Origin of the sequence: Pseudomonas sp. P129 (assembly GCF_020312195.1) — a bacterium.
GTDB lineage: Bacteria > Pseudomonadota > Gammaproteobacteria > Pseudomonadales > Pseudomonadaceae > Aquipseudomonas > Aquipseudomonas fragariae.
In genome coordinates this window covers 57,672-115,342 of record NZ_JAGPYS010000002.1, presented here as the reverse complement: position 1 = coordinate 115,342, position 57,671 = coordinate 57,672, and the positions used below count along the sequence as shown (strand labels likewise).

Sequence of the window (57,671 nt, the reverse complement as noted above, 5' to 3'; positions counted from 1 at the left end):
ACCTGACGGTCAACCTTCAAAGAATGGAATGGAAGTTTCAGGAGATAAGCTAGATTGGCATGACCTTGACCGAAGTCATCCAGAGCCAGTCGTACGCCCAGGTTGCTGAGACCTGAAACTGTACTCAATAGTTGATCATTTATACGGAGAGGAACTCCTTCGGTTATTTCCAATATTAGGCGATGCCCCGCGAGACCATGCTTAAGTAATGCACCTGCCACTTTCATTGGAAAATCGGTGTTGGCAAGCTGTATAGGTGAAAGGTTTACTGATATGTTTACAGCGTCATGCCAGCGGCTGGCCTGTTCACAGGCTTTATCCAAAACCCAGTCACCTACATCATTAATCAGCTCACTACGTTCTGCCATTGCGATGAATAAATCAGGTGGCACATTTCCGAGCTTGGGATGCTGCCAGCGAATAAGGCTCTCATAGCCATTGAGCTGATAAGGTTCTAGTTGATACAGCGGTTGGAAGTGCAAGTCAAATTGGTCTGTTGCTAAGGCCTCTCGGATATCCTCCAATCTCAGAAGCGACTCATCGTTTTGTGGAAATATAAATCCTGTATCCTCTAGACGATTGCGGCCACCTCTTTTAGCTCGATACAGCGCTTTGTCAGCCTGATCCAAGAGTGAGGTACTATCGGTTAACTCACTACTCGCACTGTGCGCTAACCCGATGCTGACAGTGATAATCGAGATGCCGTCTGTGCGTCCTAGGTGGGCGACGTTTAGTTCACGTATGGTTTGCAATACGTGGTGAGCGATCCTGCGGGCTTCATCATGGGAGGTATCTGGCAAAACGGCAATGAACTCTTCACCGCCGAATCGTGCTACGGCACAAGGCGAAATGAAGCAACTGCCTAGAGCAGTGGCAACAGCTCTCAAGCACTCATCGCCGATGAGATGTCCATAATGGTCGTTAAAGCGTTTGAAATGGTCTATATCGATCAAAAGTACCGCACCCTCGGACTGTCCATCCAAATGATTTGTCGTAAGTGCGTCCAGTTGCGGTTGGATGTGCCTACGGTTAGCCAGACCGGTCAGCGCGTCGGTCTCTGAAAGACGCTGCAAGTCACTATTGGCATCGGTGAGAGTAGAGGCTCTGGTTTCTTCGCGCAGCCAATATAGGTAACTTCGCCTGGCCTCGGCGTTGGACCAGTAGTTGCCAAGCAATGAGAAAAAGGATGAGGAGCCTATAGCGGTTATTATCAGGCCGCCAGCGCTCAGGGAAATCGGGGCTATATGCACACCCCAAGCTGTGATGGTCAAGCAAAATATGTTATAGGCCAAAGCAACATTGAAAGGACTTTTCATGCACGTGTTAACATAAATAAGCATCAGCGGCCAACAAAACATGAACAGTGACTGCTCACCCGAAACAGGTTGCTCACCGTTAATTACTACGTTGTAAGCAATTATAAATCCGGTGTATGAAGGCAACATGGAGACGTACTCTCTCCAGCGCTCCGATAACCTTTTTAGAAGCAACACCCCCAGCAGAGTGCTTGGTACGCATGTTCCGACCATCTGCAAAATTGCTGATGCCAGCTCCTTCGGATTTATGATCACTATCCATAGTGAAAAACTACTGAATGTGAAACTTCCCAAGATCAAGCACAGGATCAGGTGGTGCCGGCGGGTAGTATGGATATCGCTCTGATAACGTAGTTCCAACTGCTCAGAGAAACGTGCAGCGCTGGTTTTTTTCTCGAGTTCTCGGTCAATCAGGCTAGCGTCTAACATAGAAATTCCACAGCATGCACTAGTAAGGCCTTGTTATGGCTATAAGCCACCATTCTACCTTGCTGCAGATGTCGAGCCACTGAAATCTGCCCAGTGGTGGTTTCCGAGGTCATTTTTTGTAAAAGCGGACCTGTTTGATGATCAGCTGCTGCAGGTGAGCGACACTCAGGAACGCTGCGGAATCCAGCGCCTGAAGGTTCACGGCAAGGGCGGCAAGGTGCGTTACCTGCCCTTGCACCGGTGATCTTGCCGATCCTATGCAACCGGTTACCTCAATGCCATGCATCTACACGTGCCAGGTGGCGGTTAAGTGACTACAGAGTATTTTGGCGGTTGTTTCTACAGATCAGCCCTGTTTTTTGGATGGCACTGGTGTAGCCTGAGTTTGGAAAGCTTTCAGGAACATATCTAATGTGGAAGACCGATTCTCCGGGTGCCACGCTAAGGCAAGTTCAATTGATGGCGACTCTTCGACGAGCGATCGTGCTACTACTCCTTGAGGGAATAATTGGACTGAATACTCTGGTAGTAGACAGATGCCACCGACTGAGTTGATCAGAGAGAGGGCCATCATAAGATTTTCTGAATGATAAACGTTGTGTAGCTCGACGCCGTGCAGGCTGGTGAACGCTTCAATGACATCATGAAGTACCGGGGAGAGCTCACGCGAAACTCTTATAAATGGTTCACCTAGTAGTTGATTGAGCTGAATGCTGCTCTCCGTCGCCAGAGGGTGACCCTTAGGCATTGCGACGATGAGTTTTTCACGCCTTAGTATCTGGATTTTGAGCCCAGCCGCCTGGGGTGAAGGACGGATAAACGCGGCATCGATCTGCCTTTCCTTAAGTTTTGCGATAAGGGCCGGAGAAGATAGGCTCTGCATACCTAGCTCGACATTTTCTATTTTTTCGTGAACAGCATTAAGTACATGGTTTAACAGTTCTACCTCGACTCCTAGCACGAACCCCAGTGTCAAGCGAGAAGCTTGGCTATTCGACACCTCCCGTGCGCGCTCTACAGCACGATCAGCCTGTGCCAAAGTCAAGCGAGCCTCGTCCAAGAAAACTCGGCCCGCAGCAGTCAGTTTGACGTGTCGGCTATTGCGCTCAAACAGCTCCGTATTAACGTAAGCCTCAAGGTCACGGATCTGTCGACTTAGGGAAGGTTGGACCGTGTGCAGGCGTTTGGCAGCGGCAGTGAAGCCCCCTGTCTCTGCAACAGCCACAAAATAGCGGAGATGACGCAGTTCCATGCCACACACCCATACCTGAAAAGTATCAGTCTAGAGAAACAAAGTACTGGTGAATAGCGTGGATGATTTTTAATATGGCTTTCGTCAAACGCCAAGCCAGCTTTAACCATGGAGCTATCCAATGGCCGATTTATTTGAGTCCACCAAGCCCGAGCAGCTCACTCGTTTTCTGGGGAAGCATTTCATCTATACCTACGAAAACGGTTGGCAGTATGAAATGTACCTGAAGAATGCTCGCACCATCGATTACCGTATCCACGGCGGCATGGTCGGTGGGCGATGGGTTCGTGATCAGCTAGCTCATATCGTTCGGCTCAGCGACGATGTGTGCAAAATTTCCTGGGATGAGCCTACTGGAACAACGGTAAGCGTCGCGATCAATTTCGCGGAGAAGCATTTGCACGGCATCATCTTTTTCCCGCGTTGGATAGGCTTGGATCCAGTTAAAACCGTCTGTTATCAGAACGCAAACCTTGATTTGATGCATCAATATCGCGATGCGGGACCCACCTATCCCAAACTGGTAATCGACGAATTCGCTCCAGTTACGTTTATCGAGGACCGCGGTCAGGATAATGAAAGCGTGATCGCCTGCGCGCCGTCAGATTTGCCAGATGGTTACGCTCAGCGGCGGAACTGAGAAGGAGTGAGTATGTTAATGGATCCTCAGCTGGAGAAGGTGTTGGCCGCTATGGCGAAGTCTGGTGGCCCTTCGCTTGATAATATGAGCCCTCAGCAGATGCGGCCCTTTTATGACGCGATTGGCGAAAAATTGGGGGGTAAGGGCCGCCCGATGGCGGAAGTGAATGATCTATCTGTTCCGGGTCCAGCCGGAGAAATACCTATTCGTGTATACAGGCCGTTAGGAGTGGATAGCGATCCTCAAAGCGGATTGATCTACCTTCATGGCGGCGGTTGGGTCATCGGCAGCCTTGACACCCATGACAAGGTTTGTCGCCGGCTTGCCGACACGTGTGGCTGTATTGTGGTAGCCGTAGATTATCGGCTTGCGCCGGAGCATCCTTTCCCGGCTGGCCCTCAAGACGCAATTGCTGCCAGTCGTTGGATACTTGATAACGCCGAAAAATTGGGACTTGACAGTAGTAGTATCGGTATTATCGGAGACAGCGCCGGGGGTGGCCTGTCTGCAGTGGCGTGCCTCGCCCATCGAGAAGTACCAGGCCCCCAATTACGTTGCCAAGTGCTCATCTATCCTGGCGTCGACAATAGTTTGGAAGGCGAGCAACGCTTATCTCGAATCGAACAAGCTGAAACTCCACCTCTGGGGGGACGGGCAATGAGGACAATGGTCTCCAGCTACCTACCTGACCCAAGCGCTTGCCTTGATTGGCGAGCTTCCCCGCTTCTTGCCTCAGATCATTCCAATCTACCACCTGCGCTAATAATCACCGGAGGTTTTGACCCCCTACGAGACGAAGACTTTGCCTATGCAAATCGTTTGGCCACGTCCGGTGTGGAGGTGCTGCACCGCCATTACCCAGGGCAAGTGCACGGCTTCATCGAAATGGGGGGTGTCCTCGATGTGGTTGAAGACGCCATGCAGACTATCGCATTCTGGTTTTCACGATGCTTGGGTCCACATATGAATCCTCGAGTTTGATATCTCTAATTGAGTTAGGGATGCTCAGATCTACTTCCCGTGCGTCAGCGGCAAGTACATAGGGCATATATGTTCCTACTCGTCGTCTGACTCAATTCCTCGTCAGTTCTGTAGCGTAGTGGATTATCACTGTTCTGGATGAAATTTCTCAAGCTGAGCAACGCTCAAGCAGAATTCTCTGCCTTCGATTTTTGCAGCAAAGTTCCCAGGGGCCCATGTAGGAGCAGTGTGTCCAACCCCTCCACATCATTCAATGCTTTGATGATGTGGAGGTACTCGTAGTGGAAACCAAATTGCTCCGATTAAATCTGGTCTTTACCACTGCTTGTGTGGGTAGCTCATGGCTCCTTTCCGAGCTCAGTCTCGCACGAGCTTCAGCAAGCCGCCGTCATACCAGGAAAGAGCTAACGACCCGTTTTTGGCTAGAAAAAATACCGGAGTTTCTTTATCGAAAGGACCCCAGCTTCCAGATTTGCATTCAACGCTATAGCGTACGGCTTTTTCGATGCCAAGCTTACGAAGTTGCGGCTCCGGTTCTGTTCCACTCATCGCCGGAAGCTTATGAAAAATCGGCGCCTTACACACATCTTCCGTCAAGTCTGTTGACGCCTTCCATGCAAGCTGGTCGTGATTGAAACTGAGATGTCGCCCCATAAAGCTGGGATCATCATCTGCCAGTGCCTGCACGCCAGAGCCTGATATCGCTACGCCTGTAACATGCCAACTGCCGTAAAGTGCGCTTTCCCCAGACTGATCGTGCTTTGGAGCATCCATATTCGCTGCGCATCCTGTCAGCGACAACATAATCAGAAAGGATGAACTGAAAGAAAGTCGGGATTTCATGAACGGGTTCCTTGGTTTTGGCGGATGCGGATATCGAATCCTTTTGCTGGGCTACTCCGACATAGACGTCAGAGCTTGGGGTGCCTTTGAGCGGATTCTACGTGACGATTTTCCTAAATTCCGGCATGAGCGGCTGCTTGGTTAGGACAGACCCAGACCAACCCAGTAACCAAACTTCGGGCACTGGTGGACTGAGATCTGGAGATGGCCGCCGAGCTGGAGCGCGCCGGTAAATTCGAGCGGGCCCGCATTCATTTAATGCGCGCCAAGCTGCTAGAGCCCGCCGCAGTCTCGGCTGCTTGATAAACGGCCACCACGCATGCAGCATCCAGGCCGTTTCTACCACGCGACGGTAAAACATTGACCTCTGGAAGTCGGAGATTATGGTCCACCTGACGTCTCTGGACTTCCCCGCTCACTACGACGGATCGAGCACTTGTCGCTTATTACCAGTATAAGAAATACGTTATCGTTAGTCTCCCTCGCAGAGGCGGCTTGTAGCTATGTTTGATCCGATCCGGTATTTCCTTCAACGTAGAGCGGCTGATCGCTTGACAAAACGTCTGTCGACAATCTCGGTGCGCACTCACCACAGCGCCGCGTCGCAACGCGGTGAGTTTCCCTTTCCAGGGACTCAGACCTACCTGGTGGCCGAGCGAGACAATCAACGACTTGGCCATGTCGATTACTCAGTCAATGCGTTGCGCGATCGGATGTATATCAACAAGGTCGAGGTCGTGCATCAGCGCCAAGGTGTAGGCTTGGGGCTGCTCTGGCACCTTTGGCAGATCCATCGACTCCCGATCGTGCCGCTGACCGAATACGAGCTGTCCTACGGCTTTTGGGATAAGGCGCGTTCGCGGTTCGGCGCTGCGGGTGCGCAACTGCTCGATCAGCTCGCCAGCCTTCAAGATCTGAATGAAGAGGCGTTGCGCTGGCAGCATCTAGTGCGGGAATCAGAGGTTGAAACCTCAATCCGCAAGTATTGGGAATGGGTGGCCAGCGAGTACGCAGCAGGTCGACCTGCAGGGCCGGGTATTCCATGAGGGACCTTACGCACACTGCCGGCGCCGGTGGCTCCGATGCGCTCGTCGTCTCCATACCTTGCAACCCCCCACTAAATCCCCTGACGCTCAGACAACAGCCGCTCATAAGTCAGACGGCTGAAGACGCCTCAAAGGACCAGAAACAGGTGCAGCAGGCCGTGACGGCCATCAACACTGTAACCGTTGAAATTACAGACTCCACCCAGCGCGTGGAGGCCTTCGCTGGACAGATTCATGACATCACCAAGGCTCTGGAGGTCATTCGTGGCATTGCCGAGCAGACCAACCTGCTAGCCCTGAACGCTGCGATCGCGGCCGCTAGGACAGGTGAGCAAGGCCGAGATTTTGCAGTTGTGGCCGATGAAGTTCGCGCGTTGGCTCATCGTACCCAATCTTCAACAGGTGAAATTGAAGCCATGATCGATCGGATTCGTAACGGAGTCGACGAAGCGGTGCATGCCATGTAGGACTATCGTGCAAAGCACCCAGGCGTTAGCGACGGAAGCAGGGCTAGCTCTTGAACGGATCAGCGAAGGCGTTAACCAGATCAACGAGCGCAACTTGGTGATTGTCAGCGCTGCTGAGGAACAGGCTCAGGTAGCCTGTGAAGTAGACCGCAACCTAGTGAACATCCAAGATCTGTCATGCGCGACGTAAGTTCTTTGAACTGCACTCTACGAATAAAAGCACGCTTGCGGAGCAAGCCCTGCGTTATATCCAGTTGCTGTACGAAATCGAAAGCGAAGTTCGCGATCTGGAGCCGGATTTACGGCGCCGAATACGGCAAGAAAAAGCTGTACCGGTGATGAACATGCTGCACGCTTGGATGATCGCCCAGAGTGACCTGGTGCCCGAAGGCTCGGCCATCAGCAGAGCGCTCGATTACAGCCTCAAACGCTGGGCAGCGCTGTCGCGCTACCTCGATGACGGGGCTGTACCCATAGACAACAACTGGGCAGAGAACCAGATCCGACCATGGGCTCTTGGACGCAAGAACTGGCTCTTTGCGGGGTCGTTACGCAGCGGCAAACGGGCGGCAGCGATCATGAGTTTGATCCAGTCTGCGCGCCTGAATGGTCATGATCCGTATGCATATCTGAAGGATGTTCTCACACGCCTGCCGACGCAGCGGGCGAGTGAAATCGATCAGTTGCTGCCGCATAAGTGGCAACCGATTTAATCACGCAAGGCGTGATGGCCAGACGCATACGTTTGCGACGGAGTTAAGACTCAGGCACCTCGTACAAAGAAATTACGCAACTTGCATCGGTTCGCGAAAGATTGAGCACTTCATCACTTTGGTGCTGAAGGACCCGGTTTAGGAGGGGGGCACAACCCCACAGTAGATGAACCTATACGAAAATTGATGGGCGAGACATGATAAAAGCCTGTGCCAGCGGTGTACTTAAATAAGTACTTAAAGCCGTTGCTGGAGATAGATTCAGTAAAACTCAGAAAACGAAAAAAGCGGCACAAGGCCGCTTTTTCCGTGGCTTCCAAGCGTTCAGTAGGCCTTAGTGGAAGCAAATATGGCGCAGCGGACGAGATCATAATTTGTTCTCCAGCTGTCTGAAAAGCTTAGATTTCAAAGCGTAGTCTTTTGCTGATGTACTTAACTATGTACTCATTTCTTGCCGCTGTGAAGCGGCCTAGTACGTCAGTGCGAAAAGCCCAGGAAGGCCAACGTCTCCGGTTTGCGTAGCCCCCGCTTCCTACGATTTCCCGCAGCGAAACGACCAAACTCGATCAGCCGAATCTTCGAGGCATTGAGGTATAGACCGAGCTTGGCCAAGCGCTCCTGCAGTCGCACCGGAAACTGCTAAGCCTGCCATTGCGTCCTGAAACCCACCAGCCTGTCATCCGCGTAGCCCTCCTCACCTGGCAGTCCACGCAGCAGGCGTGGTCAATAGAATAAGTCAGGGTTGATTGATAGTTGTTTCTACCCAAAGCACATCCAAGGGCTAAAAGCGCCCCATTGAATATTTGCACCAAGAGCGCATTCCTCAATCCCTTGGTGTTGATCCTATGGCTTCAAGGATTGGTTTCAGGCTTGGTGAATGCGGTCTGTTTCAAGCTCGACGCAAAAGCGTATGGGGAGCACAACCGAATGCCTTGCGAAACGCATGGCTGAAATGGGAAAAATCAGAGAAACCGAAATCTAGTGCCGCCTGGGAAATACTACGCACCTGACCTCGCTCCAGGGCATCCCGACTGGCAAGCAGCCTTTCCTTCCAGATCTCCGCGACCGGAGATTTCTGATACCTGGCGAAAGCGCGCGTGACGGTCCGAGTAGAGACATGATGGGCTTGAGCAATGCGCTCAAGCGATAGGTCCGGCTCGGTCAGATACTGATGGATATAATTCATGATCCGCCCATACAGATCCAGCTCTTCGTGCGTGTTCTTCAAGTCCTGGAGTTCCAGGCTAATCACTAGCAGCTCGAGCAGCATGTTGGAGTAACGGCTGGATATTCCCGTATCTTGGAGGCTAGAAGTGGGACTCGCTGCTTGACGTAACATCTCCCGTAACGGGGTAACCCCTGGGCGACGATCATCGAGGACCACCGCGGTGCACTCTGCTATATTGGGCAATTGCTGGCTAAGCAACTGCCGGGGAATGCGCACCAGGTGGTTTTCGGCCCCCCCCAGACTGAAACGGAATGCCTGAGATGCGTCATAAAGAAACAAACTGTCCCCCACCAGCTTTGCCTTACGCTCTCCCTGTTCCAGTTCACCATAACCACGCCGAGTGAAACCCAGCCACAGATCATCGTTGGGATCATTGCGCAGGTGCTGGGCGGACCTCTCCCAATAGTGCAGGGGGGCGGACAACGTGCAGATGTCCAACGCCCCCATGCTGTGAACCTCCAGTGCACCATCAAAATCACTTTGCGCCAACGATTTGCTGTCTGCCTCCAGACAGTGATGACAGACCACTTCTTTCCAGTACTCAAAACGACGTGGCGCGGTGACCGCTAGGGTCGAGTACTGACTGGTCTGGCTCATCGCTTTCACCTCGCTGCGGTTAAACAAAACGGCGGTAGTACCGGTTGCCAGCAAGCTCAGCAATAAGCAGGCCATCCTTCTCCTCACTTGCGAATGTGGGTGTACAGACCACTGGCCAACACCTTACACGCCCGAGCTAGAGGGCTGTTTAGGGAGATCCTCCTAATACGCCAAAGCGATCCCGGTGCTATATCTTGAGACAAACAGGCTCCTCGTCGCAGCATCCCGCACCATAACTGCACATCAGAGTTCCCAGCCCTTTTTGTGGCTGTCCTTCCTAACCAAACGGTTGTCCATTCGAGCCAAGCGCATCTCATCGCCCCTAGATAACTTTTACTCCACACCGTGTTCCTCCAAACGCAAATGATGAGGTGGCCCATGCATCCACAAGAACAGCAACGACTGTCCGACTCATTCTGGTATTTGCAGCGGTGGGACATAGCACCTGAAGAGTTTGCCACTTACCTACTGGAGCTCGGGGCGCTGGTGCTGCAACGCCAAAAGATTTGTTCCAGCAAAAAACGACAACACCCACTGGGATGTTGAACCACTAACCGTCCGCCTGAGACGGCAATAACGGAGCCCCCATGGAATCTGCAATCGATAAACACCTCAAATGTCCCCGGACACTGTCCCGCCGGGTTCACGACGACTACCAGCCCCCCTTCCCGATGTTTGTCGGCCGCGCTGACGAAAGCGTTCAGCAAGTCGTGATGGCCTACCTCGGCGTGCAATTTCGCGAAGAACAGCGCACCGCCGCTCTAGAGACCATGCGCCACATTGTGTCCAGCTTCGCCCTCGCCAATGGCCCGGGGAACCACGACATGACCTACCACCTCGACAATCAGGGCTACGGAAATTTCATCGTCGTTGGCTACTGGCGTGATCCAGTTGCCTATTGCCAGTGGCTACGCTCGCCGCCGGTGGCCGACTGGTGGAGTGATGACGCGCGCCTGAACGAGGGACTGGGGTATTTCCGCGAGGTCATCGCACCGCGCGCCGAGCAGTTCGAGACGCTGTATGCCTTCAAGGAAGATTTGCCTGGCATCGGCGCCGTCATGGACGGCATCAGCGGCGAAATCGAGGAGCACGGCTACTGGGGCTCTGCACGCGACCGCTTTGCGGTCTCACAGACCGACTGGATGCAGCCGACCAGCGAATTACAAGTGCTTTCCGGCGACCCCGCCAAGGGCGGCAGGGTCGTGGTGCGTGGTCACGACAATCTGACGCTGATCCGCTCCGGACAAGACTGGGTCGAAGCTGGCGAGGAAGAACGCGCGCTGTATTTCAACGAGATGCTGCCGCCACTGCAGGACGGCATGGACTTCCTGCGCGACGAGGGGCAAGCACTGGGTTGCTACAGCAACCGCTTCGTCCGCAACATCGACCTAGACGGCAATTTGCTCGACATCGCCTATGACATCGGTCACTGGCGTTCACTCGACAAACTGGAGCGGTGGGCCGAATCCCACCCCACTCACCTACGTATTTTCACCACGTTCTTCCGCGTGATCGGAGGCCTTTCGAAGCTGCGATTGTACCACGAGGTATCGGTATCGGATGGCAGCCAGCAGTTGTTCGAGTACCTCAACTGCCATCCGCAGACTGGAATGCTGCGCGACGCGGTGCCTTAGTAACTGACACCCGACACGACCAGGAATACCGGGTCGGCCTTGATGCAGATTCCGCCCTGACACCGAGCTCTTCCCGAACAGTTTTGGTCCCTCTCCTCCAGCGCATGGGGTTGGGGACCCTTTTTGCCAGGAATTCGATCATGAAGCTGAACCACTCATTACTCGTACTGGGCATGTTGCCCTTTTTCAAAACCCAGGCCATCGAAGTGGCTCCGGGCGATTTCGAGCCGTTGCCGGCCGGCGCCAATGCCCTGCTGCTCTACTATCAACATGCCGATCGCTCGGACCAATACCAGAATGGCCACAAGGTTTCCGACAATGCCAAGCTCAGTTCGGACATAGGCATCCTGCGTTACGTCCGCGCTATTGGTCTTTCGGAGAACCTCTCCTGGGAACCCCAGTTTCTGGTGCCCTTCGGTCAGATGAACGCCTCGGGCGATATTGGCGCCCTTGGAGACACTCGCGGCATTGGCGACCCGATCATCTCTGCACCGCTAAAGTGGACATTACCCACCGCCAACAAAGATGTTTTTGCACTGGCCCCTTACTTGTATATTCCAGTGGGCAGCTACGACAAAAACGACGCCCTGAATCTCGGAGAGAACCGCTGGCGTGCCACGTTACAGGCTGCCTACATCCACCATTTCTCCCAGAAATGGGCGCTGGACACCGTGGCTGAGGCGTCTTGGGTATCAGCCAATAATGACTACGGATCGACCAGCGTAAAACTCGAAGAAGACACTCGCTACGAGTACCAGTCTGCGGTGCGCTACGCCTGGACGCCGAGCACCACCTTCGCAGTCGGCGCTGGATACATCAGCGGTTCCGCGACCACCGTGGACGGCATTGATCAGCACAACGGCGTTTCCACTTCTTATGCTCGTTTCACCGTGACGCACTTTATTGGGCCAACACTGCAAATCCAAGCCCAGATCGGCAAGGACATAGAGGTCGAGCAAGGGTTCAAGGAAGATGCGCGCCTCAACCTGCGGCTCCTGAAAGTGTTCTGAGCGTAATAGGCATAACGGGCGTCCTGTTCAGCCAAGCGGGAGAGCGCAGGCGGATCTACCTTGGATCCGTCAGCAAGAGGATCTACTTGTATCCCGACGCGCCGAACACAGTATTGAACTAAAACATCCGATATCGGGCTGTCCTGCTCAACCAAGCACCTGTCCTGCCCAACCAAGCAGCAGTCAAGGCTCCAGCTTACTTTAGTTGCTCGACCCCAATTACCGCGTTGCCGTCGCCGAACCATTAATTTGCGCGGCAACCACCAAAAAAATCTTACAACCCATTTCCAAAGCGCCTTGTATAGGGGCTGTTTGGACTAATGACAGGATCCCACTATGGCAATTGTTCGCCCCACCCTTGATCAACTTCTGGACATCGCCGGTCGGCTGAATATAGAGTTGACTCCAGAACAAGCCGGTGAATATCTGGCACTCATGCAGTCAAGTTTTGAGGCGTACGACCTGGTCGACGAGTTACCCGATTTTACCCCTCCAGTGCGCTACGAGCGCGGTCCTGTTCATCGCCCTTCAAGCACGGAAAACCCGCTAAACGCCTGGTACTACAAGACCGAGGTGATGGGGGCCAGTTCAGGCAAGTTGGTCGGCAAGACCGTCGCGCTCAAAGACAATATCTCTCTAGCCGGTGTCCCCATGATGAACGGCGCCGCGCCACTGGAGGGTTTCGTACCCTCGTTTGACGCCACCGTGGTGACGCGCTTGCTGGACGCCGGAGCAACTATCCTTGGTAAAGCCACCTGTGAACACTACTGCCTCTCCGGTGGTAGCCATACCTCAGACCCAGCTCCCGTGCACCACCCTTTGCGCCATGGTTTCGCAACGGGCGGTTCGTCCTCCGGCAGCGCGGCGCTGGTGGCCACAGGCGAGGTTGATCTGGCCATTGGCGGTGACCAGGGTGGCTCTGCCCGTATTCCTGCAGCGTGGTGCGGCATTTATGGCATGAAGCCCACCTGGGGTTTAGTGCCTTACACCGGTGTCATGGCGATTGAAGCCACTTTCGATCACGTCGGCCCCATGACAAGCAACGTACGCGATAACGCACTCATGCTCGAAGTCATGGCCGGAGCGGATGGACTCGATCCACGCCAGGCTGCGCCTAAAGTCGACGGCTATAGTGACTATCTGGAGCGAGGCGTAAGCGGACTCAAGATCGGGATCCTGCTGGAAGGCTTTCAACTCGCCAACCAGGACCCACGCGTCGCAGAGAAAGTACGCGGCGCCATCGCAAAATTCAAGGCATTGGGCGCCGTCGTGGAGGAAGTATCCGTTCCCGAACACAACCTGGCGGGATCGCTGTGGAGCCCTATCGGTTGCGAAGGCCTGACAATGCAGATGATGCACGGCAATGGCGCAGGCTTTAACTGGAAGGGGCTGTACGACGTTAGGCTACTGGACAAACAGGCCGGCTGGCGCAATCAGGCGAATGCATTGTCCCCGTCGCTCAAGCTCTGCATGTTCGTCGGCCAGTTTGGTCTGGAGCGTTACAACGGCCGTTACTACGCCAAGGCGCAGAACATCGCACGCGTTGCCCGAGCCGGTTATGACAAGGCGCTGGACACCTACGACCTGCTGGTCATGCCGACGGTACCGATCATCGCCCAGCCGCTGCCTGAACCGGGTTGCTCGATCACCGAGAACGTCTCCCGGGCGCTGGAGATGCTCGGCAACACTGCCGCTCAAGACATTACGGGTCACCCGGCCATGTCGATCCCTTGTGGCCTGGTGAACGGGCTGCCAGTGGGTCTGATGTTGGTCGGCAAGCATTATGCCGAAGGCACCCTCTATCAAGCGGCAGCCGCATTCGAGGCTTCTGTCGATTGGCAGACGCTGTAAGCCTGCTCCACCGCAGACTCACAAAACGTCGCGCGTCGAAAGTTTGCTGTTTATCCGTATAGGCAGATGAGGAAACAACCGATGAGTACACCTTTATCCCAAGTATCCATTTCGACGCGTGGCGAACGGATCTTCACCAGTGAGTAATGCTGGTGGCGATTTCATCAACTTCTCAGGGGGCAAAGACATGAGCCACACACACGAACATCATCACGATCACACTGAGCCTCCGGAGGCCATCGAGCTGCGCGTCAAGGCGCTCGAATCCCTGCTGACGGAAAAGGGGTTGGTCGACTCCATGGCCATGGACGCGCTGGTGGACACCTACCAACACAAGGTCGGCCCGCGCAACGGCGCCCAAGTGATAGCGAAGGCCTGGTTCGATCCCGTGTACAAACATCGGCTGCTGGAAGGTGGCACCGCAGCCATCGCCGAGTTGGGCTTTTCCGGTGTTCAGGGCGAAGACATGGTGGTAGTGGAAAACAGCCAGGCCGTGCACAACGTGACGGTGTGCACATTGTGCTCCTGCTACCCCTGGCCGACCCTGGGTCTGCCACCAGCCTGGTACAAGTCTGCGCCTTATCGCTCACGAATAGTCATCGACCCGCGCAGCGTGCTGGCCGAGTTCGGTCTGACGATTCCCGATGACAAGGAAGTTCGCGTCTGGGACAGCAGCGCTGAGCTGCGCTATCTGGTACTACCGGAACGTCCGGCGGGCACTGACGGCTGGAGCGAGGAGCAACTGATCGAACTCGTGACTCGCGACTCCATGATCGGTACCGGCCTGCCTAAGAAGCCGGATGACGTGGTCTGAATCTGAGAAGGAGAAACCCTATGAACGGTATACACGACCTGGGCGGTATGCATGGCTTCGGCCCAGTGCTCACGGAAGAGCACGAACCCATCTTCCATCATGACTGGGAGCGTAGAGTTTTTCCGCTCTTCGCCTCACTCTTCGTCGGCGGGTACTTCAACGTCGACGAATTCCGCCACGCCATCGAACGCATGGAACCGGCCGAATACCTGCAGGCGAGCTACTACGAGCACTGGCTGCACGCCTTTGAGACCCTGCTGACGGAAAAAGGCGTCATTAGCGCCGCCGAACTGCAGGGCACGGCCAAACCGAGCCCACCGACACAGCCTGTCACGGTGTTAACACCGGACATCGTCGAGGCCGTAGTGCTCGGCGGCGCCTCCTCGCGGGCAAAAGAAGATATCCCCGGTCAGTTCCGAGTCGGTGACCGGGTGCGGACGAAGAACCTAAATCCTACCAACCACACCCGACTGCCACGCTACGCGCGCGGTAAGGTTGGCACAATCGTGATTGCACATGGAGCGTTCGCCACCCCGGACACGATGGCCCACGGGTTGGGCGAGCAGCCGCAGCAGGTCTATGCAGTGAGCTTCAGCGCTGAAGAACTGTGGGGAGTCGCGCGGCCGGACAGTGTGTGCATTGACCTCTGGGACAACTACCTGGAGGCCGTATGAACACGAGCATGCACCACGACTACAAAACCGTCGGTCTCCCTCTCGACGATAAAGGCCCGGCATTCGACAAGCCTTGGCAGGCCCAGGCTTTTTCCCTGCTGGTGCACTTGCACCAAGCCGGCCTGTTCCCCTGGAAGGACTGGGTGCAGGTGTTCAGCGAAGAGATCAAGGCTGCACCGGCGCAACCCGGAGAAAGCGTCAATGACGCCTACTACCGGCAATGGATCACGGCGATGGAAAGAATGGTCACCACACTCGGCCTGGCCGGTATGGAAGACATCGCACAGCGGGTCGAGGAATGGCGGCAGGCTTACCTAAATACCCCCCATGGACAACCGGTGGCACTGGTCAATGCAAGCTGCCCGCCGGCCCACGGGCACACCCACGAGCATCTGCCGCATCGCGAGCCCGTAGCGATCAGTCGAGCCGCCTGCTGAGGTCGAAGCAATTTCTTTGTTGTCTCTATTTTTCCCCTAACAAGCCGCCGAGGCGGCCAAGGAGTCATCGTCATGCATATCGAACCTGGTCTGGTGGAAGCCGGAAAACTCTGGCTGAGCTATGTTACCGCCGCAAGCGTCGGCACCTACACCATCAAACTCGCCGCGGACGCCATTGGCGAACGAGGTGCCGTCTCGCTGGTAGCTCGCACCACCGCCGCCACGTCGCTGGTGTTTGGCTTCTTTCAGCTACTACCGCACCAACCGGTCGGCGTTTCCGAGGTGCATCTCATAATCGGCTCGACGCTGTTCCTGTTGTTCGGCGGCGCGCCCGCGGCGGCAGGTCTCGCTCTGGGCCTGCTGATCCAGGGTTTGTTCTTCGCTCAATTCGACCTTCCGCAGTACGGCATGAACGTCACCACCCTTTTGGTACCGCTGTTGGCAGTTGCTGCCCTAGCGCGGCGTATCATTGCGCCAGATACGCCCTATGTGGACCTGAGCTATCGCCAGGCACTAGGCCTGTCCACTGTTTTCCAGTCAGGCATCGTCGCTTGGGTTGCCTTCTGGGCCTTCTACGGGAAGGGCTTCACGGCAGAGAACGCACTTTCAGTCCTTACCTTCGGCAGCGCCTACATGACCGTTGTCATCCTCGAACCGCTGCTGGATCTGGCCGTGCTCGCTGGCGCGAAAGCAGCACGCCGCCTGCGTGGCAGCGCGCTGGTCGAACGCCGTCTGTACCAGGTCGCCTGAGACGGCACGAGCCGGTCTAGGTTCAGGTGTCCCCGGGGCAAGCGAAGGTCGTAATGCCTCGGGCGACACATTGCAAGAATCGACCGAAACCTCGCAAGCAGAACTGGAGGTAGTTGATGATGGTCATCAGAAATGGCACCCGTACCGGCGGTGGTGTGTTTGGCGGACGCTTACCTTTCGGCGCTTAGCGCCGACGGCTATTAGCTGAGTAATTGCTCGCAACAAGTCCTGCGAATCATCACTAGGGCCTAGGAGCCCCAGCGTCGCTTTTACCGTGCAGGGTGGCCAAAATAAAGACATCTTCAGGCCGACAGCGCCTTCATTAAACCGCTGATACCGAGAATTTTCATGACCCGCTTCAGGTTGTAGGCGAGGACGTTCAAGCTCATCTCGGCACTTACTCCGTTCAGCTTTCGTGTCAGGAAATGCGTGGCGACCATCCATTGTTTGAGTGTCCCGAAGGGATGCTCAACCTTTCGTTTTCGGATCCGCATCATTTCCGGCGCGTTGCTCAGCCTATTCTGCATTTCCTCCAGTACGGCTTCATGCTCCCAGCGCCGAACCCGCCGTTCCGTGCTCGGTGTGCACTGCGGTTTCATTACGCAGCCCCGGCTTTTCGAACTCCAGTAACGGTGCAACGTCAGGCCTTTTTCAACGTTGGTATAGCGCCAGATCAGTGTTTCTCCAGCCGGGCAAATGTATTCGTTTTTTGCCGCGTCATAGATGAAGGCATCGTTATTAAAGCGCCCGTCTGCCTTGGCTCCAGAGGTCATCGGCTTGGGCACCTAGGCAGTGATTCCTGCATCGTGACAAGCCAAGATTTCTTCGCTTTTGAAGTAACCTCGGTCAGCCACTACCGACAGCGTCTCTGACGCCATCGCCTCGCGGGCCTGCTTGGCCATCGAGCTGAGTTGATCGCGGTCGTAACCGACGTTGGTCACCTCATGCGCAACGATCAAATGGTGCTGGGTATCGACCGCTGTCTGCACGTTGTAACCGACGATGCCCGTGCCGCGAGTCATCATGGAGCGGGCGTCTGGATCGGTCAGTGAAACCTGTTTATCCGACGATTCGTTGAGCTGAGTTTCAATGACCCGTAACTCTTTCATCTGAGCTTTGAGCTTGTCGATTTTCTCTTGCAGACGAGCAGCCTTGGGCTGAGCAATCGAGGGTTCTTGCCGATCGGCTTCGTCGAGCGCAGTCAGGTACCGATTGATACTCGATTCAATTTCTTCCATCCGCCGCTTCAGCTTGGCGCTGGTGAAATTGCGGTCGCGGTTGTTGACGGCCTTGAATTTACTGCCGTCAATGGCAACCAGATTTTCTCCGAACAGTCCCAACTGCTGGCACAGCACCACGAATTGGCGGCAGACGCCTCGGATGGCCTTGCTGTTGTCTTTTCGGAAGTTGGCGATGGTCTTGAAATCGGGCATCAAACGCCCTGTCAGCCACATCAACTCGACGTTGCGTTGGGCTTCTCGTTCAAGACGCCGGCTCGATTGAATGCGGTTGAGATAGCCGTATATGTAGATATTCGGCAAGATTGCGGGGTGGTAAGCAGGTCGGCCGGTATCGGCTGGAATGACGCCTTCAAAACGTAGATTGACCAGGTCGAGTTCGTCGACGAAAACGTCCACTACTCCCACCGGATTTGTGTCACTGACGTAGTCGTCAAGGATTTCGGGAAGCAAATTGCTTTGTCCGCGATGCTCACCCTGAATGAAACGTTTCATGGGCAATCCTGCGTTAACACTTTGGGCAATCATAGCAACGTTAGCCGGGTCTTCACGTACTCTGACGTAAGCACGATATGCTACTGAATTTGAAGTTGAAGGGCTTACCCATGGATGTAATTTCAGCGCACCGATTTTGTAAAAATCACCGAGCCCAAATTGAAGCAAGTGATCGTTGTGGCTGTTTTTACTGCTTAAGTGTGTTTTCGTCCGCAGAAATCACAGAGTGGGTCGATCTGGATACCACCGTTTTGTGTCCGAAGTGTGGGATTGACTCGGTCATCGGCTCAGCATCCAGCGCGCCGGTTAACCCAGAGTTTCTTTCGAAAATGAACGAGCACTGGTTTTAGACGATCCCATCATTCGATGGTTTTCGGTCTGTCGGGAATCTACACAGAACGTGGTTTGACCCAGCGCCTTACGATGCTGCTGATCGAATACGTTTTTACACACTCTGGACCGAAAGCTGTCGGTCGCCAACGACAGCAATCGGTCAAAACTGACAGTCGTGTCCGCAGTGTGACGAGCTAGCCCCAGTTGAGGCGGTGGGCACTCGATGCTTGGGGTCCACACGACATCTCCTATCGGGACCGACAAAGACAATAAGAGACTTGGCAAGCGCGTCTGCATTACAAACGGGAGACCTTGTTAAAGCACTGGCCTAAAGATTTATCTCCGCAGTAAACATAGGGTGATAACCGCTGATGGCTAATTCCCGCCTGGGATCTCCAGGCTCTGCACTTTGAATAATGTCATCCATCTTGCCGGCGAATAGGACAAACGACGACTCAGGGTAATGTCGCAGAAGGCGCTTCGCTTCATTACGGTACTCCTCAGGAATGAGCGGGCTCTTTGACAACTCTCGCAAAAACGCTTCTGTTTGGATCACACTTCGGGTGCGTTCACTCGGCATACTCATTTCAGCCACCCCTCTAATGCGTTTTGGTAGTCAACCGATAAATGGCCTAGGCCACTATTATGACTGAAAGGCTGACGAGGTCCTAGCCGGATAGCCGCCCGCATCCTCTGCGCGCAGCGCAATAACTCTGCAAACAAATTCTGAAGCTCAACCGGCAACTCAAAGGTCTTTTGGAGGCAGCTATGGGTCGGTTGCGGCCCTTCACCAAAGGCGGCAATCGGCCAAAAACGGATGTCGAACTTCTGGTGCCAATACTGACCGGAGCTTAGCGCTCCGTCTTCGCAAGACGGTATTTCGCCCTAAAGTCCTCTGCAGCCCTGGAAGCCAATTACTGAAGAGTCTTCACTTTTGCTCGATTCCTAACAGGAGCTGGCCGCGGGGGGTTGACCAATGAAGCGTCAACGGCACCGTTTTCGCCCTCCGTCGCAGGAGTGAGAGTTACACCCGACACTGCGACGGCAAGACCAGGCAAATTTTCTCCGGGCTTACCGGCTATCGGTACAGCCGCCCCTTCTGCTTCAAACTGCACCGTCAGCCCCCAGAAGCCGTCGTGAATATTCTGGTCGCGTAGTAACGCGACCAGAAGGTCGTGTACAGAAAACCTTCGCTCTCTACCTACCATGCTTACTCCTTATAGTACAGATGCCGTGAGGCGGCTCGACGCCTACTGCTTAACGAGGCTGGCGCATCAGCTGTCGTCGGGGAGGCACGCGGTGAGTTGAGCATCTTGAATGAATGGGCCGCTGAGTTCATGAATCGGCCATCGCCCATTAATGATTTTGGCTACGAGCAGAGACTTATCGATAACTCGTTCCGGGCCCTGCCGTAGCATCAAAGGCGACATCTCCAAAAATCTCGCCACATCGAGCTTGTCTTGAGCTGCCAAAGCATAAGGGTCGTAACCGAGTCAAAAGGCCGCCTCGACAACCGCGACCAGACTGCTGCAATAGATACCTTCGGTACTTGTCTGCATGACTGCTTCCCTGTGTTAATGCCCGAGCCCCCTCCCCTTGGCGGCTCAGCTGATTGAATCAGTCCCTCGATTCAAGACGGATCACAGGTGGTTTTCAAGGTAGGCGCAGACAATCGCTAACTGTCCCGACCGGTGACCAGATATCTCATCTTCATGTTCTATTGAGCGCTGTCAGAAGCAAGTTTTTGGGATAAGCGTCGCCGTTCTCAGGACGGGGGGCTGTACGGTGCGCGACACTATCGCTGGTAGATACAACAATACGCGTAACGCCTAGATTCCTATGCACTGCACGTTATGTCGATCGATTACGGCTAGGAGAGTACGGAGTACTCCAACCAAGATCTGCGGCCCTTGGGGCATGTTCGGTCAATGTCAAAGGGACGAAAATACCGATGCATGAAGGCCTCGGTGTTTGGCTCGCTTGGTGTGCTCTGCTTGTTCTCAAGATGGGAAATAGCAACGTCGACCATAGGCATTTTGAGTAGAAGGGGCCGACTTAGGCATACGCAGCTGTGCGCATGTCTATGCTATTTCCCTAAAAGTGCGCGTGTGCTGCCCTGCACGTACGCCCCGAAGTGTGCACTATAGTGTTCATGGCGGGAAGAGCACACAGCACCGGCGAGTCCTGACTGACTCGGTATTAGCGCGTCGGAGGCCGTCCAGATGACGGAGTTCTGTGCTGAGGGCTTCAAAGATCTCTATGTGCCACCGCCAGACTTCCACCCGGCCAGTATGATTAGACCTCCGTTTGTTGGATGACTTTCTTCAGCAGAGACGCAAGGTCCGCATCAGGGTCCAGCACTAGGAATGTCTCTGCCAATAGGGTTAAAGGGTGGATGTTGAGCCGTTCGGCTAGCGCCGCAGCCTTGTCAATAGTAGGGTTTCTCATGCCTCGCTCCAGCGTGCTCATGTAGGTCCGACTACAGATGCCGTGAAAATCTTCCTGTGTCAGCCGCCTGCGCAAGCGCGCGTTGCGGAGTGCGACGCCAAAGGCTTGTTTGATTTCCATGACCGCTCCTCGCAAAAGGAACGATGAAGCCTTTTTGAACACTATAGGGCTACAATCTATAGTGTTCATTTCGTTAGAATTGCGCTCGGCTGGGGAAACCTAGCGAAACGCCCGATCGTACCTGCTCGCTACGGTATGGGCAGCCTCTGCTGCTCGTCGGAGCGGCCCTCGTCTACTTACCACGGTGCTCTGAGTGATTTTTGTTTACGACCCCGACTACCGGGAGGTGCGTTCTTGGACCCATGGGGAAATAGAAGGCCTATGCTTCATCGTCACAATCACCTGCATGCGCACCGGCCAGCGCAACCGCGCTGCGGTGATCGAATGTGCCTACGAGCTCCGCCATTATCTATTGGTCGTGAAGGACGTGGTAATTGAACAGGTACAGATGATGTGTCCGCCCACCATCAGCGGCCGACACGAATGGGTGCTTGAGAAGCTGGAGAGTATTGTGATGTTTGAGGGCGTGGCCACGGAGGACAGCGCAGTTGTCTATCGAACTGCAGTGGCTAGCTACAAGGTAGGAGATCTGGATTTGCGGTTCAGGAAGCGATCGAGGGTGCTTTATTCGTCCAAGTCCCTGTACAGCCACATTCCTTCGTACGGACCGAATGACATTAATAAGAGAGCGGCGAACCTGTATGGCCCACTATGGCAGAAGTAGGCGCCGTACCGAAATGCTGTCCACTCTCTGCGGCGCATAGGCCCCGCTGCAGATGTTCTGGGGCAGTCCACGGCAGCAGAGGATAGAGGAACTATGACAGACATGGCACTGGCTGCCGCAGCACTACGTGCCGCGCGGCGAGTTGTGGTCTTTACCGGCGCTGGGATCTCTGCCGAAAGCGGCATTCCCACTTTTCGCGACAAGCAGTCCGGACTATGGTCCGTATACGATTCCAGGCAGTTGGAAACGGCGGATGCGTTCCGTGAGAACCCGGGGTTGGTATGGGGCTTCTATTTGTGGCGAAGACAGCAAGCCAAGAGCGCGGAGCCCAATGCCGCGCACCTGGCTCTTTCTCGCCTGGCAGCTACCGAGCGCCACCTGGCCGTGGTGACTCAGAATATTGATGACCTACACGAGCGCGCAGGTACGAAAGAGGTCATCCACCTACACGGCAGTCTCGAAGTGCCAAAATGCTTTGCATGTGCCCGGCCAGCAAAGCTGACAATGACTCAAACAACCGATCCCGCTGAGGTCCTGGAGATCGAACCACCGCGCTGCCTGCGCTGCAATGGACGGCTCAGACCAGGCATCGTTTGGTTTAAGGAGGACCTGCCACTTGGGGCGTGGAAGGCGAGCATGGCGATGGTTCGTCAATGCGACGTGCTGATCTCTGTGGGGACATCAGGGGTCGTGACCCCTGCCGCCGACATCCCAGAGATCGCGCACACAGCCGGGGCCACCGTCATACATGTAAACCTGGTGGACGTATCGCTCGGAGGTAGCCGGGAACTCATGCTGATCGGAAAAGCGTCTGAGGTATTGCCGACCTTGGTAACTTCGGCGCAATGAAAGCGCCTCGCGTAAGGCGAGGCTTTTCCTGCATTTTGGTTGCATCACGCCCCCCATCAGACCTTCTGACGCCTGGCTTAGCTACCGCCGCGTCCCAAAAAGCAAAAAAGAGGCGGCTCGGCTCTGTCATCCATGCAAAATGTCGACTGCCTCAAGCTTGACAGCATTCATGACTACACTGGATTTTGCTTTGGGACGTCTTTTGGCCCCCTGCCGGCTAGATAAGAGTTAGAGGAGCCAAACCAAAAGCCCTCTCCCCCCCCCCCCCGTTCAGCCAGAACTTGGATAATGCTCTCCAAAACTGGAACAGGCCGATACTCGCGGTCCGCGTCGAACGCATACAGCGGAAAGTATTCAGCGCCAGACTTCTCCCGGGAACAGCCATTGCTCCCCAGCCCCTGCAATGACGTCCCAGTTGCTCATCTGCTGTATAGCGTTGAGCCCGCGCACCCCACGGGATTGATTGTGGCGACCGGTACCCCAAAGCAGCAACAGCGCGGTGCAGCCTTAATCCTGGTGTACGGACTGAACCGTCTTAAGCTGCTGCAAGACCGCTATCGCGTGCTGCGTAGCATGGAGTTCCTTGGCGACCTCATCATTGACCTGGCCAAGTCGATCGACGCATTGGAGGCGCCGGACGCCGCGCTTCAGCTAGAGGAACGCCCGCAGCCGGTGTTGCCACACGGCTGCGGCTGCTAGGTGACCGCATGCGGCAAGAACTCAAGGCCGCAGCTGCGCCCTATTCGGCAGTGGCCAAGACCGGGCTGGAGGGTTTCAAGCGCCGCTTAGCCATCTGAGTCTCCCCGAAGGCGTGCTGTGGCGGACTGACTAACTGCCCCGGCATGGCTGTGTCTCCAATTGCAGCGACACTTGCGCACTGACTCAGCGTGCTAACAGCAAGATCAATAGCATAAGCCCGGCGAACAACAGGCAAGCGCTCGCCAGTCCCGCCCGTTTGATCAATCGGTCCAGTTTGCGATCCAGCCCATGCACGTGACGTTCGAGTGTGCCGAGTTGACCGAAAGCCGCCTCACCATTGGACTGATTGTATTGGAGTCCAGGTAGGTTGAACTGCGATAACTACGTGTGGCGATCAAGCTCCCGCCTGCCCTGGTAGAACCGATAGTGATCATCAGCAGCATCCTGACGTTATCTGCCCAATGCGAGCCTTCCAATGCTTGTTTGAATACCAAGTCGCAGGAAAATTGGATCATCACGCCATACGCAATCAGAAAGAAACCTTTGAGAAAGCGGTCGTCGCGGTAGTCGACTAAAAAGATGAAGACGGCAACAGCGCCATTAGATATGGCCATCGCGGATGCATCAATCTCGAAGAAACGGTATGTAATCCAGCTCTGAATGACATTGACCAAGAGGGCCAGGAGCGAGCCCGTTTTGGTAGATCGCCAGTGCCACAGGTTCTTTTTTGCAGACGACACCACTCTACTCCAACTTGGCCCCGCTTTGTCTAGATGCTATCGGTAAGGCACAATGTAGGCTGCAGAAGGGTTTAACTCACGTATTGAATCGCTCCGCCGAAAAACTGTCCTTAAGCTTTTACCAAAGGGTATATTATAGAATTACTGAAAACGCAGAGTCTGTTGGCACCCGGTGATGGATTAAATGGTGCATAGAGAGGATTACAGGGCTTCACCTGTTATACTTTCTCCCGCAGCGGATGTACGCGGGCGCTTACTATTTTGTTATAAGCGATGTCTAAACCAGTGCTTCAACATCGCCACATAGAATTGGCATCTGCACATAAATGCTAAAATCTGCTAAGACAAAATAACTGTCGGAGTTTTTTATGAACAGAAAGATCACACAGCTTGATGTTGAAAACGCTCTAGAGCGCCTGAAATCTCTTGGCAAAACGCCGACGCTGGAGGCTATTCGCACTGCAATGGGCAACAAGGGCTCGAAGGCAACAATCATAAAACTTTTGAAGATCATTAAGTCAAAGCCAGAATCCCCCCTGGTTGGTGACAAATTTCTTACCCCCATGCCCTCCTATCTTTCGAAAGCCGATTTTTATGAGAAACTTGATGATAAATCCAGCATGGAAGACGCTATCAATTATCTTGTTTCAGAAAAAGACGATCCGACAAGAATTATGAGCGATTTATGTGTAGTCATTCAGCGTTTAAGGCTCGAAGTCAAACAGTGCGAGACGGAGATGAATCAGATCCGCAGTTTACTCAAAAATGTCTCGGAGACGATGCAAACCGCAATCAGAGGACAGGTGTAGTTGCTCGTGCTTTGTTAAGGGCTCGGTACATACGAGCGCGTACCTTTCTATAGACGCGCCGATCAAACTCGTCAATCTGAGACTGCAGCGGCATATTTCGATGCTTGATGAAGTCTCCCAAGCGAAACTGATCTTCCCAGTTTAAAGTGTACACGGCCTCACGCCATGCGGGCCATGCGCGTACACTTGCGATGCTTTCATTCCTGAAAAAATCGTCTTTGACCAAGCCCCAAAACCTGAACGCTATGGGCACTTCCACATCGGTCACGCCAAATAACGTACCCACTGCCTTTTCCAGTTTCATTTTGATGAGCCGCAACAGGTCCGCAGAATGGTCCTTCCAAAGCCGAGCGCTAGTGAGGTCGACATATTCGACGCATAAGCGGCGTCCAATTTCCCGATGATGATAGGGAGCTCTCTCACAGCTGAGCATGGCCAGCAGACAGGCGAGTCGATCCAGGGCAGATAGTTCCGAGGGCCCTTCAAACCAGAACCTATCATTCTGCCGGCGTATCCAGCCAAAGGATTTCAGTATCCGGACGCTATCAGCTTGAGTGCAGGTCAGGCTGAGGGCAGCCCAAAATGGGTGATCGAAAAAAGATTTGACCGCTGGCGCTGCGGCGAAGATTTTTTCCAGGCGAGAATGATGAGGCTTGTGACCGTCGAGGAACCGGCGCCAACTTTTTTCATCAACCGAATGCCTGGGCAGGTGTTGGTCGGCTTCAAACCACCGTGCCAGACCCCATCCAGTGCGAGAGACGTTTATCTCGTCAGCTAGGCTTGCTGCGGTCACCATCACTCGAAAATATTCCGCCAGCGGCTTTGTGCGTCTCGCCATCTATCCTCCTGGTGCAGTTGCCTATCAAACCAGAGGATCACTCGCATTTACAATGCGCAATTTTTTGAATAAGTGTAAAGCTTTATAACTTATTGTTTTACAACATTTATACAAATTAATCCAGTTTACATTTTTGCCCGTTTGTATGCCTGTTTTTGCCCTGTAGCCTCTGTTCCACACGAAAGAGACCGGACCAATCACTGATCCGAAGCTTCGTGAAACCAGATCTAGAGGAAAAAAAATGAGGGTGTCCGTGGCACCAGGTACCGCCGTAATCGCGCTCGGAAAGCTGGCGATGATCACGGCGATAGAAGGTGAAGACTCAGTAAAAGTCAGGATTTCGGAAACAGGCCAAACTCACGTGGTGACGGTTGCGGAATTGGAAATGGTACCCGACGATCATTCGGTGATGGAGAAGGTGTCTACATACGACCCAACCGACCCTAGAGAGGCTGCACGGTTGATCCTGGCCGGGGAGCGCGCAGGCATCATCAAGGGGTATCTAGACGGAAGCCTTCAGTTGCTGGAAGCAGCTGGCAAGCTCTCGCTAAAAAAATCGGCTTTTTACAAACTCGTATCGCAGTTCAACCACAAGCTTGGAGCGCTCAGCATTGTCAAATCCTCCGCTGGGCCTAAAAAGGGTAGCCAGCGCATTTCTCCGCAAATCATCAAGATTATCGAGGAGTGCTTTAGGAACCATTTCCACGGGGCCTCCGCATCTTATTCCCATGTCTGGAAGCAAGCGCAAGCGCAGTGCCATGTGAAAGGCCTGAAGCCGCCAGGGTTGTCTACGGTGCAACGCTTCATAAAGGGACTCGATCCCAAAGTCGTGTTCCGCATGAAATATGGGGCTGATGCAACCAACCAAGTGTTTGAGTCCCGTCCGGGCTATGTCCATACTGATTACCCCCTGCATCATGCTCAGATGGATCATACCCGCGTCGACATCATCCTTTGTGACGAGCAGGATCGAACCAAGATCATTGGCAGGCCGTGGGTCTCGCTGCTGGTGGATGTCCATACCCGGGTGATTCTCGGGTTTTACCTCAGCATGTTTTCGCCAAGCCTCGTTTCGGTCCAACAAACCGTTTGCATGGCTGCCCTTCCCAAAAACAGGGATTCCCCTAATTCGCCTACCTATGGGATCAATTACCCCTACTACGGCATGCCGGAGTTCATCGGCATGGACAATGCGGCGGAGTTTCGTTCACCTATCCTGGAGGCCGCTTTGGACCTTCACGGATGTACAGCTCATTGGCGTAGGGTTTACAAGAAACACATGGGGGGAGTCATTGAAAGCCTCATCGGCACGCTGATGACCACCGAAGTGCATTTTCTACCCGGCACGACCTACTCAAACGTCAAGCAGCGCGGTGAATACAACAGCGAAGCACGCGCGGCCATGACTTTCAAGGATTTCAGATCTTGGTTTGCAGGGCAGATCCTGATTTATCACGGGACCGTCCATTCGACGCTCCGTTGCTCGCCCAAAGATGCCTGGACAAACTACTTCTCACGCGAAAGTGGGAAACTGCCGCCCGTGGCAATCAATAAACGTAATTTGTATCTTGACTTCTTGCCTGAAAAGCACAAGCCCATACGCAATAACGGAATAACTATCAATGCGGGCATCTATTATTGCCGCGACTTGATGGCACACCAGGGTCGAGGCAAGGTTGTGGTCAAGTTTGACCCTTACGACATGACCAAAATCTGGGTGAAGTTAAAAGCGGAGTACGTTCTAGCGCCCCTTGCCCGGGCCTCCCATGATTACGTCAATTTTGAATATTATCGAACCAATCGAGCATACAACAAAAAACTCCCACCGGGAACGGTCACAGATCCAGAAGCCTTACTTCAACTGATTCACAACAACAAGCTTGTGATGCAAGCCAAACGTAACACTCAGAAAAGCAAGCGTGATGCGAAAAAACAGTCAGCAGCTAAATCCCACCACCGCGAACATTTATCCAACGGCGTGCCGAAGCATATGCCAAAAGAAATTTCCTCTGTGCCCGTCGCGGCCCCAGTAATCGAGCGCGTTGATTACAGTCGACCACCTACGCTTTTTGACACCAAGGACTGATTCATGACAACACCAACCCATCTTTATCCTCACCTGCGTCAATCGTTGCAGCATTACCCCACATTGCCTGACCAAGAACGCGTCTTGTTTTGCCTGGAAGATGTATTTATTGATTACCCGGCAGCACAATCAATTATCGAGACCTCCAGTTACATGCTGAAGGTAAAGCGAAAAGTTCAAGCACCTTGCATGTTGGTATGGGGAAGTGGTGGATTCGGAAAAACCAGCATCATCAGGCAACTGAAGGCTCACAATGCCAGTCAAGAAGAGAAGCTGGTATTCATGAGCTTGCGCCAAAATCCGAATAACTATAATTTCCGCGAATTACTGTTTGAGGCGTTTGGATTACCCATCAAAAGGAAGTTCAGCTCATATGACGCCTCCAAAGAATTCACCCTAACGGTAGAACGACAGAATATCCGCGGAATCGTAATCGATGAAATCCATGACGCGTTGACACTTACCGCTTTTCAGCAAAAGGTCAATCTGTCATTGCTCAAAAACCTTTCGGGCGATCCTTATAACCTGAGCGTGTTTGCCTTTGGGATCGACAAGGCCAGCGAGGCGCTACGTCTGGACCCCCAACTCGAACGTCGCTACATGCAGTGGCCGTTGCCCATGTGGTCCCTCAATGGTGATTTTCGCGCTTTTTTGGCTGGGTATGAACGCGTGCTTCCGTTGAAGATAGCCTCGAATCTGTGGTCAGAAGAACTGGCAACGCGGCTCTTTGCCTTGTCCGCCGGCTTGATGGACGCCGTAGCAAAGATCATCCAGGTCTGCGCGGCCGAGGCAATTCTTTCGGGTGTCGAGAAAATCACCGCCGAGATTATCGATCGCGCCCCCTTGCTCGCCGCCAAGTTCGGCGTCTCTATCCTGCTCCACTCCCCCTCTGACCGATGATGAAAAATATCAGTTTGATCAGGCGAGCGTTTGATGTAGACCAGCACCTGGTGCTGCGTACGCCTCAGGTGGAGGCTGCCATTCAACAAATGATGGCGGCGTTGCAGACCGAAGCCGACCCCGTGATCTATCTTTCCGGCTTGTCGGGTTCGGGCGTTTCTACCGTTTTGGCTGAGACATCACAACGCCTGGGCCACGCAAATGGCACAGCGTGCTTCACGTTGGCCAGACCGGAGATCAACGACCAGTATCTGCCAAGCGAGTATCTGCTGCACCATTTTGGGTTTCGGTTCGCGACTCGGCACTACCATAAGGTATTGCCCCGAGAAGTCTTTGCGCTTGGAGGCATACTGGCCCATTCGATAATGCTCATAGAAGATTATCTGGCAGGCGTAGCCAGCCTAGAGCAAAAACGCAAGCATATGCACCAATGGAGTCAGCTTACTGCGCCACCCATTTCACTACGCATCGTGCTCGCCGGCCCTTCTGATCACATCAAAGGGTCGTGGGCATCACATCGGCCAAACGGTCGAACGATTTGTATCGAAGAATGGCGCTTTAATGACTTGTTCCGGAATTACTTGAAGGACATTTCTTCGCTCGTCTACAGGACGTACGAACTCGATGTCGATTTGCCACTCTACGCGAAATCACTTTTCAAGCTCAGCCGGGGTAACACTGCGCGCCTGCTCGAATACCTCCGAGAATGCGTCAGGCGCACCATTTTGTCAGCAGAAACTGGTGTCTGCGCCAAGCTGTTCAAACTGTCCTATCGAGAAATTGTATATGCCAATGCCAAATCACTCCGTGACCTTACCGATAGCTGAAGAGTCGTTCTCATCGTGGTGCCATCGGCTGCAACCTCGCACAGCAGCGCAATGGCGTGCGATTGACGAGATTCTGAACCTGAAACCCCACCCCCTTGCGGAACTTCGGTTGCGTGATCCGGATTTCGAGTCACCGCCCGTCTTCGAATCACGCATTAAGGATGCGTTTGGCCTGAAGAAAGTGGCGTTTTTTGAGCGCTTTCGTGCTGATTGCCTTTGGCTGGTGCCGCACACTGTCGGAGATTACGCCTGTGCCGACTGCATCGCTAACGCACTCCGCCAACATGGTCGAATCGTCCTAATGAAATCGTGGCGGTACCTGTTAGCACCCATCTGTCCAAAGCATTCAAAGATCCTGACAGATTACGGCAGACGAAAATCCAGCTATCTACAGTTCTTGACCGGTCCACCAGTCCCGCTACGGTTAACCATAACTGGTTCCGCGCTCGACGCTGTGATCAAGGCAGGATTGAAGGTACAGGTGCTGATGCTAAAACTCGAGAAGCAGCTAGTCTCCAATCCTCACAGCGCAGGAACTCGAGAATTCTCAATCTTTCATGCGCGAAAGTACATCATGGAGTTTTTGCTGCACGCCGCCCACTACGGCGCGGGCCTCGCGACTCAATTCGTCACGACTCCCAGGGCCGGAGACGTCGCACTGACAGATATGCGTTTCAAGCTTCTCATGAAAGTTGGTGCACTTCAGGCCAACGCTGCAGAACGCACCTGCGCTTTGATAATGATGGGCATCATAACTGGGTATGTCACCCGCCAGGAGATTGAGGAGCTCAACAACCAGACCGAATATGTCCGAAGCTGGTGGGCGTGCAGATGGGATCCAGAATTTCTCGGAACGTCCTGCAGCCAAATTTACAAAAGTCACGACCAGACGTACTCGCGGCAGATCCGAAATGCGCTGGGCACCTTCAACCACAAACACACCAAGGCATTCGTCAGGGGGATGGCGCTTGAGCCGCTATAACAAAATTTCAAAAATCGACTTCCGTTATGTGAGATTAGGCATTGGGACGCCACCGAGTACCAGCGGCATCCTGCCCCACTATCTTAGCTTTGCCATGGACAGACAGTCAGGAAAGGTCTTCGGATTTATCCTCACACGCAACATTCCAGTTCAACGACATAGGTTAATCCTATCTTGCCGTATGCGGGAGAATGTAGCATCTCATTCACCCTGGCGCCTCTCCTTCGACGGGTGCGCGCCATGGTTTCCGGGCGTAGCAAGAATTCACACCAGCGCTACTCATACGCAGTGTTTTCACCGCTGGAATTTAAACGAAGCAGATGAAGCATTCGTTGACTTCATCATTGATCTACCATTGAAGTACTTGAGAAAAATCATCGAATGGGGTTACTTCCAACCGAGCATTGCTGATACATATTTTCAGGAAAAATTTAGCGAACACAACTTGCTCGCCCAATACCTCAAATAGCGTATTAGAAAAATCTAACAGGTTCAGACGAGGCCACTTACATCCGGTAGTCGTCGCCTTCGTTGCGATCTGCCCTTCCTGGAAACCTGGTCATTAATCACCGGAAAACCATGCCATCTCAAGGTGTTTTTTCCGTTGATTAGTGGCTAATCAGTGGAAAGCCTTTGAAATCAACAGGTTAAGAATTCCACTAATTAACGAATGCTGACACATGCCAACCAACCTCGAGTCTCGCCTGAGCTAAACCGCCACTTACAAACACTTCATGTGCTGACGAACCCAGTTCTGCATCCAGTTCCTTTACCAAATTGAGAGCATGGATCTGCAGTGCTGTCGCGATACCTCGATGACCAGGTCGTACGCATTAGCATCAATTGGGTCGAGAACCAGATCCAACCATGCGCACCTGGTGGACACTATCCTGCGATGTATTTAGGGTTACTTTTCCCACGTAACCCGACCTACGAGAGCTTTATGCCCAATACACTGAGTTTTCACCAGGTTGATGTATTCGCCAGTAAGCCCTTGGAAGGCAATGCACTCGCAGTCGTAAGCGACGCTGATGATCTGACCGCCGAACAAATGGCCGCATTCGCACGTTGCGACAAACCTTAGCGAGACTACATTTCTCATGCGTCCTACCCATCCTGATAACGTAGGAGCCTTTGCCCATTGGATCGGACTAGATGCACAAGCTGATATCGAAGTTCGAGCCTTCATTAGCAACAGGTCTGCCGAAGACCCTGTTACTGGCAGCCAATGCCAGCCTTGCCCAATGGCTAATACCAGCCGGGCTAATGCCGAAAAGATATACCGTCAGCCAAGGTACGGCGTTGGGGCGTCACGGACGAATTCAGGTGGAACACATTGGCGAGCGCATCTGGATTGGTGGGGAAGTACAAAAATGCATTACCGGTCGAGTCTCTTTTTAACCGGTGCAGATGACTAAAAATCAGGTTGAGCCGAGGCCCCTGTGCGCCAGCAGAACAACCGCCCTCGCCCAGCCTCAAAACCCCCTGAGGTTGATAACTCAACTAAACAGTCATTTAGTTGAGTTATCAACCAACACCAAAAAGCACCTCCTCCCACACTTTCCCCAGGCAGAAAACACTCACCGACTGACGATCAACTCTGCTTCAACTTTTCTCAGCATAAAGATCTCGCGCTGTATGGACTGCCCCATCGAAGACTCCTGGCGCTGCATAACAGCCTCATTATGGGCGATGGCTTCAGTTACGCCGATCCAGACGGGCCGCATGCCATTGGCTATTTCATGGCTTTCCATCCTCACGGGCTCTAACTGATGCGCGACATCGCACAGATAGAAATGCGAGGTCATGTGCATCAGATCATACTGGGGCTTCCAATAGGGCCGGTACTCCTCGATGTAACCATAATGCTCGAGCACCTGGATTTCGCGAGCGCCCGTCTCTTCTTCAAGCTCACGCTTCAGACCAGTAACAATGTCCTCGTTTGCATCAAGGCCGCCACCGGGAAAACTGAAGTCGTTATAGCGTTCAGTAAAGAGTAAAAGGATTTTCTCATTCCTCAATACGATGCCGCGTGCCGCATGACGTCGGAATATTCTGCCCTGTGTGGACTTCAGGTCGGGATGAATGATTTCGGTAATGAGTTGCATCGGGTCTTCATTTCAAGTGAACAGGGGAATTCGAATCATTGTACCAATAGCAAATCAACGGCTGTGATTGCCGAGGATGCGCAGATCCTCCAGCAATTGAACGAATTCGACAACGGCTGGAGCCATTGTTTGCTCCGAACGGGTAATAAGCCCGATCTGCCGAACGACACCCGGATGATCAACTGGCACTTTGCTCAGGTCTCCCCGCCCATCGTCCGCCGACTCCGGAAGAAGCGTAATGCCCTGCCCCTGTCTGACCAACGCCAGTACCGTAGACATGTAATTGGCTTCCAGACCCGCAGATAAAGGCAGTTGCTCGTCAGCAAACACTCGCTCGACCAGATCGCGAACGCTGCTTTCCCTGCCAGTAAGAACGATCGGGAAAACAGCTATCTCGTTCAGTCTCACTGCGCAACGCTTCGCCAGTGGATGGTCTTCGGGAGCGAACAGGCACAAACGGTCTTCCAGGATGGCGTTGAACTCCAACCCATGGGTGGGCCGAGCCTGTACGCCTAATCCGAAATCCACCTCGCGCTCTAGTACAAGCGCGTCGATTCGCTGCGCGACGACATCTCGCAGCCTGACCTCAACTCCCGGAAATCGCTCGCGAAACGTCTTCAACACTGCAGGCAGTACGCCGGAACACAGCGACGGCAAGGCGGCGATGGTGATCAGGCCGCGTCGTGAGGCTGCGATATCCCGCGCGGCGCTAACAATGTTGTCCAGATCCAGCAGCAGTTTCTCCATGGGCAACAGTGCATTTTGCCCGGCGCCGGTCAGGCAGACATGGCGTGGGCTTCGTTCCAGCAAGGCAACGCCGAGCCAATCCTCCAGTTGCTGGATTTGCACGGTCAGTGCAGACGGCGACAAGTTGAGAGTGGCTGCAGCCTTGGAAAAACTGCCGGTCTGAACCACTGACAGGAAGGCGCGGATGTGCTGGATCGAATTCTTCATTTTGTTTTTCCGAACAAGATCCAGTGAATATTTCAATTCACAGAGCATAGCGTCGTTGCTATTACTCTTGCAAAACAACAATAGGGTGTCTCGTCGCTGTCGCGCACAGGGATGCCGAAGAGGATCAGCCAATGCTCGCCACACTCGGTGTGATAACCATTCTTGCCATGCTCGTCAGCATCATGAGCAAACGCATCTCTCCTCTGGTTGCATTGATCGCCCTGCCGATCATCGCCGCCCTCCTCGCTGGTTTCGGTCTGCAAACCAGTGGCTTCATCATCACCGGCATCAAGAACGTTGCGCCCGTCGTCGGGATGTTTGTATTCGCCATTCTGTTCTTCGGCATCATGACGGATGCCGGCATGCTCGATCCGATCATCGATCGCATCCTCAAACGGGTCGGCACACGGCCAACCCGCATCGTCATGGGCACCGCACTGCTGGCGCTGTTGGTGCATCTGGACGGCTCCGGCGCGGTTACCTTTCTCGTGACCATTCCCGCCATGCTGCCGTTGTACACGCGCCTTGGCATGGATAAACGCATACTGGCTTGCGTGACGGCGATGGCTGCGGGGGTCAACTTCCTGCCCTGGACGGGCCCGGTGCTGCGCTCCTCCGCCGCCCTTCATGTGCCGGTTTCGGATCTGTTTCAGCCGCTCATTCCGGTACAGATCGTCGGACTGATCTTCGTCTTCACCTGCGCGTTTTTCCTGGGACGGCGCGAAGAGCGACGCCTGGGCCTGGGCCCTGACGATCTTGATGTAAAACCCCACCAACGCGTGCTCAGCGACGCTGAGCGTGAACTGCGCAAACCTCGGTTGTTCTGGATCAACCTGCTGCTGACGCTGGTGGTGATGGGCGTGATGATCGCGGGGGTTGTAGAGCCGGTGGTGATGTTCATGCTCGGCACCGTGATTGCCTTGTGCATCAACTACCCTGCCGTGGACGCACAGCGGGCACGCATCGATGCACACGCCAAGACAGCCCTGACCATGGCCAGCATCCTGCTGGCTGCCGGGGTGTTTACAGGAATCATGCAAGGCACCGGGATGCTGAAGGCCATGGCAGAAGTGGCCGTGGGCCAGATCCCGGCCGGGCACGGCAAGCTGATCCCGGTGGTTGTAGGCTTTATATCCATGCCCTTGAGCCTGCTTTTCGATCCGGACTCCTTCTACTTCGGCATCATGCCCGTGGTCGCCGAGGTCGGCAAAGCCCTCGGTGTCGACCCGATGCAGGTCGCACAGGCGTCTTTGCTTGGCGTGCATACCACCGGCTTCCCGGTCAGCCCGTTGACGCCAGCGACCTTTCTGCTGGTGGGCCTGTGCAAGATCGAGCTGGCCGATCACCAGCGCTTCACTATCCCTTTCCTGTTTGCGGCCTCGGTCATCATGACCCTGACCGCTATGGTCATAGGAGTTTTCTGAATGAAAACAATACGGATTGGTTCAGGGGCTGGTTATTCCGGCGACCGCATCGAGCCGGCGATCGAGCTGGCCGAGCATGGAGAACTGGATTACCTGGTATTTGAATGCCTCGCGGAACGTACCATTGCGCTGGCACAGCAGTCGCGTCTGGTGGACCCATCAGCAGGCTACGATCCATTGCTGAGCGAACGTATGCGCCGAGTCTTGCCTTTTGTGGGCAAAGGTACTGATGGCGCGCGCCGCCGCTTGCGAATCATCACCAACATGGGAGCCGCAAATCCGCTTGGCGCCGCAAGCGAAATACGCCGGATAGCGGCAGAGCTTGGCCTGAGCGGCTTGAAAGTCGCAGCGCTGACAGGCGATGACGTGCTCGCAGCCCTGCTGCAACAGCCCGATCAAACCCTCGACAATGGCCGGTCACTGCGATCCCTTGGTGACAGACTCATTTCGGCCAATGCCTACCTGGGCGCGGAAGGCATCATCCAGGCCTTGCGCGCCGATGCTGACGTGATCGTTACCGGAAGGGTCGCTGATCCTTCACTGTTTCTCGCAGCGCAAATGTTCGAGTTCGGCTGGGCCGAGGACGACTGGGCTTTGCTGGGCCGCGGAACCCTGGTCGGGCATTTGCTCGAATGCGCCGGCCAGGTCAGCGGCGGCTATTTCGCGGATCCCGGTTTTAAAGACGTCCCGGACCTCGATCGCCTGGGCTTCCCGCTGGCCGAGATAGATGCGGCAGGCAATGCGCTCATCAGCAAAGTGGCAGGCTCCGGTGGCCGTATTGATACCGCCACCTGCACCGAGCAAATGCTGTACGAAGTGCATGACCCTGCCGCCTACCTGACGCCCGATGTCAGCGCGGACTTCACCCATGCTGCCTTCGAATCCATCGCAAGAAACCAAGTGCGCGTTCAGGGGGCGGACGGACACGCACGCCCCGAGACGCTGAAGGTGTCAGTGGGTTTTCTCGATGGCTGGATCGGCGAAGGACAAATGTCCTACGGCGGCCCCGGCGCACTGGCCCGCGGACAGTTGGCGAAGGACATCGTGCTCAAACGTCTGGCCCTGACCGGCGTGGCATGTGAGGACATTCGAGCCGAACTGATCGGCGTTAACGCCTTGCATGGAAGTCACCTGGGAGCGCGCGCCGAGGGCGAGCCCTGGGAGGTACGCCTCCGGGTGGCCGCGCGTTGCATGGACAAAAACGATGCGGTACGCGTCGGCAATGAAGTGGAAACCCTCTATACCAACGGCCCGTATGGAGGCGGCGGTGCGAGCAAGTCAGTCCGCCAGGTAGTAGCCGTGGCGTCACTGTTCCTGCCAAGGGACGCAGTCAAACTGCAGGTGCATATAGAGGACATGACATGAACACCACCCAACTGCGGGACATCGCTCACACACGTACCGGTGACAAGGGTGACGTGTCCAATATCTCCGTCGTTGCCTTTCACATCGACGATTATCCACGTCTTGCTGAGCTGCTGACGGTGGAGTTGGTCACTGAACACTTTGCCGAACTGCTGGACCCAACCGGACCACCCGTACGCCGCTACGAACTGCCGCGTGTGGGTGCGCTCAACTTCGTTCTACCCGGCATCCTGCGTGGCGGAGTCACACGATCGCTGGCTCTTGATGCCCATGGCAAGGCGCTGGGGGCCGCATTGCTCGATCTGGGCCTGGAATGGCGAGCCGCGCCACCCGATGCAGCATTCCGGTCGACCACCTAGCGGCGCACTTTGGCGCACCCTGCCCGCATTGATGCAATAAATCCGTACCCGCTGAAAATTGGTTCACCCACCGGCGAACCAATCCCCTCACCCTGGCGTGGACCAAGCCGGCGGACCTTTGAACATTGGCCCGCCAGGCTTGACCCATAGCCGCCGCTGGCCATCTTGCCGTACAAAATTGACCGAACCAATTTTCATTGGCATCGCTCTTGCACCAGCCCTGTTGCCTGGAAACCCTACCTGCGGGCAGCTCAGGGCCTCTTTTTCCGGTCTGGCGCGAGTACCACGATGCAAAGGTTCGACCCTGACATTCCCATCGACAACTCTTCGAAACTGGCGCTGGATGCGTTGCGCCAGATCGTTGCCCAGCATGCAGCCTTCCCCCAGCGGGCATTGCCTACCGAGCGGGATCTGGCGGCCGATTTCGGGGTCAGCCGACGGGCAGTTCGTCGCGCCCTGTCGGTGCTGGAAGCCGAAGGCCAGGTCTGGCGCCGGCAAGGTAAAGGGACCTTTGTCGGACCTACTCCACCCAGCGCCGCCATGAGCTTCGCGCGGCTTTCCGGGCGGACCAATTTCACCGAGGTCATGGAAGCGCGCCTGCATCTGGAGCCGGCACTTGCCTCATTGGCCGCGGTACGGGCCAATGGTGAGCAGATGGCGATTCTGCGCCGCCTTGCCGAGCGCACTACTCGCCAGCAGGTCGCCGAACAGACCGATGCCGAAAGCATCGAGCTGTGGGACAGCGCCCTGCACCGCGCCATTGCCGAAGCGGCGGGTAATCGATTGATGCTGGACATCTTCGAAATGCTCGATGCGATCCGTCTGGACCCCGCCTGGCGCGACTTGCGTCACCGGGCGCGCAATGCCGACCGCCTCGACACCTACAGCCACGATCACGACGACATCGTCAGCGCCATTGAAAGCCGCGATCCGATCAAGGCCGCCACTGCCATGCGCGGCCATCTACGTGCGCTGCAACAGGCCCTGAACACCGTTATCAACCAAGACCTGGAGGCCAGCCTATGAGCGCCACTGCCCACCTCACAGAAAACGGCGACGGCACGGTGCTCAGCATCAGCGACCTGACCGTACGCTTTACCGGTGCGCCCGCCAATGTTGTCGACGGCGTGTCGTTTTCCGTCAAGCGTGGCAAGACCCTGGCCATCGTCGGCGAGTCCGGCTGCGGCAAGAGCGTGACCTCGATGGGCCTGATGGGCCTGTTGCCGTCAACGGCCAGGGTCGGCGCGAGCGATTCGCTGCTGATCGATGAAGCCTTGCTGGGCATGTCCGAAGAGCGCTTGCTGGACGTGCGCGGTAACCGTATGGCGATGATCTTCCAGGAGCCGATGACCTCCCTCAATCCGGTCTTCACCATCGGCGAGCAGATCGCTGAAAGTGTGATGCGTCATCAGGGCGTCTCAGACAAGGCAGCCCGCCAGCGCGCTCTGGAGATGCTGGAAAAGGTCCGCGTGCCGGACGCTCGCCAGCGGCTGGACGCCTACCCGCATGAACTTTCGGGTGGCATGCGGCAACGGGCCATGATTGCCATGGCGCTGGCCAATGACCCGGCGCTGATCATCGCGGACGAACCGACGACTGCGCTGGACGTGACCATTCAGGCGCAAATCCTTTCGCTGATCGCCAACCTGCAGACCGAGACCGGCACGGCGATGATTCTGATCACCCACGATCTGGGTGTAGTCGCCGAAGTCGCCGATGAGGTCATGGTCATGTACGCCGGACGCGTCGTGGAAAGCGGCCCGGTGAAAACCCTGTTCGACGATCCGCAACATCCCTACACCATCGGCCTGATGGGCTCGATGCCCTCGATCGGCCCTCGTGAAGGCCGCCTGGCGACGATTAACGGCCGGGTGCCGACACCGGCAGAAATGCCCAGCGGTTGCCGCTTCGCCGGGCGCTGCCCGTTCGTGATCCAGCAATGCCGAGACGAACGCCCGCCGCTGCTTGAGTTGTCCCCCGGACACTTCGCCGCGTGCATCCGGGCGCCTTTGGAACAGCATGTGGGAGTCAGTGCGTGAACCTTTCCGAACGAGATATCGCCGGGCGCCCAAGCCCCGACAGCAACGTGCAGAAGCCCATTCTCGAAGGCATCGGCCTGAGCAAGCACTTTGCCGTGGAAAGCGGTCTTTTGCAGCGGAAGAAGCCGCCGGTACAGGCCGTCAATGAGGTCAACCTGTCAGTCCGCAAGGGCGAGACGCTGGCGTTGGTAGGCGAGTCCGGCTCGGGCAAATCCACCCTTGGCCGCCTGCTGCTCAACCTGCTGCACCCGACTGCGGGTGACGTGATCTACGAGGGTCGCAACCTGGCCAACCTGACGCCGGAAAAGCTGCGCCAGGTACGCCGTGACTTGCAGATCATCTTTCAGGACCCGTTCGCCTCGCTGAATCCACGCATGACCGTGGAATCCATCGTTGGCGAACCAATCTGGCTACATAGTCAGGCCAGCCGCAGCGACCGTCAGGAAAGAGTCGCCGAGTTATTGCGCACCGTAGGCCTTGCTCCTGAACACGGTGGTCGGCATCCCCATGAATTCTCCGGTGGCCAACGCCAGCGCATCGGCATTGCCCGCGCACTGGCTTCCGAGCCGCGCCTGATCCTCGGTGACGAGCCGGTCTCGGCGCTGGACGTTTCGGTGCAGGCGCAAGTGGTCAACCTGCTCGAAGACCTCAAGCATCAATTCGGCCTGACTCTGGTGATTGTTGCCCATGGCCTGGCCGTGATTCGCCACATGAGCGACCGCGTGGCGGTGATGTACCTGGGTGAAATCGTCGAACTGGCGCCGGTCGACGCGCTGTTCGAAAACCCCTTGCACCCTTATACCCAGGCGTTGATGGCCGCCGTGCCGGTCAGCCACCCTGACCTGCGCCAGCCGCGTCCGTTACTCGGCGGCGATATGCCCAGCCCCAGCCGCCCGCCTTCGGGTTGCCGCTTTCACACCCGTTGCCCGCATGCCCGTGCGCTGTGCAAGGAGGCTGCGCCGGTCATGGAAACGGTCGAGGCCGAACGCCAGGTCGCCTGCCACTTCTGGCGTGAAATCGCCAACGCAGGCAGCGCCACGCTGATCCTTCCGACACCCAGCGCTGCCTACACGCAGCGCCTGAATCTGTTCAACCACCATCAATCCCTTGCAGTGGAGAGCCAGCCATGAAAATCGCACGCGTCGTGACAGGAACATTGTTATTGCTGGCCGCCAACGCTGCCTTTGCCGAGTCGACGTTGCGCATCGGTATTCAGGACGATCCCGATGTGCTGGATCCGCACCGTTCGCGCACCTACTCCGGCCGCCTGGTCTACACCGCGCTGTGCGACAAACTGGTGGACGTCAACCCGGACCTGACCTACTCGCCGCAACTGGCCACCGCCTGGAACTGGAGCGAAGACGGTAAAACCCTGACCATGACGTTGCGCGAAGGCGTGACGTACCACGATGGCGAACCTTTTGATGCCGCCTCGGTGAAGTTCAACCTTGATCGCGCCCGCACCCTCCCCGACTCCCTGCGCAAAAGCGAGCTGGCCTCGGTGGACAGCGTCGAGGTGATTGACGCAAAAACTGTGGCCATCAAGCTCAAGCAAGCCGATGCCACGCTGGTTTCGCAACTGTCGGACCGTGCCGGGATGATGCTCGCGCCGAAAGCCGCGCAAGGTGAGTTCGCCTCCAACCCGGTCTGCTCCGGCCCTTACAAATTCGTGCAGCGCGTGCAGCAGGATCGAATCGTACTGGAGCGTTTTGACAACTACTGGAATAAACAGGCTTATCACTTCGACAAAGTGGTGTTCCTGCCGATTCCGGACACCTCGGTGCGCCTGGCCAACCTGCGCTCCGGCGATCTGGACATCATCGAGCGCGTGGCGCCAACCGATGTGAAAACCGTCAAGGGCGACAGCAAGCTGGCGATCTACAACACACCGGGCCTGGGCTACATGCAACTGATGTTCAACATTGGCAATGGCGAAAAAGCCAACTCGCCGATGGGCAAGGACAAGCGCGTACGCAAGGCGTTTGAGCTGTCCATCGACCGCGATGCCATTAATCAGGTGGTGTTCGAGGGTCTGTACGCACCAAGCGCTCAGCCGTTCCCGAAAAACAGCCCGTATTACGACAAGGAACTGCCGATCCCTACTCGCGATATCGAGAAAAGCAAGGCGCTGCTGGCGCAGGCCGGCGTGAAACTGCCGTTGGCGGTGGACCTGAAAGTGGCCAACAACCCCATCGCGCAACAGGTCGGGCAGATCATTCAGGCCATGGCTGAAGAAGCGGGCTTCAAGGTCAACCTGATTGCCACGGAATACGCGACGATGCTCAGCGAACAGGCGAGTGGCAACTTCCAGATCGGCATGAGCGCCTGGTCGGGTCGTCCTGATCCGGATGGCGACATCCATCAGTTCGTGACCTGCAAAGGCGGCCAGAACGACGGCAAGTACTGCAACGCCAGGCTCGACGAACTGCTCAACAAGGCGCGCACCGTGAACGACGTTGCACAACGCCAGGCGCTGTACAACGACGCGCTGCGCTTGCTGGCCGATGAAGTACCCACCGCCTACCTGTATTTCGACCCGCGAATCATTGCCATGCGTAACAACGTGACCGGTTTTGTCCCTAACCCGGACGGTCTGATTCGTCTGAACAATGTCGCGTTCAAGCCATGACTGACGGGCGCACCTGCGAGGTTCCGGTATGCTGATGTTCATCCTGCGACGCCTGCTCAGCTCGATACCGACGCTGATTCTGGTTTCGCTGTTCGTCTTCACCCTGCATAAGCTGCTGCCGGGTGACCCGGTGCTGGCCATGGCCGGGGAAGAGCGCGATCCGGCGGTCATGGAATACCTGCGCGACAAATACCGGCTCGATGACCCGATCCCCTTGCAGTACCTGAACTGGGTCGGCAACGTGCTGACCGGCGACCTCGGCACATCGCTGCGCACCGAACAAGCGGTAACCACGCTGCTCGCGTCGAAACTGCCGGTGACTATCGAACTGGCGGTGCTGGCCCTGCTAATTGCGCTGTTGATCGGCATTCCCACCGGGATCATTTCGGCGGTGCGCAAGGGCACCCCCGTGGATTACGGGGCCAACGTGGTGGCGCTGTCGGGGATTTCCATTCCGCACTTCTGGCTGGGCATTCTGCTGATCATGGTGTTTGCGGTGAAACTGCAGTGGCTGCCCGCCTCCGGCTTTGTGCCGATGGGTGAGGACTTCGGACAAAACCTGAAGACCTTGATCCTGCCAGCGTTTGTCTTGGGTGCCGGGCTTTCGGGGATTCTCATGCGCCACACCCGCAGCGCCATGCTGGAAGTACTGCGCACTGACTACGTCCGCACCGCCCGGGCCAAGGGGTTATTCCCCCGTACAGTCATTCTCAAGCATGCGTTGCGCAACGCGCTGATGCCTATCGTCACACTCACGACGCTGCTGTTCGGCGAGTTGCTCGGCGGTGCGGTGCTGACCGAACAGGTATTCAGCATCCCGGGGTTCGGCAAAATGATCGTCGACGCCGTGTTCAACCGCGACTACGCCGTGGTGCAAGGCGTGGTGTTGTGTGTCGCGATTGGCTTCCTGATGTTGAACCTGCTGGCCGACGTGCTTTATCGCCTGATCAACCCACGTCTGAGGACTGCCTGATGACCGCTATTGCCAGCCTCCCGCACAGCGCGATCCTGCCCCGCAGTCGCTCGCCTTTTCTGAAGAAATTCCTTGCCAACAAAGGCGCGGTACTTGGCGCGGCGGTGTTGCTGCTGTTTGTCCTGGCGGCGGTTCTGGCGCCCTGGATTGCACCGCATGATCCGCTCAAAGCCAACTTCCTCGCCGTACGCAAGGCTCCCTCATTGATCTACTGGATGGGCACCGACGAACTGGGACGCGATCTGTTCTCACGCTTGCTGTATGGCGCACGCAGTTCACTGCTGGCCGGTGGTGTTTCGGTGGCCATCGCCATGTTCATCGGCGTGCCTCTGGGTCTGTTGGCCGGGTACTTTGGCGGCAAGCTGGACATGATCATTTCGCAGGTCATGGAAGCGCTGCTGTCCTGCCCGTTTCTGGTGCTGGCCATCGCTTTGGGCGCCTTTCTCGGCCCCAGCCTGACCAACGCGATGATCGCCATCGGCCTGTCCGCGATGCCGATCTTTGCCCGGCTGACCCGCGGCCAGGTGCTGTCGATCAAGCACGAGGATTACCTCGAAGGTGCCCGCGCCATTGGTCTGCCGGATCGCTGGATCATCCTGCGTTATGTGCTGCCCAACGTGATGTCGCCATTGGTCGTGCAGGCAACGCTGACCATCGCCTCGGCGATTCTGGCTGAAGCCAGCCTGTCGTTCCTCGGCCTGGGCCAGCAACCGCCGTCGCCGTCCTGGGGCTCGATACTCAATACTGCGAAGAATTTCATGGAGCAGGCTCCGTGGATGTCGATTGCGCCTGGCGTGGCGATCTACATCACGGTCCTGTGTTTCAACCTGCTGGGTGACGGCCTGCGCGATGCGCTGGACCCCAAGGGCTAAACCTTTCGTCTTCTGCCAAAGAGAAACGCTTATGTTCGATGATCTGGATTACAACCAACCGTACGCGTCGGCCCGCTCGCCGGTGATGGGTAACAACATGGTCGCCTGCTCTCAGCCATTGGCCGCTCAGGCCGGGCTGGACATGCTGCGCCGTGGCGGTAACGCGGTCGACGCCGCCATCGCCGCGGCCATGGTGCTGACTGTGGTCGAGCCCACCGGCTGCGGAATCGGCAGCGATGCCTTCGCCATCGTCTGGGACGGCAGCAAGCTGCAAGGCTTGAACGCGTCCGGCCGCGCGCCACAAGCCTGGACACCGGAATACTTCGAAGGCCAGAGCCAGATGGCGCAACGCGGCTGGCCTGCGGTCAGCGTGCCAGGTGCGGTATCGGCCTGGGTGGAACTGTCAGCGCGCTACGGCAAACTGCCCTTCGCGACCCTGGCCGAACCTGCGATTGGCTACGCCCGCGACGGCTATCAGGTCACGCCGATCATCGCCGAGTTGTGGAAACGCGGCGCGCATCTGCTCAAAGACCAACCGGGCTTTGCCGAGTGCTTCATGCCGGGTGGCAAGGCCCCTATGGCCGGAGAAAAAATCCGGCTCAAGGATCACGCCCGCACGCTGGAACTGATCGCGCAGACCAATGGCGAAGCGTTCTATCGCGGCGAACTGGCGCAAACCATCATCGCCCATGCCAACGCCAATGGCAGCGTGATGAGTCTCGACGACCTGGCGACGCACACCGTGGACTGGATCGACACCCTGTCGGTGCCCTACGCAGGCGCTGTGGTACATGAACTCCCGCCAAATGGCCAGGGCATTGCCACCTTGGCCGGCCTGACCATGCTCGAAGCACTGGGCGTCGGCGAACACCCGGTGGACAGCCTTGAAACGGTTCACCCGGTGCTGGAAGCAATGAAACTGGCCTTGGCCGACCTCGACGAACATGTCGCCGACAGCGAGCACATGCGCGTGCCCTCAGCCGATTTGCTGGGCAAGGCGTACCTGACAGAACGCGCGGGCCTGATCACCGATCAGGCCGCCAATCCCGGGCACGGCTCGCCAAAACCGGGCGGCACGGTGTACCTCTCGGCAGCGGACGAAAGCGGCATGATGATCTCGTTCATCCAGTCCAACTACATGGGCTTCGGTTCGGGTGTGGTGGTACCCGGTACGGGCATCAGCATGCAGAACCGTGGCGCGGGCTTCTCGCTGGATCCGCAACACGTCAATTACGTTGCGCCGCGCAAGCGCCCGTTCCACACCATCATCCCCGGCTTTGTCATGAATGCCGACGGTACGCCATTGATGTCATTCGGGTTGATGGGCGGCCCGATGCAGGCGCAGGGTCATTTGCAGATGATGATGCGCATCCTGCGCTACAAACAGAACCCGCAAGCCGCTGCCGACGCACCGCGCTGGAGGATCGAATCCGGCCTGAAAGTCGCCGTGGAGCGTGCGTTTGACCCCGAAGTGGTGAAAGCACTGCGCGCCAAAGGTCACGACATCGATGTCGAAGAACCGAGCGGCGTGTTTGCCTTCGGCGGTGCGCAGATTATTCAGCGCACCGCGCATGGCTACGTGGGCGGGACCGATCCGAGGAAGGACGGAACGGTCGCAGCTTATTAAGCGACCGCGATATCCGCTACTGACAAGCCATCGAGCAGACGGACCTGGTCGGGAAACAGTTGCTCGATGCGCTTGGTAATCCGCGCAACTAAGGGTTACACCTTGCCTTCGACCAAGGGTCTCGCGGCTCGCCGGTAGCCCAGCAGCGCGTCCAGGACGATAAAGCCCAGAAGACTCACACCCAGTACGGGCAGCGCAAAGCCAGTCAACAGTGCAACCAGGATCAACGCCCATTGCGCGCCCGGATTCAATGAGCGCCAGAGACTCAAGAGCGTTGCCTGCTGATTGCGTGCCTGAGAAAGCGATGGACGACGTCGCCACCACATCACATACCCCATGACGACCATGGCCGCCAGGCCAGTGGCGAACACCACCAGCACCAATTGATTGGCCAGACCAAACAACACGCCCATGTGCGCATCAATGCCCCAGCGGGTGAGCTTGGCGGGCAACGAGTAGTCTGAAAACCTGACGTGATCGACCACTTCCAGGGTTTGCGGGTTGATCGACACGGCATCCACTTGCGTCGGCCAGCTGCGATCTATCTCGCTGACTACCCAGGCCTTGTCATTGCTCGCGGAGGGCCTGATTTCAACCTTGGCGGCATCGATATGTTCGGCACGCGCTCTGGCCAGAACACTGTCGAACAAGGCAGGATCCAGCGCAGTCGCCTGTGTCGTCGGCGCCATGTGCATATGATGCTCGGCGTGCTCGTCCATAGGCATAGACATTGGCATCGCCGCCGACTTGCCCAGTGAGGTGGCCACACTGGGCGTTGACCAGCCGTAGTAGGCACGCAATACGCCAATGTTATCGCCAGCGTACTGTGACCACGTCAAACCGGTGGCCGAGAAGAACAGCAGTCCCAGCAGCAGCCATACGCCGGTGGTTGCATGCCAGCGGCGCACGTTGCCGTGTTCACGAATCTGCCGACGACGGCGAACCGCCCACAGCACCAGACCACCAAGCGCAGCCACCCACAGCCATGACGCTGCCAGTTCGCTGTAGATCCTGCCGACATCGCCCAGCAGAAGGCCTCGATGAAACTGATCGATCCAGGTGCGCAGCGGTAATACGCCACTGGTACCGTAGACCTTCATGTCCCCGCGAATGTCGCCACTCACCGGGTCCACGAACAGCGCTCGATGCTCTGACGGGCCAAAACCCGGATCGCTGAACATGACCCGGGTGGTGTCCCCTTCCCGGGCTGCCGGGCGCACCGCTGCAATGCTCAGGCCTGGACCTGACGATGCCTGCGCGCGCTGGATCTGAGCCTGCAAGCTCATGGCGGGGCCACGGCTGTCTGTGTGCAGCGCACGTGCGTAGAGCGAATCCTCGATCTGCGGGGTCAGTGCATAGACGACGCCACTCAAGGCCGCGACCAGCATGAACGGACCGACGAATACACCGATGTAAAAATGGAGCCTTTTCAGAAAGGCGACAAACGCCCCGGACGGCCGTGGCTCCGGGCTTGAAAATGATGCAGACATAGGGACTCACCAACATATGAACGCGCCCCGCCGGAATGACCTTCCGGCAGGCTGTAAAGACAATATCGGCTGTTCGTGCGAGCGATACTCACACTTCCATGATGGGCACTAAGGGGCCTGTGGATTGAGTCCCGGAAGGGTATACCTTGGCAGGTTGCCGAGCCAGAGGTCGGGCAACGCAAAACGAGTACGGCGGACACGGATCAGCCAGCCCAGCGCCACGAAGAAAATCATCGCCAGCGTCAGTGTTCCGGCAAACGAGCACTCTCCCGACTGTGCCTTCATGCTGCCTGACATGTCCATCTTCCTGGCCGAGTCGTGCATGGACATGTGCATCGTGTGATGCCCGCCATGCATATCTGACATCCCATGGCCGGCATGAGAAGCCGAAGCCGCTGCAGTGCCGGCAAAAGCGGCCATCATCTGACCGTGACCGATGCTGCACGCAAGCCCATTGAACAGGACAACGGCGTACAGTATCCAGGCAATGGGCGAGCAATGGGTTCGGAAGACGTTCATGGCGACCAATTTAACATCTCTGGCCGGAACTAGACAGAACGGGGTGTGCCGGTCAGTAGCACTCGCAGGGCCGATAATCGAGGAGACATGGGTTATCCGAGCCCACCCTGTGTTCCCACATGACAAGGCGCTCTGCGCGGCGCTTTGCTTTCATGCACCCACTAAATCTGGCAGTTGCAGTCGAGCAGGTATCGATTTTTAAACCCGTGGTTAAATACTTCTCCTGTACCCGACCCGCACAGGGTGGTGCGAACGGAAGCAAGGTATACAACGTAAATCTTTAACACCCCACAACAACCGGCACGCTTGCGCCGAACTGTCTTGACCCTATAACACGCCCACTCACACCTTGATGTTTGCCTGCGCCAAACTGGCCATTATCAGCAACGTTGCTCTCCGCCACACAGCCCTGTCATACCGCTTGGTTATATATATATCACTTGATAGCACTCGTGCAGTCGTTCCTCTGAGCTGGGATTTACGCGAACGCGCAGCCCCTCGTAAAAGAACCGGGAAAAATGCCGATACTCCCCAATGAAAATGGTCTGCGAGCAACCTGACCGGGGTCAGGTTCGACCCTGCCCAGCAACACAAAACCCGTTTTCGGTCATGAAAACTTCATTAAAAAAACCTGCAACTGCAACACGCATCATCCGCTTTAACTTTTCATGATTATCATGAGCAAGCTGAACTAATGCTGTCTATTCATGACGCGCTCGATGAAACCTGAACGTCAGATTAATAATTCTACATGGACGCTTAACGGCATTGTCGTGCGTTTGAATTTCACCCTACTCTATGATTCGACAGCCTGCCAGGCGATACAAAAAAGCAACAGCGCATGGACATTATTTTCATAGTTGAACGCCTAAGTTCACCGCACTCACGTGCACCTATGTTTGCGCACTCGTCGTGTGATTTTTTTATATTCGGCCCTGCTGCTTCACTCGGAGAGTCTCTGTAGATGAGTCAAACTTTTCTTGCCTTTTCACGGCCGTCCATTGGCGATGAAGAAATTGCTGCAGTGACGCGCGTGCTGCGTTCCGGTTGGATCACCACCGGACCGGAATGTCAGAAGCTGGAGGAAGAGTTCGCCGCGCGGGTCGGCGCGCAGCATGCAGTGGCATTGTCTTCGGCCACCGGGGCAATGCACGTTGCGCTGCTGGCGCTGGGTGTAGGGCCTGGCGATGAAGTGATTACGCCGTCGCAAACCTGGGTGTCGACAGCCAATATGATCTGCCTGCTGGGAGCCACTCCGGTGTTTGTCGATGTCGACCGCGACACCCTGATGACCAGCGCCGCGTTGATAGAGCAGGCCATCACTCCGCGGACCAAGGCGATCCTGCCAGTGCATTATGCAGGCGCGGCATTCGATCTTGACCCGCTGTATGTGCTGGCCGACCGGCACGGCATCATCGTGATCGAAGACGCTGCGCATGCCGCCGGCACTGCTTACCAAGGACGTCCGGTCGGCCAGCAGGGCACTGCGATCTTCTCTTTTCACGCAATCAAGAACATGACCTGTGCCGAAGGCGCGATGCTGGTCACCGACAACGCACGGCTGGCTGATCGGGTGCGTCAGCTTAAATTCCATGGCCTGGGTGTCGATGCCTACGATCGCCTGACCCTGGGTCGCAAACCGCAGGCCGAGGTCATGGAGCCTGGCTTCAAATACAACCTGGCCGACATCAATGCGAGCATTGCGCGGGTGCAGTTGCAGCGCCTCGACGCCATCAATGCACAGCGCCAGGCGCTCGCCAGCCATTACCTCGAAAGACTGGCCAGCAGCCCCGTTCTGCCTCTCGCCCTGCCCCGGCATGCCCAGCAACACGCCTGGCACCTGTTCATTCTGCGCATCGATCCCGAGCGCTGCGGGCTGGATCGCGACGCCTTCATGAAGGCCTTGCAAGCGCGAAACATCGGCACCGGCATCCACTTCATCGCAACTCACCTGCACAGCTATTACCGCAAACGTTTCCCCGACGTCCGCCTGCCCGACACTGAATGGAATTCATCACGGCTGTGTTCCATCCCCCTGTTCCCCGACATGAGCCTCGATGATGTCGAGCGGGTTGTCGGTGCCATTGAATCGACCCTGGAATCCAGCCATTGAAACCGTATCCGATCAAGTTCGTGTCGATCGTCATCCCTGTCTACAACGAGCGACAAAGCCTGCCAGAGTTGTTGCGCCGTACTGAAGCGGCCTGCGAACAGCTCGACCACCGCTTCGAAATCGTGCTGGTCGACGATGGCAGCCGAGACGACTCGGCAGACATTCTCCAGCGGGCTGCCGAGCGCGCCGGCAGCCCCTTTGTCGCTGTGATCCTGAATCGAAATTACGGTCAGCACGCCGCCATCATGGCCGGATTCGAGCAGTGCCAGGGCGACGTGGTCATCACCCTCGATGCCGACCTGCAGAATCCTCCCGAGGAAATCCCTCGTCTGGTAAAGCTCGCTGAACAGGGATACGACGTGGTCGGTACGGTGCGCAGCAACCGTCAGGACTCCGCCTGGCGACGCTGGCCCTCGAAGCTCATCAACCTGGCCGTGCAGCGCTCCACCGGCGTGGCCATGAACGATTACGGCTGCATGCTGCGCGCATACCGACGCACGATTGTCGACGCCATGCTCGCCTGCCGCGAGCGCAGCACGTTCATTCCGATTCTGGCGAACAGTTTTGCGCGACACACCACCGAGGTGTTGGTCGATCACGCCGAACGCGAGCACGGCGACTCCAAATACAGCCCGATGCGTCTGATCAACCTCATGTTCGACCTGATCACCTGCATGACCACCACGCCCCTGCGCCTGCTCAGCATCATCGGCTTCAGCATGGCGTTGCTCGGTGTCTCGTTCGCGGCGCTGCTGATCGTTCTGCGCCTGATCTTCGGCGCGTCATGGGCCGGGGACGGCATGTTCGTACTGTTTGCCGTGCTGTTCGTATTCACCGGCGGGCAGTTCATCGGCATGGGACTGCTGGGTGAATACCTGGGCCGGATGTACAGCGATGTGCGTGCGCGTCCGCGGTTCTTCATCGAAAAGGTCGTGCGCAGCTCGTCACCGGTTGCCACCGACAGCATTGATTCCTCTGTAACTCCCTATATGAACAAGGTCGCGCCATGAGCACTAAAGCTGTCGTTTTCGCTTATCACGATATTGGCTGTGTCGGCCTGCAAGCGTTGCTGGATGCAGGTTATGAAATTGCTGCCGTATTCACCCATGCCGACGACCCCAGGGAAAAAACCTTTTTCGGCTCCGTGGCGCAGCTGTGCGCCCGGCACGGCATTGCGGTGCATGCCCCCGAGGACCCGAATCACCCGCTATGGGTAGAGCGCATCGGCAAACTGGCGCCGGACTTCATTTTCTCCTTCTACTATCGCCAGTTACTCGGCGATTCGTTGCTGGCCTGCGCGAAAAAAGCTGCGCTGAACCTGCATGGCTCGCTGCTTCCGCGTTATCGCGGACGCGCGCCGGCCAACTGGGTGCTGGTCAACGGCGAAAGCGAAACCGGCGTTACCCTGCATCAGATGGTCAAACGCGCCGATGCCGGGCCGATAGTCGCCCAGCAGCGGGTCTCGATCAGTGCCACCGATACCGCCTTGACGCTGCATGGCAAATTGCGTGACGCCGCCGCTGACCTGCTCTGCGAGACACTGCCCCTGCTGGCGGCGCAAGGGCAACTGCCAGCGACACCCCAGGATGAATCGCGTGCGACGTATTTCGGTCGGCGCACCCCGGCCGACGGTTTGATCGACTGGTCGCTGCCAGCCACTCAGCTCTATAACCTGATCCGCGCGGTAACACAGCCCTACCCTGGCGCGTTTTGCCCGGTCGGCGACAACAAGCTGATTGTCTGGTCTGCCAGCGTGGACACGAGCAGCAATGGCGAGGCGCCCGGCACGGTCATCAGTCACGAGCCGTTGCGTATCGCCTGTGGCGAGGGTTCGCTGGTCATCACCGCAGGGCAACGCGGTGACAACGGCTTGTACCTCAGTGGTGAGCAACTGGCACGCGAATTCGGGCTGGTAGCAGGCTCGCAACTGCTCGATAAGGCAAAGCGCCGGTCGGTTCGTCGTACCCGCGTGTTGATCCTCGGCGTCAACGGTTTCATCGGTAACCACCTGTCAGAGCGTCTGTTGCAGGATGACCGTTACGAAATCTACGGCATGGATATCGGCTCGGACGCTATCGAGCGCTTGCGTGCCAAGCCGAACTTTCACTTCATCGAAGGTGACATCAGCATCCACACCGAATGGATCGAATACCACATCAAAAAGTGCGATGTCGTGCTGCCGCTGGTGGCTATCGCCACGCCGATTGAATACACGCGCAATCCACTGCGGGTCTTCGAGCTGGATTTCGAAGAGAACCTGAAGATCGTCCGCTACTGCGTGAAGTACAACAAGCGCGTGATTTTCCCGTCCACGTCCGAAGTCTATGGCATGTGCCAGGACGCAAACTTCAACGAGGACACCTCCAACCTGGTCGTTGGCCCGATCAACAAGCAGCGCTGGATCTACTCGGTGTCCAAGCAACTGCTGGACCGGGTGATCTGGGCCTACGGGCAGAAAGGCCTGCAATTCACCCTGTTTCGCCCGTTCAACTGGATGGGACCGCGTCTGGACCGCCTGGATTCGGCGCGCATTGGCAGTTCGCGGGCCATCACCCAACTGATCCTGCACCTGGTCGAAGGCACGCCCATTCGCCTGGTGGACGGCGGCGCCCAGAAGCGCTGTTTCACCGATGTCGTCGACGGCATCGAAGCGCTGGCGCGGATCATCGAAAACCGCGATGGGCGCTGTAACGGACAGATCATCAACATCGGCAACCCCGACAACGAAGCCAGCATCCGTCAATTGGGTGAAGAGCTGCTTCGCCAGTTCGAGGCCCATCCGTTGCGCGGCCATTTCCCGCCTTTCGCGGGCTTTCGTGAAGTCGAAAGCCAGTCCTTCTATGGCAAGGGCTATCAGGATGTCAGCCATCGCACGCCGAGCATCGACAACGCCAAAAAGCTGATTGGCTGGACGCCGGGTATCGAGCTGAGCGAAACCATCGGCAAAACCCTGGATTTCTTTCTGCGCGAAGCCATGGCTGAAAAAGCGGATCAGTGCTGATGCAGGCAGGCCTGAGAATCGATGTCGACACGTACCGGGGCACCCTTGAGGGCGTGCCCAGGCTGCTGGACATACTCGACGAAGCGCAGGTCAAGGCGACCTTCTTTTTCAGTGTCGGCCCCGACAACATGGGGCGCCATCTGTGGCGCCTGGTAAGGCCCACGTTCTTCTGGAAGATGCTGCGCTCCAGGGCGGCGAGCCTGTATGGCTGGGACATTCTGCTGGCCGGTACCGCATGGCCGGGCAAACCGATCGGCCGGGACCTCGGCCCGCTGATGCGTCGCGCGCTGGATGCCGGTCACGAAATCGGCCTGCATGCGTGGGATCATCATGGCTGGCAAGCCAATGCCGGACACTGGAGCGACCGACAGTTGACCGCCCAGATACACCGTGGGGTCGATTGCCTGAGCGACATCCTCGGCCACCCGGTGGTCTGCTCTGCGGCGGCAGGCTGGCGCGCCGACCAGCGCGTCGTGCAGGCCAAAGAGGCGTTTGGCTTTCGTTACAACAGTGACTGCCGTGGCGCCAGCCTGTTTCGCCCGTTGCTGGCCGACGGTAGCCTCGGCACCACCCAGATTCCGGTGGACTTGCCGACCTTCGATGAGGTGATCGGCGCGCACCTCAAGCCGGATGCGTTCAACGACTACATTCTCGGCCGCTTCGCCGCACGACGGCTCAATGTCTACACCCTTCACGCCGAGGTGGAAGGGATCATCATGGCCGACGGTTTCAGGCAACTGTTAAAGCGGGCCAATACTCAGGGCATCCACTTCGCGCCGTTGGGTCATCTGTTGCCAGATGCTATCGAACGGTTGCCTTCCGGGCATATCGTTCGCGGCCACCTGCCTGGCCGCGAAGGCTGGCTGGGGGTGCAGCAGTGATGCACGTCAGGCATCGTCATCTTGTACTGCTGTTATTGGCGTTCGTGCTGGCTTATCTGCTGCCGCTGGGCTTTCACGGCCTGTGGATTCCCGATGAAACCCGCTATGCGCAGATCAGCCAGGAAATGCTCTACAGCGGCAACTGGATTGCGCCGCACTTCATGGGGCTGCGTTACTTCGAAAAACCGGCTGCCGGTTACTGGCTGATTGCACTGGGGCAGCAGGTCTTTGGCGAGAACCTGTTCGGCGTGCGCATTGTCTCGGCACTGGCCAGCGGCTTGAGCGTGCTGCTGGCCTATCTGCTGGCCGGCAAGATCTGGAACGACCCGCGCAAGCAGTTCGCCAGCGCCTTGCTGTTCATGAGCTTCGGCTTTGTCGCCGGCCAGGCGGGTTACGCCAATCTTGATCCGCAATTCACCTTCTGGACCAACGTGACACTGCTGGCATTCTGGTACGCCGTGCACAGCGTCGGTCGGGCGCGTCTGGCGGCATGGGCGTTAGTCGGCGTGGCCTGCGGGATAGGGTTCATGACCAAGGGCTTTCTCGCCTGGGCACTGCCCGTCATCATCGCCCTGCCCTACATGCTGTGCCAGCGACGCCTGGCCGAGTTGCTCAGATTCGGCCCGCTCGCGGTATTGATTGCCATCGCCGTCTGCCTGCCGTGGGCACTGGCGATCCACCAGCAAGAGCCCGACTACTGGCGTTACTTCTTCTGGCACGAGCATATTCGCCGCTTTGCCGGGGACAATGCGCAGCATGCCCAGCCCTGGTGGTTCTATATGCCGCTGCTGGTGGCGGCCTGTGTGCCGTGGGCACTGCTGCTGCCGGCAACACTGCAACAGGCATGGCAGGAAAAAAACCGCCCTGACATTGCCTTTTTGCTGCTGTGGCTGCTGCTGCCACTGGCGTTTCTGAGCCTGAGCAAAGGCAAATTGCCGACCTACATACTGCCGTGCCTGCTGCCGTTGGCGCTGCTGATGGCCAACACTCTGGTCGAGCGCCTCGATCGAGGCCACAGCACAGCGTTGCGCGCGAACGGAATATTCAACGCGACCGTCACTTTTCTTGGGCTTGTGGCGTTGATCTACCTGCAACTCAAGCAGCCCGTCTACGAAAACGAACCGATGCATTTGTCACTGGCAATCATCATGCTTTTCGGATGGACACTCGCCAACGCCCTGCAAGGCTTGCGCCCCCTAACCTGCTGGGCCACGCCGGCACTGGGCAGCTGGTTGCTGATCGCATTGCTGCCCGCAGCACTGCCAAACGATGTGATCAACAACAAGACTCCCGACCCGTTCGTGGTCAGGCACCAGGCCGAACTGGCGGGCTGCACGCAGTTGCTGAGCAACGATCTGGGCGCTGCCTCGGCATTGGCGTGGCGCCTGAAGCGGCCTGATGTTGCACTGTTCAACACCTGGGGCGAGCTGGAATACGGCCTGGGCTACCCGGATGTGCAGGGCCGCGAAGTCCGCCTGCAGGACATCGATGCCTGGATGAAGAACGCCCGCAGCCAGGGCCGGGTCGGCGTCATCATGCGTGGCAAGAGCGATGAGGAACTGAAAGAGCTCGAAAGTCTTCCTAGGGATGGTCAGCGCTATGACGAAGGCAACCTGGCCATCCTCGTTTACGAGAAATCCGCATCGTGACCTGGCTGATGCTGGCAAGCGCATGCCTGCTGACCTGCCTGGGCCAGATCGCGCAGAAGTACGCGGTACAAGGCTGGCGTGGCGCATTTCCCGGCGTGTTTGCAGCGCTGCGCTCGCTATGGCTGGCGCTGGCCTGCCTTGGGTCCGGCCTGCTGATATGGCTGCTGGTGTTGCAACGCCTGGACGTCGGCATCGCGTATCCGATGCTGGGTGTTAACTTCGTGCTGATCACGCTGGCAGGTCGCTATGTGTTCAACGAGCCGGTTGACGTACGGCACTGGCTGGGTATTGCGCTGATTCTTGTCGGGGTATTTCAGCTGGGACGCCAGGCGTGACCCACCGCCGGGCAACCCTGTGCGCCATGGCCAGTGTGGCGCTGGTCAGCGCGGCGCAACTGGGCATGCGCTGGAGCATGAGCCGCCTGCCCTCGCCCGTTCAATGGCTCAAAATGCAGGAACATGCGCAGCTTGATCTCAGCGCCCTGAGGGTCGTCTGCGCCTCGATCACCGCTTACGCGCTCTCCATGCTTTTCTGGCTACTGGCCCTTCGGGTCTTGCCCCTGAGCCGTGCCTATTCGCTGCTCAGTATCAGCTACGCGCTGGTTTATACGCTCGCCGCAGCGCTGCCATTTTTCCACGAGACGTTCACGGTATCGAAAACTGTGGGTGTCAGCCTGATCGTGGCAGGTGTCTTGACCATCAACCTCCGGCGCATTCCCCGGCCATCACCTCAGGATCTTTCCCATGAAAATCAGCGTTTTCGGTAGCGGATATGTCGGCCTGGTACAAGCGACCGTGCTCGCCGAAGTCGGCCACGATGTGGTCTGCATGGACATCGATCAGGCCAAAATCGACCAGTTGCGTCAGGGCCAGGTGCATATCTACGAGCCTGGCCTGGCCAATCTGGTACGTGAAAACCTCGACCAGCAGCGTCTGTGCTTCACCACCGACGAGCAGCTGGCAGTGGAACATGCCGAGGTCCTGTTCATTGCGGTAGGCACGCCGTCCCGAGCCAATGGCTCCGCCGACCTGAGCGGCTTTTTCGCGGTGGGCGAAGCCGTCGCCCGGCATCGACGCGAACCGCTGATCATCGTCGAGAAGTCCACCGTGCCGGTCGGCAGTGGCGACGCCTTGCGCGGCCATATCGACAAGGCGCTGCGTCAGGCCGGCCGGCTGCTGCAGTTCGATATCGTCTCCAACCCGGAGTTTCTCAAGGAGGGCTCGGCGGTCAACGATTGCCGGCGCCCGGACCGTATCGTCATCGGCTGCGAAAATGAAGCGGTGCGCAACGTCATGCGCGAACTGTATGCGCCGTTCAACCGCAATCATGAGCGGATCATGTTCATGGACCTGCGCAGCGCCGAACTGACCAAGTACGCCGCCAACTGCATGCTGGCAACCAAGATCAGCTTCATCAACCAGATCGCCGAACTGGCCGAGCATCTGGGCGCGGACGTCGAGTCGGTGCGGTTGGGCATTGGCGCCGACTCACGCATCGGTTACGACTTCATCTACCCCGGTTGCGGTTACGGCGGTTCGTGTTTTGGCAAAGACATCCGTGCGTTGATTCACAGCGCCCGGGAGGCCCATTGCTCCAACGATCTGTTGTCGGTGGTCGAGGCGATCAACGAACGGCAGAAGAACAAACTGTTCGAGCGCGTCAACGCGTTCTATCAGGGCGATCTGCGCGGCAAGACCTTTGCCCTGTGGGGCCTGGCGTTCAAACCCAACACCGACGACATGCGCGATGCCCCCAGCCGCGTACTCATGGAAGCGTTGTGGGAGGCTGGTGCCAGCGTGCGGGCGTTCGACCCCGAGGCCATGCAGGAAACCCAGCGCATTTATGGCCATCGCAAGGACCTGATGCTCATGGGCACGCCAGAGTCGGCGCTCAATGAAGCCGATGCATTGATCGTCTGCACCGAATGGCAACAGTTCAAAGCTCCGGATTTCGAGTTGATCCAGCAGCGGCTGAGCGCACCAGTCATCTTCGACGGGCGCAATCTGTACGACACCGAACGACTGGCAAAACGCGGCTTCCACTACTTCCCCATCGGGCGTGGCGAGTCATGCGATCTGCCAATCCCGCAAAAACAGTGGACGGCCTGTAATCCGCTTGTCAGCAGCCAGGTTGTGTAACGGCCCTGCTCCGGTGGCCGTCAGTTGCCGACGGTCGCTGGACCCTGAGTAACGAAATAGTAGATACGCTCGCCGACCTTGACGCTGTCGACCATTCGCAAGGGTGGCTCGGGAAGCTGCAGGCTTTCCATTAGCGCCACATTGCCGTCGGCACGGGTCAGAAAGGTGCTCAATTCAGCACTGGACGTGAACGTGTCCAGCAAGCTCTGGCTGTAGAACACGCTGGCCCCTGCCAGCCGCTCACTGGGCTGAAACAAAACAACATGCCGTCCCTGGACCTGCAGAGCATGAACCTTGTCGGTCAGCGGCAGGAACGACAACTGCCGGTCCGCTCGCGGTTCCAGCCATAGGGCTGCGCCGAGATACCCCGTCACGATCAATACAACCCCGGCAACCGTCATCGCCCGTCGGTTTCGTAGCACAAACGCTGCAGATGCAGAGCCTTGCGAGCGTGCCTTGATGCGCTCGCCCAACACAAAGGCATATTCCGCCGCGATGACTGCCGCCGCCGGGGCCAGTGACATCAGATAAACCATGCGTTTACTCGAGGCCAGCGACAATAGCAGGAACTGCGCGATCAGCCACAGGCTGAAAAACAGCAGGTAACGATTGGCCAGCAGCTGTTTACGGAAATGCCACAGCCCCAGATAGACGAGCACATTCCACGGCAAAAACGCTTCAGGCAGTTTGCTCAGGTAATAATGCACGGGCTCGTAATGCCCTGCCTCTTCGAACGAACCACTAAAGCGTCCGACACTGTTGGTCCAGAGCACGTCCTTCAACGACTGCGTACCGCCCTGCCCGTATAGAAAGCACAGCC

At 56.6% G+C, this 57,671-nt stretch carries 50 protein-coding genes and 4 pseudogenes (2 of these 54 cut by a window edge); 40 read left to right on the top strand and 14 right to left on the bottom strand.

Annotation, left to right across the window (positions count from 1 at the left end; translation table 11 throughout):
• Together KBY02_RS06265 and KBY02_RS06260 are read right to left on the bottom strand one after the other, a co-directional pair.
• Positions 1-1,745, bottom strand: the 5' portion of a protein-coding gene (locus tag KBY02_RS06265; RefSeq protein WP_024660464.1) for a putative bifunctional diguanylate cyclase/phosphodiesterase. 244 nt of this gene lie to the left of the window's left edge; 1,745 of the gene's 1,989 nt are visible here — the first part of the coding sequence; it begins with the start codon at positions 1,743-1,745; its stop codon lies beyond the left edge, outside the window.
• A 346-nt stretch (positions 1,746-2,091) separates the two neighbouring features.
• Positions 2,092-2,997, bottom strand: coding sequence for a LysR substrate-binding domain-containing protein (locus tag KBY02_RS06260; protein ID WP_024642041.1), 906 nt, complete (start codon positions 2,995-2,997; stop codon positions 2,092-2,094).
• 121 nt (positions 2,998-3,118) lie between these two features.
• On the opposite strand from KBY02_RS06260, the gene KBY02_RS06255 reads away from it, so the two are divergent.
• Positions 3,119-3,637, top strand: coding sequence for a phenolic acid decarboxylase (locus KBY02_RS06255; RefSeq protein ID WP_024642040.1), 519 nt, complete (start codon positions 3,119-3,121; stop codon positions 3,635-3,637).
• Positions 3,638-3,649: 12 nt separating this feature from the next.
• The gene (locus KBY02_RS06250; RefSeq protein WP_050594029.1) at positions 3,650-4,618 is read left to right on the top strand and encodes an alpha/beta hydrolase; all 969 of its coding nucleotides are present in this window, start codon (positions 3,650-3,652) and stop codon (positions 4,616-4,618) included.
• A 357-nt stretch (positions 4,619-4,975) separates the two neighbouring features.
• Here the strand turns inward: KBY02_RS06250 and KBY02_RS06245 are convergent, their stop codons facing one another.
• A complete protein-coding gene (locus KBY02_RS06245) occupies positions 4,976-5,461 on the bottom strand; it encodes a hypothetical protein (RefSeq protein ID WP_024642038.1) in 486 nt (161 codons plus the stop codon).
• A gap of 503 nt (positions 5,462-5,964) precedes the next feature.
• On the opposite strand from KBY02_RS06245, the gene KBY02_RS06240 reads away from it, so the two are divergent.
• From KBY02_RS06240 to tnpC, 3 genes and pseudogenes are all read left to right on the top strand, one after another.
• Complete coding sequence (locus KBY02_RS06240) at positions 5,965-6,507, top strand: hypothetical protein (protein ID WP_024642037.1); 543 nt, start codon at positions 5,965-5,967, stop codon at positions 6,505-6,507.
• Positions 6,453-6,971: pseudogene (locus KBY02_RS26250) on the top strand (methyl-accepting chemotaxis protein); the annotation flags it as partial. The gene KBY02_RS06240 and the pseudogene KBY02_RS26250, both read left to right, overlap by 55 nt.
• A 173-nt stretch (positions 6,972-7,144) precedes the next feature.
• Positions 7,145-7,687: pseudogene (gene tnpC / locus KBY02_RS06230) on the top strand (IS66 family transposase); the annotation flags it as partial.
• Between the two features lie 889 nt (positions 7,688-8,576).
• Here the strand turns inward: tnpC and KBY02_RS06225 are convergent.
• Positions 8,577-9,512, bottom strand: a complete 936-nt coding sequence (locus KBY02_RS06225; protein WP_024642033.1) for a helix-turn-helix domain-containing protein — start codon at positions 9,510-9,512, stop codon at positions 8,577-8,579.
• 587 nt (positions 9,513-10,099) lie between these two features.
• Between KBY02_RS06225 and KBY02_RS06220 the strand changes: the two genes are divergently transcribed.
• The 7 genes from KBY02_RS06220 (at position 10,100) to KBY02_RS06190 (ending at position 16,682) form a co-directional block, all read left to right on the top strand.
• Positions 10,100-11,146 carry a phenylacetaldoxime dehydratase family protein gene (locus tag KBY02_RS06220; RefSeq protein WP_024642032.1) on the top strand — a complete coding sequence of 349 codons (1,047 nt, stop codon included), beginning with the start codon at positions 10,100-10,102 and terminating at the stop codon, positions 11,144-11,146.
• Between the two features lie 140 nt (positions 11,147-11,286).
• A complete protein-coding gene (locus KBY02_RS06215; RefSeq protein WP_024642031.1) occupies positions 11,287-12,156 on the top strand; it encodes a transporter in 870 nt (289 codons plus the stop codon).
• A 336-nt stretch (positions 12,157-12,492) separates the two neighbouring features.
• Positions 12,493-14,007, top strand: coding sequence for an amidase (locus tag KBY02_RS06210; RefSeq protein WP_024642030.1), 1,515 nt, complete (start codon positions 12,493-12,495; stop codon positions 14,005-14,007).
• Positions 14,008-14,194: 187 nt separating this feature from the next.
• The gene (gene nthA, locus KBY02_RS06205; RefSeq protein ID WP_024642029.1) at positions 14,195-14,821 is read left to right on the top strand and encodes a nitrile hydratase subunit alpha; all 627 of its coding nucleotides are present in this window, start codon (positions 14,195-14,197) and stop codon (positions 14,819-14,821) included.
• A gap of 20 nt (positions 14,822-14,841) precedes the next feature.
• On the top strand, positions 14,842-15,495 hold the full coding sequence (nthB, locus tag KBY02_RS06200) for a nitrile hydratase subunit beta (protein WP_024642028.1): 654 nt from the start codon (positions 14,842-14,844) through the stop codon (positions 15,493-15,495).
• The gene (locus KBY02_RS06195; protein WP_024642027.1) at positions 15,492-15,932 is read left to right on the top strand and encodes a nitrile hydratase accessory protein; all 441 of its coding nucleotides are present in this window, start codon (positions 15,492-15,494) and stop codon (positions 15,930-15,932) included. The genes nthB and KBY02_RS06195 overlap by 4 nt, the downstream gene beginning before the upstream one ends.
• Positions 15,933-16,004: 72 nt before the next feature.
• Positions 16,005-16,682 (top strand): energy-coupling factor ABC transporter permease, encoded by a 678-nt coding sequence (locus KBY02_RS06190; RefSeq protein ID WP_024642026.1) that lies wholly within the window; start codon positions 16,005-16,007, stop codon positions 16,680-16,682.
• A 302-nt stretch (positions 16,683-16,984) separates the two neighbouring features.
• Here the strand turns inward: KBY02_RS06190 and KBY02_RS06185 are convergent.
• From KBY02_RS06185 to KBY02_RS06180, 3 genes and pseudogenes are all read right to left on the bottom strand, one after another.
• A pseudogene (locus KBY02_RS06185) lies at positions 16,985-18,415 on the bottom strand (IS1182 family transposase).
• A 661-nt stretch (positions 18,416-19,076) separates the two neighbouring features.
• Positions 19,077-19,328, bottom strand: a complete 252-nt coding sequence (locus KBY02_RS26245; RefSeq protein ID WP_308507369.1) for a BPSL0761 family protein — start codon at positions 19,326-19,328, stop codon at positions 19,077-19,079.
• Positions 19,329-21,043: 1,715 nt separating this feature from the next.
• Complete coding sequence (locus tag KBY02_RS06180) at positions 21,044-21,316, bottom strand: helix-turn-helix domain-containing protein (protein ID WP_024642203.1); 273 nt, start codon at positions 21,314-21,316, stop codon at positions 21,044-21,046.
• A 193-nt stretch (positions 21,317-21,509) separates the two neighbouring features.
• Here KBY02_RS06180 and KBY02_RS06175 point away from each other — a divergent pair, with 193 nt between their 5' ends.
• The 3 genes from KBY02_RS06175 to KBY02_RS06165 all read left to right on the top strand — a co-directional run bounded on the left by KBY02_RS06175 (position 21,510) and on the right by KBY02_RS06165 (position 23,528).
• The gene (locus KBY02_RS06175) at positions 21,510-21,980 is read left to right on the top strand and encodes a hypothetical protein (protein WP_024642202.1); all 471 of its coding nucleotides are present in this window, start codon (positions 21,510-21,512) and stop codon (positions 21,978-21,980) included.
• A gap of 93 nt (positions 21,981-22,073) precedes the next feature.
• Complete coding sequence (locus KBY02_RS06170; RefSeq protein WP_024642201.1) at positions 22,074-22,829, top strand: SIR2 family NAD-dependent protein deacylase; 756 nt, start codon at positions 22,074-22,076, stop codon at positions 22,827-22,829.
• A 465-nt stretch (positions 22,830-23,294) separates the two neighbouring features.
• Positions 23,295-23,528, top strand: coding sequence for a hypothetical protein (locus KBY02_RS06165; protein WP_024642200.1), 234 nt, complete (start codon positions 23,295-23,297; stop codon positions 23,526-23,528).
• A gap of 260 nt (positions 23,529-23,788) precedes the next feature.
• Here the strand turns inward: KBY02_RS06165 and KBY02_RS06160 are convergent, their stop codons facing one another.
• Positions 23,789-24,268 carry a hypothetical protein gene (locus KBY02_RS06160; RefSeq protein WP_024642199.1) on the bottom strand — a complete coding sequence of 160 codons (480 nt, stop codon included), beginning with the start codon at positions 24,266-24,268 and terminating at the stop codon, positions 23,789-23,791.
• Between the two features lie 368 nt (positions 24,269-24,636).
• On the opposite strand from KBY02_RS06160, the gene KBY02_RS06155 reads away from it, so the two are divergent.
• Positions 24,637-25,077, top strand: coding sequence for a DNA-binding protein (locus KBY02_RS06155; protein WP_024642198.1), 441 nt, complete (start codon positions 24,637-24,639; stop codon positions 25,075-25,077).
• Here the strand turns inward: KBY02_RS06155 and KBY02_RS06150 are convergent.
• Positions 25,061-25,915 (bottom strand): hypothetical protein, encoded by an 855-nt coding sequence (locus tag KBY02_RS06150; protein ID WP_024642197.1) that lies wholly within the window; start codon positions 25,913-25,915, stop codon positions 25,061-25,063. The two genes, KBY02_RS06155 and KBY02_RS06150, sit on opposite strands and share 17 nt — an antisense overlap.
• 253 nt (positions 25,916-26,168) lie before the next feature.
• Here KBY02_RS06150 and KBY02_RS26240 point away from each other — a divergent pair, with 253 nt between their 5' ends.
• From KBY02_RS26240 to KBY02_RS06120, 6 genes and pseudogenes are all read left to right on the top strand, one after another.
• Positions 26,169-28,001: a Mu transposase C-terminal domain-containing protein gene (locus KBY02_RS26240; RefSeq protein ID WP_158527656.1), complete on the top strand. Its 1,833-nt coding sequence runs from the start codon at positions 26,169-26,171 to the stop codon at positions 27,999-28,001.
• Between the two features lie 3 nt (positions 28,002-28,004).
• Complete coding sequence (locus KBY02_RS06140) at positions 28,005-28,901, top strand: TniB family NTP-binding protein (RefSeq protein WP_024642195.1); 897 nt, start codon at positions 28,005-28,007, stop codon at positions 28,899-28,901.
• Positions 28,901-29,728 carry a hypothetical protein gene (locus KBY02_RS06135; RefSeq protein ID WP_024659689.1) on the top strand — a complete coding sequence of 276 codons (828 nt, stop codon included), beginning with the start codon at positions 28,901-28,903 and terminating at the stop codon, positions 29,726-29,728. The genes KBY02_RS06140 and KBY02_RS06135 overlap by 1 nt, the downstream gene beginning before the upstream one ends.
• 109 nt (positions 29,729-29,837) lie before the next feature.
• Entirely contained in the window at positions 29,838-30,710 is an 873-nt protein-coding gene (locus KBY02_RS06130; RefSeq protein ID WP_024642193.1) for a hypothetical protein, read from the top strand.
• Positions 30,697-31,179 carry a hypothetical protein gene (locus KBY02_RS06125; RefSeq protein WP_129398314.1) on the top strand — a complete coding sequence of 161 codons (483 nt, stop codon included), beginning with the start codon at positions 30,697-30,699 and terminating at the stop codon, positions 31,177-31,179. The genes KBY02_RS06130 and KBY02_RS06125 overlap by 14 nt, the downstream gene beginning before the upstream one ends.
• A gap of 474 nt (positions 31,180-31,653) precedes the next feature.
• Positions 31,654-32,111: pseudogene (locus KBY02_RS06120) on the top strand (PhzF family phenazine biosynthesis protein).
• A gap of 179 nt (positions 32,112-32,290) precedes the next feature.
• On the opposite strand, the gene KBY02_RS06115 reads toward KBY02_RS06120, so the two are convergent.
• Positions 32,291-32,818, bottom strand: coding sequence for an NUDIX hydrolase (locus KBY02_RS06115; protein ID WP_104684224.1), 528 nt, complete (start codon positions 32,816-32,818; stop codon positions 32,291-32,293).
• A gap of 54 nt (positions 32,819-32,872) precedes the next feature.
• Positions 32,873-33,772, bottom strand: a complete 900-nt coding sequence (locus KBY02_RS06110; RefSeq protein ID WP_225650231.1) for a LysR family transcriptional regulator — start codon at positions 33,770-33,772, stop codon at positions 32,873-32,875.
• Positions 33,773-33,903: 131 nt separating this feature from the next.
• Between KBY02_RS06110 and KBY02_RS06105 the strand changes: the two genes are divergently transcribed.
• The 10 genes from KBY02_RS06105 to KBY02_RS06060 all read left to right on the top strand — a co-directional run bounded on the left by KBY02_RS06105 (position 33,904) and on the right by KBY02_RS06060 (position 45,060).
• Complete coding sequence (locus KBY02_RS06105; protein WP_225650020.1) at positions 33,904-35,196, top strand: CitMHS family transporter; 1,293 nt, start codon at positions 33,904-33,906, stop codon at positions 35,194-35,196.
• Positions 35,197-36,561 (top strand): acyclic terpene utilization AtuA family protein, encoded by a 1,365-nt coding sequence (locus KBY02_RS06100; protein WP_225650019.1) that lies wholly within the window; start codon positions 35,197-35,199, stop codon positions 36,559-36,561.
• Positions 36,558-36,920 carry a hypothetical protein gene (locus tag KBY02_RS06095; protein ID WP_003401137.1) on the top strand — a complete coding sequence of 121 codons (363 nt, stop codon included), beginning with the start codon at positions 36,558-36,560 and terminating at the stop codon, positions 36,918-36,920. Before KBY02_RS06100 ends, KBY02_RS06095 begins: the two co-directional genes overlap by 4 nt.
• A 288-nt stretch (positions 36,921-37,208) precedes the next feature.
• Positions 37,209-37,946 (top strand): FadR/GntR family transcriptional regulator, encoded by a 738-nt coding sequence (locus KBY02_RS06090; RefSeq protein WP_225650003.1) that lies wholly within the window; start codon positions 37,209-37,211, stop codon positions 37,944-37,946.
• Positions 37,943-38,959 carry an ABC transporter ATP-binding protein gene (locus KBY02_RS06085; protein ID WP_024638162.1) on the top strand — a complete coding sequence of 339 codons (1,017 nt, stop codon included), beginning with the start codon at positions 37,943-37,945 and terminating at the stop codon, positions 38,957-38,959. The genes KBY02_RS06090 and KBY02_RS06085 overlap by 4 nt, the downstream gene beginning before the upstream one ends.
• Positions 38,956-40,089: an ABC transporter ATP-binding protein gene (locus tag KBY02_RS06080; protein ID WP_225650001.1), complete on the top strand. Its 1,134-nt coding sequence runs from the start codon at positions 38,956-38,958 to the stop codon at positions 40,087-40,089. Before KBY02_RS06085 ends, KBY02_RS06080 begins: the two co-directional genes overlap by 4 nt.
• Entirely contained in the window at positions 40,086-41,588 is a 1,503-nt protein-coding gene (locus KBY02_RS06075; protein WP_011267880.1) for an ABC transporter substrate-binding protein, read from the top strand. Before KBY02_RS06080 ends, KBY02_RS06075 begins: the two co-directional genes overlap by 4 nt.
• Before the next feature lie 28 nt (positions 41,589-41,616).
• Positions 41,617-42,561: an ABC transporter permease gene (locus KBY02_RS06070; RefSeq protein WP_225650000.1), complete on the top strand. Its 945-nt coding sequence runs from the start codon at positions 41,617-41,619 to the stop codon at positions 42,559-42,561.
• Entirely contained in the window at positions 42,561-43,433 is an 873-nt protein-coding gene (locus KBY02_RS06065) for an ABC transporter permease (RefSeq protein WP_060400292.1), read from the top strand. The genes KBY02_RS06070 and KBY02_RS06065 overlap by 1 nt, the downstream gene beginning before the upstream one ends.
• 31 nt (positions 43,434-43,464) lie before the next feature.
• Positions 43,465-45,060 (top strand): gamma-glutamyltransferase family protein, encoded by a 1,596-nt coding sequence (locus tag KBY02_RS06060; RefSeq protein ID WP_060400291.1) that lies wholly within the window; start codon positions 43,465-43,467, stop codon positions 45,058-45,060.
• 95 nt (positions 45,061-45,155) lie between these two features.
• Here the strand turns inward: KBY02_RS06060 and KBY02_RS06055 are convergent, their stop codons facing one another.
• Entirely contained in the window at positions 45,156-46,550 is a 1,395-nt protein-coding gene (locus KBY02_RS06055) for a PepSY-associated TM helix domain-containing protein (protein WP_225649998.1), read from the bottom strand.
• Positions 46,551-46,658: 108 nt separating this feature from the next.
• Positions 46,659-46,847 (bottom strand): hypothetical protein, encoded by a 189-nt coding sequence (locus KBY02_RS26380; protein ID WP_225651238.1) that lies wholly within the window; start codon positions 46,845-46,847, stop codon positions 46,659-46,661.
• A 1,186-nt stretch (positions 46,848-48,033) separates the two neighbouring features.
• On the opposite strand from KBY02_RS26380, the gene arnB reads away from it, so the two are divergent.
• Genes arnB through KBY02_RS06010 form a run of 8 tightly spaced genes read left to right on the top strand, consistent with a single transcriptional unit; the run spans position 48,034 to position 56,851 of the window.
• Positions 48,034-49,182: a UDP-4-amino-4-deoxy-L-arabinose aminotransferase gene (arnB, locus tag KBY02_RS06045; protein ID WP_116800043.1), complete on the top strand. Its 1,149-nt coding sequence runs from the start codon at positions 48,034-48,036 to the stop codon at positions 49,180-49,182.
• Positions 49,179-50,192, top strand: coding sequence for an undecaprenyl-phosphate 4-deoxy-4-formamido-L-arabinose transferase (gene arnC / locus KBY02_RS06040; RefSeq protein ID WP_024642182.1), 1,014 nt, complete (start codon positions 49,179-49,181; stop codon positions 50,190-50,192). Before arnB ends, arnC begins: the two co-directional genes overlap by 4 nt.
• The gene (gene arnA, locus KBY02_RS06035; RefSeq protein WP_024651953.1) at positions 50,189-52,183 is read left to right on the top strand and encodes a bifunctional UDP-4-amino-4-deoxy-L-arabinose formyltransferase/UDP-glucuronic acid oxidase ArnA; all 1,995 of its coding nucleotides are present in this window, start codon (positions 50,189-50,191) and stop codon (positions 52,181-52,183) included. Before arnC ends, arnA begins: the two co-directional genes overlap by 4 nt.
• A complete protein-coding gene (gene arnD / locus KBY02_RS06030; RefSeq protein ID WP_103753922.1) occupies positions 52,183-53,064 on the top strand; it encodes a 4-deoxy-4-formamido-L-arabinose-phosphoundecaprenol deformylase in 882 nt (293 codons plus the stop codon). The genes arnA and arnD overlap by 1 nt, the downstream gene beginning before the upstream one ends.
• Positions 53,064-54,713 (top strand): lipid IV(A) 4-amino-4-deoxy-L-arabinosyltransferase, encoded by a 1,650-nt coding sequence (arnT, locus tag KBY02_RS06025; protein ID WP_225649996.1) that lies wholly within the window; start codon positions 53,064-53,066, stop codon positions 54,711-54,713. The genes arnD and arnT overlap by 1 nt, the downstream gene beginning before the upstream one ends.
• The gene (gene arnE / locus KBY02_RS06020; protein ID WP_003401117.1) at positions 54,710-55,048 is read left to right on the top strand and encodes a 4-amino-4-deoxy-L-arabinose-phosphoundecaprenol flippase subunit ArnE; all 339 of its coding nucleotides are present in this window, start codon (positions 54,710-54,712) and stop codon (positions 55,046-55,048) included. Before arnT ends, arnE begins: the two co-directional genes overlap by 4 nt.
• A gap of 26 nt (positions 55,049-55,074) precedes the next feature.
• Positions 55,075-55,479, top strand: a complete 405-nt coding sequence (gene arnF / locus KBY02_RS06015; protein ID WP_231992663.1) for a 4-amino-4-deoxy-L-arabinose-phosphoundecaprenol flippase subunit ArnF — start codon at positions 55,075-55,077, stop codon at positions 55,477-55,479.
• Positions 55,457-56,851, top strand: a complete 1,395-nt coding sequence (locus KBY02_RS06010) for a UDP-glucose dehydrogenase family protein (RefSeq protein WP_003401114.1) — start codon at positions 55,457-55,459, stop codon at positions 56,849-56,851. The genes arnF and KBY02_RS06010 overlap by 23 nt, the downstream gene beginning before the upstream one ends.
• Positions 56,852-56,871: 20 nt before the next feature.
• On the opposite strand, the gene KBY02_RS06005 is transcribed toward KBY02_RS06010, so the two are convergent.
• Positions 56,872-57,671, bottom strand: the 3' portion of a protein-coding gene (locus KBY02_RS06005) for an ArnT family glycosyltransferase (RefSeq protein WP_024660374.1). 682 nt of this gene lie beyond the right edge of the window; 800 of the gene's 1,482 nt are visible here — the last part of the coding sequence; the start codon falls outside the window, past its right edge; it ends in the stop codon at positions 56,872-56,874.

What these genes read in the sequence shown, in the direction of transcription:
- KBY02_RS06060 (WP_060400291.1), top strand. Translation starts at nt 43,465, where the DNA reads ATGTTCGATGATCTGGATTACAACCAACCGTACGCGTCGGCCCGCTCG.
- KBY02_RS06250 (WP_050594029.1), top strand. Translation starts at nt 3,650, where the DNA reads ATGTTAATGGATCCTCAGCTGGAGAAGGTGTTGGCCGCTATGGCGAAG.
- KBY02_RS06150 (WP_024642197.1), bottom strand. Translation starts at nt 25,915, where the DNA reads ATGGCGAGACGCACAAAGCCGCTGGCGGAATATTTTCGAGTGATGGTG.
- arnD (WP_103753922.1), top strand. Translation starts at nt 52,183, where the DNA reads ATGCAGGCAGGCCTGAGAATCGATGTCGACACGTACCGGGGCACCCTT.
- KBY02_RS26380 (WP_225651238.1), bottom strand. Translation starts at nt 46,847, where the DNA reads ATGTCAGGCAGCATGAAGGCACAGTCGGGAGAGTGCTCGTTTGCCGGA.
- KBY02_RS06055 (WP_225649998.1), bottom strand. Translation starts at nt 46,550, where the DNA reads ATGTCTGCATCATTTTCAAGCCCGGAGCCACGGCCGTCCGGGGCGTTT.
- KBY02_RS06155 (WP_024642198.1), top strand. Translation starts at nt 24,637, where the DNA reads ATGAACAGAAAGATCACACAGCTTGATGTTGAAAACGCTCTAGAGCGC.
- KBY02_RS06065 (WP_060400292.1), top strand. Translation starts at nt 42,561, where the DNA reads ATGACCGCTATTGCCAGCCTCCCGCACAGCGCGATCCTGCCCCGCAGT.
- KBY02_RS06180 (WP_024642203.1), bottom strand. Translation starts at nt 21,316, where the DNA reads ATGGAAATCAAACAAGCCTTTGGCGTCGCACTCCGCAACGCGCGCTTG.
- KBY02_RS06190 (WP_024642026.1), top strand. Translation starts at nt 16,005, where the DNA reads ATGCATATCGAACCTGGTCTGGTGGAAGCCGGAAAACTCTGGCTGAGC.
- KBY02_RS06140 (WP_024642195.1), top strand. Translation starts at nt 28,005, where the DNA reads ATGACAACACCAACCCATCTTTATCCTCACCTGCGTCAATCGTTGCAG.
- KBY02_RS06105 (WP_225650020.1), top strand. Translation starts at nt 33,904, where the DNA reads ATGCTCGCCACACTCGGTGTGATAACCATTCTTGCCATGCTCGTCAGC.
- KBY02_RS06110 (WP_225650231.1), bottom strand. Translation starts at nt 33,772, where the DNA reads ATGAAGAATTCGATCCAGCACATCCGCGCCTTCCTGTCAGTGGTTCAG.
- KBY02_RS06010 (WP_003401114.1), top strand. Translation starts at nt 55,457, where the DNA reads ATGAAAATCAGCGTTTTCGGTAGCGGATATGTCGGCCTGGTACAAGCG.
- KBY02_RS06260 (WP_024642041.1), bottom strand. Translation starts at nt 2,997, where the DNA reads ATGGAACTGCGTCATCTCCGCTATTTTGTGGCTGTTGCAGAGACAGGG.
- KBY02_RS06170 (WP_024642201.1), top strand. Translation starts at nt 22,074, where the DNA reads ATGACAGACATGGCACTGGCTGCCGCAGCACTACGTGCCGCGCGGCGA.
- arnB (WP_116800043.1), top strand. Translation starts at nt 48,034, where the DNA reads ATGAGTCAAACTTTTCTTGCCTTTTCACGGCCGTCCATTGGCGATGAA.
- arnA (WP_024651953.1), top strand. Translation starts at nt 50,189, where the DNA reads ATGAGCACTAAAGCTGTCGTTTTCGCTTATCACGATATTGGCTGTGTC.
- arnT (WP_225649996.1), top strand. Translation starts at nt 53,064, where the DNA reads ATGCACGTCAGGCATCGTCATCTTGTACTGCTGTTATTGGCGTTCGTG.
- KBY02_RS06095 (WP_003401137.1), top strand. Translation starts at nt 36,558, where the DNA reads ATGAACACCACCCAACTGCGGGACATCGCTCACACACGTACCGGTGAC.
- nthB (WP_024642028.1), top strand. Translation starts at nt 14,842, where the DNA reads ATGAACGGTATACACGACCTGGGCGGTATGCATGGCTTCGGCCCAGTG.
- KBY02_RS06135 (WP_024659689.1), top strand. Translation starts at nt 28,901, where the DNA reads ATGAAAAATATCAGTTTGATCAGGCGAGCGTTTGATGTAGACCAGCAC.
- nthA (WP_024642029.1), top strand. Translation starts at nt 14,195, where the DNA reads ATGAGCCACACACACGAACATCATCACGATCACACTGAGCCTCCGGAG.
- KBY02_RS06100 (WP_225650019.1), top strand. Translation starts at nt 35,197, where the DNA reads ATGAAAACAATACGGATTGGTTCAGGGGCTGGTTATTCCGGCGACCGC.
- KBY02_RS06115 (WP_104684224.1), bottom strand. Translation starts at nt 32,818, where the DNA reads ATGCAACTCATTACCGAAATCATTCATCCCGACCTGAAGTCCACACAG.
- KBY02_RS06075 (WP_011267880.1), top strand. Translation starts at nt 40,086, where the DNA reads ATGAAAATCGCACGCGTCGTGACAGGAACATTGTTATTGCTGGCCGCC.
- KBY02_RS06070 (WP_225650000.1), top strand. Translation starts at nt 41,617, where the DNA reads ATGCTGATGTTCATCCTGCGACGCCTGCTCAGCTCGATACCGACGCTG.
- KBY02_RS26245 (WP_308507369.1), bottom strand. Translation starts at nt 19,328, where the DNA reads ATGCCGAGTGAACGCACCCGAAGTGTGATCCAAACAGAAGCGTTTTTG.
- KBY02_RS06210 (WP_024642030.1), top strand. Translation starts at nt 12,493, where the DNA reads ATGGCAATTGTTCGCCCCACCCTTGATCAACTTCTGGACATCGCCGGT.
- KBY02_RS06215 (WP_024642031.1), top strand. Translation starts at nt 11,287, where the DNA reads ATGAAGCTGAACCACTCATTACTCGTACTGGGCATGTTGCCCTTTTTC.
- KBY02_RS06195 (WP_024642027.1), top strand. Translation starts at nt 15,492, where the DNA reads ATGAACACGAGCATGCACCACGACTACAAAACCGTCGGTCTCCCTCTC.
- KBY02_RS06090 (WP_225650003.1), top strand. Translation starts at nt 37,209, where the DNA reads ATGCAAAGGTTCGACCCTGACATTCCCATCGACAACTCTTCGAAACTG.
- arnF (WP_231992663.1), top strand. Translation starts at nt 55,075, where the DNA reads ATGGCCAGTGTGGCGCTGGTCAGCGCGGCGCAACTGGGCATGCGCTGG.
- KBY02_RS06240 (WP_024642037.1), top strand. Translation starts at nt 5,965, where the DNA reads ATGTTTGATCCGATCCGGTATTTCCTTCAACGTAGAGCGGCTGATCGC.
- KBY02_RS06255 (WP_024642040.1), top strand. Translation starts at nt 3,119, where the DNA reads ATGGCCGATTTATTTGAGTCCACCAAGCCCGAGCAGCTCACTCGTTTT.
- KBY02_RS06225 (WP_024642033.1), bottom strand. Translation starts at nt 9,512, where the DNA reads ATGAGCCAGACCAGTCAGTACTCGACCCTAGCGGTCACCGCGCCACGT.
- KBY02_RS06085 (WP_024638162.1), top strand. Translation starts at nt 37,943, where the DNA reads ATGAGCGCCACTGCCCACCTCACAGAAAACGGCGACGGCACGGTGCTC.
- KBY02_RS06220 (WP_024642032.1), top strand. Translation starts at nt 10,100, where the DNA reads ATGGAATCTGCAATCGATAAACACCTCAAATGTCCCCGGACACTGTCC.
- KBY02_RS06245 (WP_024642038.1), bottom strand. Translation starts at nt 5,461, where the DNA reads ATGAAATCCCGACTTTCTTTCAGTTCATCCTTTCTGATTATGTTGTCG.